The sequence below is a fragment of the Shimazuella sp. NTD248 genome (assembly GCF_059510395.1).
In genome coordinates, this window is the sequence record NZ_JCAJZT010000009.1 from 1 (window position 1) to 54,186 (window position 54,186).

Consider the following 54,186-nt stretch of genomic DNA (forward strand, 5'->3'; position numbering starts at 1 on the left):
CTTTTTATATTAAAATCTATATTCCACTACTGTAATAGGTATTCTTTCCGTTTCCTTGTTTAAAAAGAAAGATGCAATCCTAAATGGATTACACCTTAATAGTGTCTTATACTTTTTCTAACTCTCGACTATCGGAAGATTGCTTTGGGAAAATCTGTAGTTTTTTGCATTTCTCCCAAACAGCCTGCATAGCGGTTTCTGGATCTTGATAGAAGTAACTGCCACGAATTCGATGAAAGTGCCAGCCCACTCGTTCCAATAATGATTGACGTTCAAATTCTTGTTTCCATTGTTCCATCGTGAGAGCCTTATCTCCATCACACTCGATAGCGAGTCTCGTTTTCTGTCCTTCGATCACGATATCTAAACTCTTTCCAATCCCTATCTGGACTTTGACACTAGCGTTATAACCTTTGTCCACGATGTACTGATAGACATCTTGTTCCAGTTGAGAAGCAAATAGCTTGTCCTCTTCGATTGCTTCCGTATTTTGACCAGAAGAGATGCTCTGGCAATATTTCAGCAGGGAGAAACGAATGTCATCAGGTGATAGACCTGTCAACTCTACAGAATGGAATAAGAAGATCTGATCTCTTGCCCGACTCGTAGCAACAGTAAACTGACGTCGATCCGCATCCGAAGTTAAAGCTTTCGGCTTTTCACCGGGAAGTACACCGAGTGATAAGAAAATAATATCTCGCTCATCACCTTGGAATCGATAAGGATCACCACAAATGACATGACGGCGCATCATTTCCAGCTCTCCTAGCTCCATACGAAGGCGATCTTCTATCAGTTTCGCTTGTTCTCCCCCAGCCAATGAGATAACACCAAATGTTTTATTGGCATATCGCTCATCATTGCAGCATTTTAAAATCTGCTCTGCAACAGTAATTGCTTCTGGTTCGTTTAATCCCTTCGCATTTTCTTTAGGATTATCTACTTGAACCGGAACAGTCACTATCGATGGGGAGAGGTTATCTTGAAAGCTAGGCAGTCGCAATGGAATCATTTCATTGTCATAACTTAATTGATTGCTAAATTGGATAATATCTGGAACACTTCTAAAATGTTCTTTTAAAATCACTTTGTTGTGAATGATCCGGTTTGCTGTGTCATATAAGCTGGTAGAAATATCGAGATGACCAGACTGTGGAATATCATAAAGGTAACGTTTAATCAATTCCATATTCAAATCACTATCAAACTTCACCATATCCGGGACAATCTGACCATCGTCTCCCACAATAACTGCTTTCTTCCCACGGAGCAGCGCACTTAGTGCATACAGATTGCTCTGACTGCTCTCATCGACAATGACAACATCAAAACGATCATCATCTAGTTTAATATTTTCGATAACACGTTGGATTGGCATGATCCAAACGGGAATAGCGCCACGACATACATTGAGTTCCTCGTTGGCCTGTTTGCGATAAAGATCCAATTGTTTATCAGAACTCGTACCAATCCGCTTGATCAACTGTAACCACGAAATCAAACTGCGTTTTTCTCTTTCTGTTGTCTTTTCCAACCGTTCTTTCCAAGTCGCGTCCGCAACTAACTGACGAATGATAAAAGCTTCTCTATCTTGATGCTTATGCAGCTCTTTTTCTAATGAATCCAAGTCATTCGTCGGTGCAAATTGACTCAGCGAATACTTGAGTTGACTCCATTTCCAAGCTTCAGCAAAGTTAGCATAAGGAAAATTTTCTTCTTGTTCCAATTTGGAAACAAGTTGTGGTGCAAACTTACGAAGTTGTTCATATTTCTCTTGGAAACGACTATAGACAGTTTGCAAACTTTCCAAACGCTCAAGATCATTATAGATTTGTTCCCAACGATTCATATCTGCTTCTTGCAATGCTTTAAGCAAATCACTCCAATAGGAGTGAGCATACTCGGAATCTCTTCCTGTTACTAATATATGATGCAGCTGCTTGAAATTTTGGTTTAGTTTTTCCCACTGGAAATAGTCTTGCAGAGCTTGCAAGGCGTGTATAAAGTCTTCATACCATTCAATGCGAACATAATCCGCTTGTGGTACTCCTAGTTTTTCTACAATCGGACTTAGTTGCTGTTCTACACGCAAAGGCCATGCTAACAAATATTCAATCTGCTCCAAGCACTCTGTCAATAAATGTACCAATCTTGGCGTAGTTGCTTCCACCATTGGGCCATTGATATCTTCCATCAATCGATTCCACTTTAGAACAACGCGATTTCGCAGATCGTTACGCTCAATATAGTCTTGGATAATCTCAAAATCTTCTCGTTCTTTGGCTACTTTGCCATTGATAGTACATTCTTTAAACAGATACGAGTATTGGCGCCCAGTAATACGACGGAATACACGGCCTGTGCGCTTCATCTGTTTCATTCTTTCCAATACATATGCCACATCTTGCTTGATGGTTGCTGTTGACTTCCCAATCGGTAATTCCACATCAAACTCTAGTAAAGCTTTATCGTAGGCACTGATCCAACTTAATCGATCGCGGAATTCTTCGATCAACTCCGGCCAATCGTGCTCTTCTTTTGTTTGCTGCAAAACATTCATCTGCCAAGCATCACGGTAAATCTCTTGCAACTCTAGGATCGCTTCTTCTACAACGCGTGTAGCTGGCGGCAACAAGTGGGCAACGGAGCCAGAAATATTCCATTCTTGGTAGAACACTCGATTTTGCTCCACACTTTGTTCTACAACCTGCAATTCTTGCATCAATGCAGCAAAGTTAACAGGGTTTGGCAGCTGTGTAAGTTCAGGACGTACACTTGTTAAAGAAATACGATCTTCCGCTTTAAAATGAGACAGACCTTCCACCAAATCCTGTACTTCTTGTCCACTCATCGGCAGGGCAACATCTGGCGAAATCGAATCTGGCAGCCAGTTATGTTCACGATTTTGATGTAACCATTTGGCAGCTGAAAGCGGTGTCCATTTTTCGCCGTCGATTTCTTTTGTTCGGCTGTCCATCATCGCGATCCTGCTCATTTGTTCTTCAATATCATCGATCTTACCCCGTACATTTCTTAACTCTTGGTTAAATTCGTTGATGCTCCGCTCCAGATCAGTCAATTGTTTCGTAGATAATTGTTCGGAGATGGAACGTATCGAGGTTTCTAACTCTTTTACACTTTTCGCATCCCCGCCGAGCAAACTCACACATAAAGATCGAATCTCTTGTGGAATTTTGCCACGCAATACATCTAAAACACGCTCTTTTTCACTTGTCACCAATACACGTTTCCCTTGAGCGAGTAAATGACAGATTAAATTAGCGATCGTATGGCTTTTTCCAGTCCCAGGCGGACCTTGAACAACGACACCATCTTCGTGATTGAGTTTCTCCACGATATCTTTTTGTTGTTGGTTAGCAGGAAGAGGGAAGAGTAAATGCTCACTTAAAATATGATCTTCTTCCTGTTCTCTTTCAAATGTAAATACATCTTCGTCTTCCAGCCAAACTAAGCGAGACAGCACGCGGGAAATAGGGTATCCTTCCTGTAAACGATCGAGGACATCACGAAGCTCCTGATCCCAAGCTAATGCCCCTTTTCGACGAATAAAAACAGCCGGGCTATAGGTGACAAATGGCCGTTCTGTCGCCTTGTTTACAGGCTCCATCTCTGAAGCATAACGGCCATCCGGGCTGATCACATGTACTACTCGTTGGAGAACAGGAGATATCTCATCTTCTTGTCGCGGGGAGTATAATCCACCCTGCTCTTGTACCAACTCATGAATTTGATTGGTATGCGTAAAGGAAGTAGATGTGAGCATATCCGTCTCCATATAACTTCCTTTTGAAGTGGAAGTAAGTCGAAACTCCCCTTTTTCTGGGTAAAAATGCAGTTCTAAGGGGGTGACGATCAAGTGACGGGAAATACGTACATCACCAATTTCCCAATTGAGCAAACCATGTCCCCAAACGATTTCTACGCTGTCACCCTCTGCTTGCAGACGATTATATAAGGAAAACAACTCATCATAAACACGTTTCACTTTATACTTGGCGGCAACTTCCCCAGCCCAAGGTTTCCATTCATCGTTTAGCCAATTCTCTAGAAGTTCTACGCGCTCTGCATCTTTTTGGAACTCCTTTTTTCCTTTGCTCGCAATTGGTTTTGGCTTTTTATCTGGTTGTTTCCAGTCGCTGATCCAACCGATCAATTTTGATGGCGGTGTTGGAGCTTCGCTCAGATGTGGTCGTTCAACACTCATCCAAACTTCATCATTGCTATAAATATCATAAATATCTACTCCGCTCATACCCATCAGATCAGACTGCCACCAAACAGTTTCGTGTTCCTCGACGGTTCGGACAATTTTCTCTTGCAGACTTTTCGTCTCTTTCAGATATTGGAAAAGACGAATCACTCTTTCTCTTATTGGGTCCATCTGTGTTTTCACCTACTTTTCTATAATCCATCAACTAAACTATGTATGTGGTAAATCTATCATAACAAAAATCATACGGTGAAAAAATGGAGTTTCTCCATCAGATCGGCAAACAAATGGAAAAGTTATACTTTTTAATGTTTTAAAATTTAATTCAGATAATCCCTATAAAAATGGTTGTTGGATTAATATTTTGACGAATAATTCAACAGATTCTTATTGTAATGACAAAATTCATTGCCTGTAACTAATCTATTGCTTAGATTTTAAACTTTTGGTCTAATAGAAATAGAGTTGCCTTTTCCGTCGGTTCGATGGAAACTGGTATTTCAAGAAACTATCAGCAGCAAACAACACTCAAGCTCTAAGGAGCAGACATGAGCAATCAACACCTCCCTGAGTTCAAATCCCCCTCCAACAGTGAGACTCAAGAGAGGGTCGAGACAGGAGCAATTCTGCCTCGCTGTCCGGACAACACCGTGTTCAAGGGTGATCAGTTCACCGTCGAACATGTTCTGGGTCGCGTTCAGGGCGACAAGGAAGTAAGGTTCACCAACAGTGATGAGAAGAGCTCCGTCTGTGCTCCCCGAGTAATTGGTGGAACTGCCCATGGTAAGGTAATGGGAGACAAGATCTGGCTCCATTGCCTAGGGGAGAACGGTCATGCCAATGCAAACGAGCACCTCGAGATCAAGGAGGTCATGGGCGCTGCAATCTCGAAGAAGACAGCCGACATCGGTGTCATCCGTGAAGGCGGGCACGTGAACGCCTCTGGTCACCTCAAAGTGGCCGATGGCATCTATGGAGGGGCAATAGCTGCCTCAATCCACACGTCGATCATCGGCGAGCAAGCGCGAGTTGACGCCCGCCACGGCCTGCTCCGCTGTAGGAGGATCGACGGCCAGGCTGAGGGTGTTCGCATCGAGGCAAATGTCATCAGCCGCGGTGCACGAGCCACTGCTCGCCAGGAATTGACTGTCATATCGCTCGAAGGCCAAGCAGAAGCCAAGCGTGTGGTCATCCAAAATGAGATTGTTGGAACCCGTGTCATCGATGAGAAGGGTTGGAATCTAGTCCACAGCCTCGATTCGAAGGCACCACACGATCTCTACTCCGACTTCCATGGTGTGGCGATCGCCGAAACCTTCAACCTGAAGGGAATCATAGATGATGTTACGCTCGGGAGGCTCTTGGACATCTTCCTCAAGCAACAGATCTGGGACGATTCGATGAAGCGTCCCTACAAAGAAAATGCCCGCAAGTGGCGAGATCTGTTCGTGAAGATGAAGGAACAGCAGGATGGGAGTAAGAACTACCCCGATTCGTTCCTCGACGCCTCTTTCGAGGTGCGCGATCTCAACATGGGCGTGATCACATCGATCTTCACCATCGAAGGAGATTCAGTTGAGAAAGCCCTGCTCAGGCTGACTGCCGCCATCCGCGAAAAGATGATAGTTCTGAGCTGACAAGCACCCCCGCCGGACTGATGTCCAGCGGGGGCGCTTGATTTTAGGACAATACTCCCCATGTTCTTACGAAAAATACCTATCAAACTCATATATATAATAAAAAACCGTAACCCACAAAAGGTTACGGTTTTTTATTATATATATGGTGGAGGCGAGCGGAGTCGAACCGCTGTCCGAAGACATCACCCCACGAGGCACTCCGAGCGCAGTCGCTGTATTAGAGTCTCATCTGACAAGCTGCCCAGCGACAGGCGACTTATCAGACCAGCCACTACATTTCGCTAAATCGATCGTGGCCTATCGATCAGCTAGCCTACTAAAGTTTGAGACCCAGCAGCTCCACATAGGCGATGGAGAAGTGGATCCTAGCTACACTATTAGGCAGCTAGAGCAAGATTTTCGTTTTTGCCAGTTATTATTGGCTTCCGCGTATTTAGCGAGATACGCAGCCCCTCGGCTCGCTCCTCGTGGGACAATCATCCCCGTCGAATCCCAAAAACGCCCCCATATCAAAAGAGCAATAACGACTTATGATTATAACACGTTTACTCTTCTTTGTATAGGGTCAGCGATTTTGTTCTTTTAACTTCCGTTCGATCATGCGATCGGCATCCCGTTTTGCCGCAGATGCACGTTTATCATACAATTTTTTCCCTTTGCCAAGAGCCAATTGCAGCTTTGCAAACCCATCCCGCAGATGAAGATCGAGTGGAATCAACGTAAGTCCTTTTACCTTGATCTGTCCGATCAATTTGTTGATCTCTTTTTTATGCATCAGCAGCTTTCGGGTGCGAGTAGGATCGACATTGTATCGATTTCCTTGTTCAAATGGACTGATATGCATGCCAACGACATAAAGTTCCCCTTTAGTCACCCTCGCATAAGCATCTTGCAGGTTTACTTTTCCCTTTCGGATCGATTTGATCTCGGTTCCAGTGAGGACAATCCCTGCTTCATATGTCTCTTCTATATGGTAGTCATGTGTTGCTTTTTTATTCCGAGCTACCACTTTTGTTCCTTTCGTGCCCATCGTGCATCACTCCTGATCGCTATTATAGCATGTGGAGAACATTAGCTCCATCAAATTAACAGAGTACTATCTGCATCATTTTACTGTAATTTTTTAACAAATAGAATTTTATATATTATAGAAATCATTTGTGTTATATTCCATATAAGATTGTACTATCCTACTACGAAAAGGTGGATGGCTCTGCTAGGTAAGTTTCGTGCGTTTAGTATCATCAGCGTTCTCTTATTGAGCTTTTTTTTCGTAGTCCCAACCTCTCATGCTGCTAGTAGTTATGACGGTGTATCTCCAACAGCAACATCTTGTGCAAACGAAGCTACTACGTATCCTGGCGGGGTGATTGAAATCCGCTATAGTTTCAGCTGTCATACCGCATGGGCACGATTGACGATTAATTCGAATTGGAAAAACACTGATAGTATAAATACAAATAAAGCAACTATCCACCGAAATAGTGATGGCAGAGAGTATACATGTTCAGTGCCAACTGGTGGAACCTCTTGTTATACCAAAATGGTATATGACTATGGTGTAACTTCTTATGCAAAAGCTTATTACAATTACTACTACCAGCTTGCAGTACACTGGTGGCATTTTACAGGTCAAACGAGTTCATATTAAAATAAGACAAGCCTACTTCTTCAATAGGAAGTAGGCTTTATTGTTGATTCAAACCGATTACATGCGTCTGGCTCGGCGTCTCTGTAGAGATGCCGAGCCAGTGTTCCGACTATGCCACGCAGAGAGAAGGACTAGTCGTGCCAGGGACCTTCTTCGGAGTCCAGACGCTGATCTTCTGCGTCCGTCCTCACAGGCTTACGCCCGGTCGGCCTGTACCTGCCCCAGTTCTCTCCCTGTCCAGCTTCCTGACCGGAACTGGCGTCGACTCCACTGCTTTCGAGAGTGGTGGGGTCGTCAGTTGATGGAGTTGTCATGTGTGTTACCCTTCACTAACAACAAGCAATGTTCATTGCTTATATTTATTATAGTATCTATTGCCTAACTGGCAAGAATAATTTTCAGTTAGCAAGTATTTTATATATTAAAAAACTGACCCAAGAGCCCCTATGGATCAGTTTGTGTTCTGCTTATATGTGTGACTGGCTCGGCATCCCAAAAGAGATACCGAGCCAGCGTTCCTAGGTGGACTAGGACCCAAGAGGACTTGCCGTCACTTCAGACGAGAAGTCCGCCGGTGGTCCCGGCCGTCAGTCCGTTGTGGTCTCGCTCCCCTCGGAGCTCTCGTCTTCGGTCTGGTCGACCGGTTCACCATGCGGAGAACCCATGGGTGTTTCCCTTCTCTCAGTGGCAGCTGTCCTGCCTCTACTTTGAATTATACCATACAATATTCAAAAAAAAATACTATTTCGTTAATTTGCTTCCCTCTCCTACTCTGCTAAACTATAGTTAGTTACTCTTACAAAAAGGAGATTACATACCATGAGCATATATGATATCAACGTTACTACTTCCATTGGGGAAGAGAAATCCCTTGCCGACTACCGCGGAAAGGTACTACTAATCGTTAACGTTGCGAGCAAATGCGGATTTACACCTCAGTACAAAGGTTTACAAGAACTATATGAAAAATACAAAGATCAAGGATTAGAGATCCTCGGTTTCCCTTGTAACCAGTTTCTCGGACAAGAACCTGGAACGAACGAAGAAATTCAAGACTTCTGCCAAGTGAATTATGGAGTTTCCTTCCCTGTGTTTGCCAAGATCGATGTCAATGGATCAAATGCCCATCCTCTATTCAAACAACTCACCAAAGAAGCTTCTGGAATCCTCGGTGGAGCGATCAAATGGAACTTTACAAAATTTCTCGTCGATCAGGATGGTAAAGTCGCAAAACGCTTTGCACCAAATACGGAACCGGAAAAAATGGCAGATAAAATTGAGGAACTTCTGTAGCATTCCTTTGTTTAAAAATAAAAGCAGGATAAACAAACACCTACCAACGAAATGGGGGTGTTTGTTTTATATATGAATAATGTTTTCCAGTTAACAGATTCAAACAAGAACATTTCAAGAAATCAGACATAAGTTGTCCTGACCGCCCATACGATGAAAGTAGGACAAACGGATGGAGGTCAATTTTAAAATGAACTTTTTCTGGATACTATCAGCCAAACAGCTAAAGAAAGTCGGCTTACTTGCACTTGGAATGGTTTTTGCAGCGGGAATCGTCTATGCCGAACGACAAAATGTTGATGTATTTCTCCCATTAGACGATAATGGACCTTCTGCGATTTATAGTGTAAAAACCGATAAAAAAGTGGTAGCACTCACCTTTGATATCAGTTGGGGGGAAGAGCGGACCGGTCCCATTCTTGATGTACTTGAGCAAAAAGGGATAAAAAAAGCTACCTTCTTCCTCTCCTCTCCTTGGTCAGAAGGTCATCCTGATATTGTAAAACGAATCGTAGACGCTAAGTGGGAAATCGGCAGTCATGGTCATAAACACGAAAACTATAGCACATTATCGGATGCAGAGATTCGTAATCAGATAACGAAGTCAGATAGCATTTTAAAAAAGGTAACAGGTCTCAAACAGCTCAATCTCATACGATATCCAAACGGCGATTTTGACAAACGAGTACTAAAAATTGCAGATGAGATGGGCTATAAATCGATTCAATGGGATACTGATTCACGCGATTGGATGAACCCTGGTGTCGACCAAATTACAAAGCGTGTTGTTACCAAAGCACACCCAGGAGATATTATTTTGCTCCACGCTAGTGACTCCTGCCGTCAAACAAAAGACGCCCTTCCTCAAATCATCGACCAACTTCGAGCAAAAGGCTATGAGTTTGTGACGATATCCGAGTTATTAGCAGGATCAGATGTAAAGCAAAAATCAGTAAACTAAACTTTCCATCCAAAAGAGATGCTAACTGCAAAGTCAGCATCTCTTTTTACATTCCAAAACCGTCTACTTCGAGCAATTGCCCAGTTAACTTTAACAAATACATCGCTACTTCCGGATTTCTTCGGCCTAATCCACATGAACATGCGATATCGACGGTATGACTGCGAACCGATTCAATATGTTTTAAAATCATCTTTGACTCTTCAAAATTTCGCTTTTCATGGATAAAACCAGCGACAAATTTTATATTCTCTGGCAGATGGACATACTTCAAAGGCTTGTAATACTCCAATTCTAAGGAAGGAGGAGCATCTCCTTCTGCTAATGGAAAATGAACATACTCAAGCTGATAGGTCTCCGGCCATTTTTCGATTAATTTATTTGTAAAGTGAACCATTTTATCTAATGTTTTCGCATGGGTCAGCGCTTTATTATTTAGGTCTCCCCAACAAAAATGCAGACCAATAGTTGCTGCTGTATCAAGTTTTTCAATGAGTGAAAGTAAACTGTTCACAGCGATCCCATTCATCATTTTCGGAAGTTGCTGTGCCAGCGCTATTTCAGCAGGCGCTTCAATCTGAATGATGACATCACCATCTGCGATACGGATCATTTCATTTACTTCATATGCCAACCGTCGATTAAATGACTCTTGATAACGAAATGCTTGAAGTGGTCGCAACATAATCAAGCTAAGCGCAAGACCTGTTGGGATGCCCACTTGAAACTTTAATCCAGGCAAACCTTTCTCTGTCCGCAACTGCTGGAATATCGGATAACTTTTCTTAAAGTAATCCAAATATCCAAGATTTAAATACTGGTCTATATCTGCTGCCGAATGTTTAGGCTGTAATTTCACGGCTGATTGATATGATAAGGGAAATCCATTAGAACCGCGTTCTGCCTCTTTTAGTGTGTCCCAGTGTTCTTTATCTTTCAGACAACTATCAATAACGGAATTAATCCCAGCAGACCGATTTCCGTTTGGATATTCTTTTGATTTCTCTCCAATCTCCCCATCCGGCAAGGAAATAAGCGAGTCACCTAGAATTTGAATTGCTTTGGTCATTGCATCCCTCTCATCTAAAAAAGGCATGCTTCCAATCAGCAATGTGTTTCTTCTCGTCATATAATTCCCCTCTTCGGAGGTTTTGTCGGCTACATCTCAGATTATATAAGCAAAATAAAAAAAGAGGCCGCTATGAATCAGACCTCTTTCTAACAGTTTAGTTATTTTTTTGTGAACGAGTGACCAGCCAAGAGAGCTGTAAAATCTGATAGCTGTTACAAACGAGTAAAATCATTACCGTAAAAACGACAAATGGCAAGGGAACTTCACCCGCTTTCGAATTGATCGAAGGGATCGCTTCCAACGTTGTTGCCGCTACCATAAAAAACAGCGTTGGGACAAATGCCCCTGCAACACTTTTTGCTGACTTCCACCAAGCAACTGCAAGGGAAATAAGCAAAATCACAAGTGGTACAACCAGATGAGCGATCAGAGATGATCCTGCAAATTTACTTGTATTTAAATAAATCAAATTAAACAGCAGGATGAGGATTAAAAAAATTTGAATCGACGAAAAAAGCTTTGGATTGCGCAAAAAGCCTTTTGCTAACCAATTAAAGACCAAATAAGAGAAAAATCCAAGTTCGGCAACTGCCGCAAATGTTAATCCTGTCAATAAAATTTGGGTAAACTCCCCCAGATTCGTTCCGGTAGCTGCACGGATTCCATAAGCCAATACAATGGACAGCACTGCTCCGACAATCAGGGTAGAGCCAATCCAAAAGAACAATTTTTTTAATGTCATATGTATGAGCACTCCCTTGCTTCGTCTAAGATTGTAGCATATATAACCCTCCCTTTCACTTATCACCCCATTTCAAAAAAAAATTTCACTTTAGAGGAAAAAGGGAATTTTCTTGGAAAAAACTTCTTGGTAGAATGAGGGTAAGCGAAATCTACCCCGGAAGGGATCACGGTGCATCTCGAAATCAACAGGTTTACGGCCATTATCTGGCTGGTATTCCTGGCCATCAACGCACTCTTCTTCTGGCTCGGAGGGAAGTTCAAGGAGAACAAGAAGGCACTGAACGTCGAAAACATTCGGAAGCTCATCAACGGGCTGACTCCCATGGAGGCGAACCAGATCGCCGACTCGGTGCTGAGGCACTTGGAGAAGGGAGCCAAGGAAGGCTCGACAGAACAGCGAGTGTGGACTGCTCAGCACATGTTCGCTCGTGAAGTCCACAATGCCCGCGTAGAAGCGGAAAAATCAGAAAAGACAAAAGACCCCAAGGACATCAACGAGTTCCTCACCTTCTTCAACGAGAAGTTCAAGGACGCCTTCCACTACTTGGACTGGCTCTCCATGGGCCTGCTGAGTGAGAGTCAGAGGCAACAGAAGATCGAACACCAGGAGAAGCTGCTTCTCGAACAGGAGTGTGCAGAAGTTCCCACTGGACAGCGCCCGCAGAAGCTCGGTCGACAGCAATTCACACAGGGGCTCGGCGGACAGCAGTTCCATCGAGGTCCCGGTGAGCAGCAGTTCCAGCAAGCCCCCGGCATTCAGCAGGTCCCGCAGGTTCTCGGCAGGCAGCAGTTCCATCGAGGTCCCGGCGGGCAGCAGGTTCAGCGTGGTCTTGTCGGGCAGTGGTACCAGCAGGCTTCCGTACAACAGGGTACCCCGGTCGCTGGCGGTCACCCCGCTTCGCGTCAGGCTTCCGTACAACAGGGTGCTCCGGTCGCTGACGGTTACTCCGCTCCGCGTCAGGCTCCCGTACAACAGGATGCTCCGGTCGCTGGCGGTTACCCCGCTCCGCGGCAGGCTTCCGTACAACAGGGTGCTCCGGTCGCTGGCGGTTACCCCGCTCCGCAGCAGGCTCCCGTACAACAGGATGCCCCGGTCGCTGGCGGTTACCCCGCTCCGCAGCAGGCCCCCGTACAACAGGGTGCTCCGGTCGCTGGCGGTTACTCCGCTCCGCGTCAGGCTCCCGTACAACAGGACAACCAGGCGTTCGGCGGGCAACCCGCTCAGCCCTCGACTCCGTATGGAGTAAACGGCACAGGTCCATACGGTACGCAAACCCCGAGCAAGCCAGTGTGGATCGGAGAAACGAGGCACCCGTAATCTCTTCTTCCCAGTAGATTCCGTCCGGTGGCGGAGACAGGATGCAACACACCTGTCCCCGCCGCCCCGAGCATATAATGAGATACCCATAGATCAAAGACCAAAGCTAATGACACGCTTTGGTCTTTTTTATTTCTCAAGAAGAAACTATTGGAAATTACCCATATCTCCGCATAAGCAAAGCTTTTTCATCTCATATTAAGCAGTAAACAGTGTTGTCGGAGGAATTATCATGTATCGAAAATATATAGCTTGGCTCTTGTTGTTCGTGATTGGACTTACAGCTTGCAGCCAGAAATCACAGCAATCCCAACAAGAAATTCAATATCCGCAAATGAAACAAATGATGCTCGATATTCTCCATTCCAAAGAAGGAGAAAAAGTTTTTCAAGATGTATTGAGTACACCCGAAATTAAGCAACAGATGTTGATGGATGATCAGAAGATAGAATCGATGATGCAAAAATCATTTGCTGATCCGAAAATGCAAAAAAAATTAGAAACGATGATGGCAAAACCAGAGGTAGCAGAAAGCTTTTCTAAGGCGACAGAAAAACAACAGCAACAGATGTTGAAAGCTTTGATGAAAGACCCTGAATACCAAAAATCGATGATGGATATCATAAAAGACCCCGAATTTGAAAAACAGCTGCTCCAATTGACCAAGAGCAGCGAATACCGGAAAGAAGTAATGAAAGTTATCGCCGAATCGCTTCAAATCCCCACAATCAAAGATAAACTGATGAAACTCTCACAAGAACAACAAAAAGAGGGTGGCCAGAAAAAAGAAGGCGATAAAAAAGAAGATGGCGGTGAAGAAGGTGAAGGTGAAAGCGAAGGAGATCAAGGACAAAGTGCTTTTGCTCCAACAAACAAAAAGAAGAACCGAGATTGATCGGTTCCGCTTTTTGTTTACACTTTGGCAATAACTTTTTCGGCTAGTCGGCGATATATTTCTCCAGTGGGATGCTCAGCATCATAAATCGATGGAGAGAACAATGGATCGTTAGGATCAAGCGTATCTGGAGCACGGAGTGGAATTTGTGCCAGCAGTTCGACATGAAGCTCTTCTGCCAGCTTTTGCCCGCCACCGCGTCCAAACACATAATCTTGCTCTCCATCTCGCGTCTCATACCAAGACATATTTTCCACTACCCCGAGCAATTCGTGCTTAGTTGTATGTAGTGCCATTGCACCTGCTCGCGCAGCAACAAATGCAGCCGTTGCATGTGGAGTGGTCACAATGATTTCTTTGCTCTGAGGGATGATTTGATGAACATCTAACGCAACATCTCCTGTTCCCGGAGGCAGATCGAGCAGCAAATAATCGAGCTCTCCCCAATGAACTTCATGGAAAAAGTTGCGCAGCATTTTACCGAGAATCGGCCCACGCCAAACTACTGGTGCATTGTCATCAACAAAAAAGCCCATCGACATCACTTTCACTCCAAAACGCTCTACAGGTAAGATGGTCTCATCAATGACAACTGGCCTTTGTTCAATGCCCATCATATCAGGAACACTAAATCCATAAATATCTGCATCGATGATCCCGACTTTTTTGCCAAGTCGAGCCAAAGATACTGCGAGATTTACGGTGACCGTTGATTTTCCTACTCCACCTTTTCCGCTTGCAACTGCAATAAACTTGGTTTTAGAAGTTGGGGACAGCAGGTCTGAAGCACCTGTTTGCTGCTGAGGAGTACGTAGCTTTTGCGAAAGAGCTGCTCGTTCCTCATCTGTCATCGAACCAAATGTCACATGAACTTTTTCAGCTCCCAAAGCTTTAATCGCATCTTCTACATCTTCCCCGATCTTCACCTTCAAGGGACATCCTTGGATGGTTAAGATTACATCGAGGGAAACGGTAGTACCCTCAATTTGGATATTGCGAATCATATTTAACTCGACGAGGCTTCGATCAATTTCCGGGTCTTTTACCCCTTTTAAAGCCTCTAATACTTGCTCTGCCGTTATCATGGAAGTGGACACCTCGTTTTAACTCCACCCAAAAAATAAAATGGGCCCTCGTGTATATTATTCGTTTTTCATTATATCCGAGTGGTAGGCTAAAATGCCATAGTAGATCGAAGCAGCTATTTTTCGTTGATACTTTTCGTCACCCAACAATCTAGCTTCTTCGGCATCGCTGAGAAAACCGACTTCTACCAAAGCTGTTGGAACAGGGGAATATTTTAATAAAAATACATCGTTTTTCGCTTTTGCAATCCGGTCTGTATTTTCTAGATTATGAACGAGCTCATTTTGTATAAATGTAGCTAACTTCTTATTTGCTTCACGAGTAGGATTGTAAAATGTCTGTGCTCCATGTGACTTCCCAGGAAAGGCATTCCCATGAATACTTACAAACACATCAGCATTTTCTTGTTTTACTAAATTCAAGCGCTGGGAAAGGTCTCTTGCTTTCCATCTACTCTTTCCATTTCCTTCTCCTGCTAAATCTGTATCTGTTTCTCGTGTCATGATGACATATGCACCACTCTGCTGAAGAAAGTCACGTAAATAAGAGGAAATTTTTAGGGTAATCTCTTTTTCTGCTAATCCTTCCGCACTAGTTGCACCGCCATCGATCCCACCGTGACCCGCATCGATCACGATTACTTTACTTGATAAAGGCATCGTCCATGTATACCAAGATTGCTGCAAATCGAGATGAATCCACATAGGAATGGTAAGAAATCCAAACAGAAACGAGATCGCCAGCCACAAAAATTTTTGCTCTCGCAACGATTCATGAAGCTTCTCCCACAATATCTTCACCGCCCAGATTCACTATTATTTCCTATGTGTATGCATATAAAGACAGGCTTATCACACTATCAATGTCGACATCGTTTGCACTCTTCTTCTACACCTTGGCAAAACCAATGTATGACAAGCCCTTCTCCTAATAGATATATGTCCATCAGTGCCCGTTCATCCAGCCAATGCTCAACAGCAAACTGAGCCATACAAGACTTGACCAACTCATATCCTTCTTTTGTAAAGTATTTTGCATAAATACGTTCCCAAGATTCGTCAGCAAATTCGCGCAGACGAATAGCACGAACTGTTTTTGCAGACCGCATCCCCCAAACATAGGCATCATATACCAATCGGTAGATTGCCTCCAGCACAATATTTTGCTTTACACGTGACCAATAACGGACGATTGGAAACACCTGTGTTTTTTTTATATTATCCATCTCATCCCATGGAAAGTAGTTTAACGCTCGATCGCGAAGTTGTTCTTCATATGTAGCACGCAATGTCTCAAACTGAATAAGTCTCCCCATGTAACGGCTCCTTGTCTCATGTTACTTCCATTGTCGACAAGGGAGAGGGAAAAATATACACACAAAGCACAGCACCCCCCTCGTCGACTTGGACAGGGGGGTGCTTTGGCTGGTGTATCATTTAACACTACGATTTCACCAACCAAACACAGCAACTTGTATTTCGTACGGCTTCTCGTCCATCATCTTCATGAAGTCCTCGTAAGCCTGCTCTCTATCCGAGAACTTTCCGGCTTTTAGCTCATCCATCTCTTTTTGAGGGGCAAGACCATCACCGATGCGATCGCACAAGCGAGTACTTTCCCCACATACTTCCTCGTATCGTCCACGGATCTTGATGAACTTTTCCCGGAGTTCCTCAGGAGTTTCTTCTTCAGTCTCCTCAGCCACATCCTTGTGGTTCACTTCACCACTGGGATTCGCTACAAGTACAAGCTTACGTACACTCATACGGGTAGCCTTTCTCTTGTGTTAAGCTTTCGTAAAAATTATAGCATAGCTATGTGTCCTTTTGGATTTTATTTTAAATATTTCGATTAATATTCTGTCGTTTCCGCCCCCCTCCACCGGTCTGGCAGAGTGGGGCGGATTACTACGACGCCAGCTGCCAGAAACGCTTGATGTGCGCCTCTGGAACAGAGTTGATGATCTTTCTGAGATCAACGTAGTAATTTGAGCTCATGTCCCACATGGCTGTTTGTGCCTGAGTCAGCTCCTCGCCATCAAGCTGATTGATCACTCTCTGCTGTTCACAGAGAGCCTGTGTCATCTGCCTGTAGAGCTTACGATACTTTCTCGCAAGCTGATCGATTTGTCTGTTCTGCTTGAAACGATGGAACAGATCAAACATCCTACGCTTCAAATTTTGCATGTCTCTCTCATGTTCAGTAAATCCGTCATGATGACACAATAATTATAATTTGAATAATATTCTATCTCAAGTAAAAATATCGTAACTGCGGCCTGTGATGGTCACGCTGCTGCCAACCTTCTTCACTTTCGCATCTAACAGCTCAATCACCATATTTTTTTCGATCAGGTGTGACCAGATGCACTTTATGGACAGTCCGCAAAGATGGCTTTAATAGACTCGTTTTCACTTCACAAGTGAGTGAAAAATAATCATGATCATAACCTCTTTCTTCTTCTTTCTGCTCTACTTGAAACATAGGCTGTTCTCTCAAATAGTGAACAAAAGCTTGTACTTCTGCTACTTCTCCTGTGATTTGTAATTGAATCATCGAAACTCCTCCTAAAAAATATGATTTTCAAGCACATCTTCGCATAGTATAATGAATTTTACCAATTATGAAATTAATTCCAACAAAGAATAATAGCCTATGAAATCCGTTAAAATTCCGGGTAAAAGCCCGAATTTTAATGCAACTTCTTTGTAAACAGCATACGCTGCATTAAAATTAAGCGTTTGTCATACAAACTATCCAAAAAAATTTTTTTGAGGTGTTGATATGAAAACTCATCTCTATGTCACTGCGGAACTAGCTTCCGAGATACGAGAAGCGAGAAAGAAAAAGGGTTATCGCCAAGAAGACCTTGCGCTGGACGGATTTTTATCCACTGGTACGATCAGCAGAATGGAAAGAGGAAGTGTTTCCGTCAGTAGAGAAAAAGTCATCTTCTTATGCGAACAACTAGGAGTGGAAATTCAAAAATACCAAACGGAAGCCGACGAAGCGGATGAAGTAGATATCGCGTTAAAACTACTCTCGATCGAAAACCACCTTAACATGGTCTCCCCTGATGAAGCATGGGAAGAACTTAGGAAAATAAAGCCTGAAAGCGAATACCATCGCATTTGGGCACTGTATTTAAAAGCGAGATATTGGGAGAGGAAAGGGAAAAAAGACAAAGCAAAAGTAGTCTATCAGCAAGTGGTGGAAAACTATGACCCAGAACTAAGGATGTATAATCTTGCCCCTGCGAGCTGTCATGCATTAGGACGGATTCATTTTTATGAAGATTGTATAGACAAAGCCATGGAATACACAGTCAAAGGACTTGACATTTTTTATAAAGATGGAGAGAAAGAACATATCTATCATTACTTACTGATTAGTAAAGTTATCTATTTGGAAGAGTTAAATCGAAACGAAGAGGCATTGTTGGAAATCGAGGATTTATGGGCAAATAGAAATAATATCGATAGTCGACAAGTAATTCTTAGTATGTATGAAATAAAAACAAGGCTTTTAACCAAACTATCCAGATTTGAACAAGCTGTAACACTTGCTACTGAAGGCCTTATAATGGCTAGGGTTAATCGTATGTATGACCACGCCAGTTATCTGTGGGTGGCCTTAGGGGAGTGTTACCAGCAACAAAATGAAATTCAAAATGCAGAAATCTGCTTTCAATCTGCTATAAAAATGGGTTCACACATGCAAAATAAGTTTTTCATTTCTAAAATCTTTATCCAGATGGGAAAATTGTATCAGCAAGTGAACGCTTCTCAAAAAGCATATGAAATGTTTACTACTGCTATCTACAAATCAAAGGAAACTTCAAATAAGATAGTATTAGCTGAATCATTAGAATGTGTTGGAGACTACTACATTCAATATGAAAAAGTAGAAAAAGCTAGTAAAGTTTATGAAGAATCTCTCGATAACTATAAAAAACTTGGAAAGCGGGGGAATATTAGAAATTTGCTTTTGAAAATTGCTAGTTGTTATCGGGACACCAATCGAACAAAATATTATGAACTATTGGATGAATATCATCAGATCTACAGTGAAAATAGGTGATAGAGTTATGGATTTTACAGGTCCACCAGATGATCAATAGACTAAATTGACCATTGTTTTTGAGACATTAATGGTAGGAGGTAAAACATGAGCTTTCCTGGTCCACCAGATGATGACTAGACTAGAAAGACCATTGCTTTGAGACATAATGATAGGAGGGTAAAAAAATGAGCTTTCCTGGACCACCAGATGAACTATAAAAGGAGGTCATAATGATGAGAGATTCTTATATTAAACCACCTGAAGATTAATAAATTAACTTCCCTTCATAAGTACAGAATTGACTAACTATTAAATTTTATATATAGTAGGATAAATTGCTATTCTTTTACAGTAATACCTTTATCAATCGTGTATATCTACTTATGATGGGAGAATGTGAATGAACACCAAAGAAAAAAGTCTCGTACAGCAATATGTGGACGCTTACAATGCTTTTGATATTGAGGAAATGGTAGCGCTTTTACACCCAGATGTACAATTCCGCAATATTTCCGGCGGTGAGATAGAGGTAGAGACAAAAGGCATCGATGAGTTTCGTGAGTTTGCAGAAGAAGCGAAGGATGTCTTTTCCGAGCGCTGTCAAACGATCAAACAGTTTACGGTTCTCCCAGACAAAGTAGAAATAGAGATTGATTATGAAGCGACACTTGCGATGGATTTGATCGGATTAGTTGCTGGAGGAAAGCTGCAACACCAAGGGAAATCTATCTTTCAGATTAAAGATGATAAATTAATTGTGATCGAAGATCACAGTGAATAGCTACACAAAACAAAAAACACACTCCACAGGTTGGATTACTTAATCTGGCTGGTAGGAGTGCTTTTTCTAGTATCCTAATAGAATAAAGAAGATACAGGGGAAAAATAGCCTTATAATATTTGCCGATGACCCAAGCCCTGCTGGACTTGTGGGTCATCGAGCAATTCCCTGATAGTTAGCCTTTCTATTCGTTAGTTTAGTTTGTCTCACCAGCCCCAACCGACTAAATCTGCGGGTCCTTAGGTGGCAATTTGTGAAGCTTCCACGTGACTACCGCGAACATCACGGAAACTCCTGCCGGAATGAGGAGCCATCCCATAGCGGCTCGGTGAGATACATGGATAGACTCCGCGAGCCAAATGTAAGCACCCCCAATAAGACCCGACAAGTTCCAAGTCACCATAGGGAGAGTGCCACCCAACACTTTGTCCGACGCGTTGGCGTAGCTCGCGTGCCTGACGATGGAGTTGCTACACACGCCCAGCGCCCAAAGGGTTCCACCAGTGCCGATCGCAACCCATGAACCTCCGCTGAGCAGGATCAAACCAAGACCGATCAACATGCAGATTCGGCAGACCAAGATGATCCAGCTGCTCCTCGACCGATGCTTATTGGCATAACTGCTCAAAAGGACCTGAGCCAGCCCTGACAGAAGCGAGATCACCAGAAGCAGGATATCCACATGTCCTTCATCGACAACTTCAGCAAGCGGTAGCAGCTTGCCAAAACAGTAGAACACGAGCAGCATGCAGAAGTTTCCGACATTGATGCGCATCGCTGGATCATGCAACATACCCTTTAGTGACTGCTCCTCGGGTTCATCAGCATCTGGGATGCAGAAGAACATCAAGACCACGATGCCCAACTGAAGCCCAGAATCTAGGATCACCCAGATGAACATAGGTGCCTGAAAGCCCAGATACGTGCAGACAGCTGTAGCTAGTGTTGCAATAAGACCAATCTGTGAGGTTCCCTTGATGTGGTCTTCACCGAGCTGCTTACGAAGCATCAGAGAGACGATCGTTAAGCATGCGCTCGAAATACCTGGAGAAATGCCAAATGCCAAGTAGTAGCAGAGCACGTTGCCGTACTGCATCGCGATGACTAGCAGGACACTAGTTACCACACCGATCACTAGCATTACCTGCACTGTGTTTTTGGCTCCCCAGCGTTTGATCCAACGCCGCACGAACAGGTTGAACACTACCTGAGAAGCCATAACGTCCATGAGGATCAAGCCCAAATGGAAGATCAGGCCCTGTTTTTCCAGCAAAAGCCCCAGTCCTGGGAAAACAAGCTGTCCCTTCGATCCGAGCAGGATATCCGCGATGCTGAGATTCAGCAGGGAGAGGCTTTTCAGCCACGGGATCTTTTGTCGTAGCACAATTGCTCCAAGAGAGATAGGTCTTTGCAAATCTTCGGTTATATCGATTTCGGCTTAATGAGATTTACTACGTTTTTCTCTTTTCTTCTAGGCCAATAAAACAGGGATTGCCTGTGCTCTCTCATTTTATAATCTTCGAAAAATAAAATAAACCATTTTGTTTTGGGGGCTATTTAGTTGACTATGTATTTACCTCTGAAGATTTTATGTTAAACGGCGCCACCCCATCAGAGAAACAGATGAGGTGGGGAACAGACCAGCAGTATTCCTATATGATTGGAGACTACGGACTGCTCAGATTGTTTTCAGAACCTCGATTGGCTGCCCTTTGATATGTCGGATTCCCAAGAAATCCTTCGTACCAGCTTTCTTTGGCTCAACAGCACCAAGCTCCTTCCAACTAAGCAACAAGTAGTTTTGAAGAAATATTTGATAGCCAAGTAGAAGATTACAGTATATTACTCACTAGCCAGCGGCTTCCCTGTTTCCAATAACGTCTTCAAACCGGAAATAACTATCGGTAAACCATTTTCCAAGATTTTCGCTGTGTTTTCCGCTTGTGCAAATTCATCATGAATCACCGTTACAAGTGTAGTACCGGGGATTGCTTCATGTTCTTGTAATTCCCATGTGATCCTTGATGGAGTGTCCTTTTCTGTGCCTGGGAAAGAATGAAAACGGAAGCTCAGCACAAGTATATGTGGAGGCTTGATGTCTAAGATGATGCCTTCCGCCTTCTTCTCTTCTTGATTCCATAGCTCAAAGGAGGACTCCTCTTCCCAAGTCGAGCGCACTGCACAGTTGAACCAAAACTTCGATGTTTTCTCTGGATCTGTGATCGCATCCCAGACTTGATCTGGCTTTGCTTTTATCGCTATGCGGTGAATATGACTAGGTTTGCTTTCCATGCTTTTATCACGCTCCAATTCTTCTTGCAGAGATGCTAATCCACCCACCCACGGTTCGGTATATTTGCTCACCCATCTATTATAAATCTGGTGAATAGGCACAGCATTTAAATAATGTAACTTTTCTCGACCGACTTTTTTAGTTGTAATCAGCCCCGCTTCTTCTAATATGTTTAGATGTTTCATCACACCAAACCGGGACATCTCAAGCGGCTCACATAATTCATGTAAGGACTGCCCATCTGAGGAGTAGAGCAAATCCAAAAGCTTGCGCCGACTTGGATCAGCCAGTGCCTTAAAGGCATCTTTCTCCATCAAAAATCCTCCCAAAAAAATATTTTAAAAAATGATAAGCAACCCTTGACATGTGACCACATGGTAACATATGATAAAAATATCAAAGGTGATCTTTTAGTCACATGTTAGCACAAACAAATTGGTCTGTCAGCAAGTCAAAACGGAATAACACATAATTTAAAAGAAAGGTGATCAAATCCATGAGAATAACCTTAGTAGCAGGAAGTAACCGTAAAAATGCGAACAGTACCATCCTTTTGAAGCATAGCGAATCTATTTTAGCAAGCGAAGAAATTTCCGTTTCCTTTAAAGCTGTAATTTCAAGTTAAATACTCAAAAACACATTTTTTTAGGAAATACGTTACCTTTTGGTTACATTTATATAAATTTAAAGGAGATGTTTGTGATGAACACAATAGAACAAAAAAATTTGGAAGTAGTAACCGCATTTATTCAAGAGAAAGCAAATGAAATCACACTAAATGAGACAGATCAGTTTTTCTCCCCACAAATAACAGAAGCATTTACGAATCGACAATATGAGGTAGATGAAATTTTTGTCCAGAGAGAAAAAGCCATAGCAAGAATCATCATCACTGCTGAACATGTTAGGGCTTTCGCTGGGAACGCTCCTACAAAAAAATCAGTAAAAATTACCCAGTATCGTGAGTTCCAAGTAGTAAAAGGGAAGATTGTCAAGCATAAAGGTTGGTTTGATACAGGTACCCTTTTACCCCAGTTACAAGGTTAATGATAAAAAATAAAAAATTCAAAGGAGATGTTTTAGATGAATACAGTAGAACAGCAAAATGTGAAAGTTGTTAGCGAGTTTGTTGAGCAATTTTGGAACAAAAATGATTTTGATTGCCTCGATCAATTTCTATCGGAAAACTATCGAGAACTTGCATACCAATCCAAAGAAGGGCTGAAAAAGTTTGCTGCAACCATATTGAAATCCTTTCCTGATAAAGGCTATACCGTGGAAGAGATGATGACGAAAGACAATAAAGTACTCGTAAGAATGAAGGTAAAAGGCACGCATAAAGGGATATTCTTTGGAACTGCACCAACTGGCAATACGATTGATGTTACTCTCTATCGCCAATACCGGGTGGTCGATGGGAAAATTACGGAACATCGAGGTTGGATTGATATGGTTACGATGTGGAGTCAAATTCGAGGGAATTAAGTTGTTGACAATCTATATATTCTGAATTATAATGGAATTATTCTAAAAACGTGACCGCTCTCTACCCGAAAGGACACGATGAAGCGACAACGTTGAGCCCGGCATAACCGGGCACCCTAGAAACTTTGATTTGGTACCGCTGACCGCGACCGACCTCTTTGAGACGTGTCGGCCGCGGCCAGCGGGGACCATCCGGTGCAGCTCATATGCTGTACCCCGAGTATATAATGAAACACCATAAATCCCCCTTCTTTAGAAGGGGGATTATTTATTTACTTCCTATCATTTTCAGGGTTCTCACTTAAACAAAGAAGGCCATTTCATCCTATATTGCTGTTTCTCTTCTTGTGTCATATCTTTGTATTGATTCATCACGACAACTTGGTTTATCGTATCTGGATTTTTCCCGGTCTTATCATAGTAATAAGAGATGACAAGCAATTTTTTTCCACACTCATAAGTGGTATAAACTCCATCATCGCCCCTTGTTTCTTTGGAAGGTTCACCTAGCGTTTTTTTCACTTCTTTATAAGTGATGGGTTCATACCGTTTGTCATAGGAGACGATGTGGGTAACCAGACCATTGGATAAGAAAAACGCTATGTTTCGTTTGCTGTACGTAAATGCGTCTTCACTGGAGCTTTCTGGATCAGGCTGTCCCCATTTATTTTGGATATCTTGCCCTTTTACGCCTATCGCAAAGTCTTCACTGTTGATTGCTTTTCCCTGTGTAGCTAGCTGTTCCGTCTGCAAGATAGTACTTCTATGATCTTGTTCTGGGTCTACTTGTTTTGTAAGTGGAGCAGCATAGGTTAATGGTGCTAAACCCGTAATCGTCACTCCTACCGCGAAAGCAGCAGTAACTAAGACTTTCGTAAATTTTCGCATCATTACATCCCTTGTTGTTAGATTATTTTGTTTATTCCTTTATAATTTTATCATACAAACTGGATCATTGTCTATTTAATTGTAAATATAAGTGATTAATTAGAAAAATATGATAATATAATTCACTCTACTGGATTTACATCATGAATGAACAAAAAATCATGAACGGTCATCACCGTAAACACAGCTTTTACTTCTTTCGTATGGAAGTGTTTTTTATCATGGGACACAATCACATCTGATTTACCAATCCACGCACCGACAAAGATGATGACATCATCTGGGTCTTTAATCGGCGGCAATTGTTTTACAATCTGTTTGTATGCAGGATCATTAGGAGCAGGAGTGGGGATCAATTCATATTGAAGGTAACGAAGCATTCGACTCATTAAAGGTACCGCTTTTGGGAATCTTCTTGACAGTACTTCATCAATCTCATCTATAACAGCTGTAGACAGTAATAAAGTGTGATTTTTTTGTACTACTTCTAAAAAATAGCGCATTCTTTGGCTTTTAAATGCAAGCAAAGAGATAAAAATATTGGTATCAACGTAGACACGGAGTTTTTTATTCTTCTCCATAGCGTCTGTTCCTCCGAACGCTAGACAACTCATCCAATAGATCGCTCTCTTTTATTCCTATTTGCTTTGCTTCATGATTTATCTCATCTAAAACGGCAAATAAAGCCTCTATTCGTGCCCCCTTTTTGATAATAATTTCTCCATGTTCATTTTCCAGAAAATCGAGCACATCCCCCGGTTCAAGTTGGAGCTTATCGCAAATGGTTTCAGGTAAGGTGATCTGATTCTTGGCACTTAATCTCGCTTTGTCCATCTTTATCCCTCTTTTTATGTTTGATCACTTTAGATGTATGATCAAATCTTTATCCATAGTTCTAATCACACAAAAAACACCTTTTCGAATTGAAAAGGTGTTTCTATGGTAAAAGGAATAAGAAGGACAAAAATACATGCAAGTGACTAAGAGTTATCCTCTTAGTTGTTCCAAATCTGAGCGGTAAAAAATTTTTGTAACTCCATATGCGGTAGTCACTTCGGCTCCCATGGATTTTAAATATTGGACAATAGCTATACCAGCTTCCGTTTCAAAGGATTTCTTTAGATCTTCTTGTTTTATAAAAAGACCAATTTGATAGTAAATAGGACGATCTAGAAATTGTTTTTGGAGTTCATCAGGGGTATCTGAAAAGGGAGTTAGTTCAATTTTTTCTATGTATGGCATTTGATAGAGCCCTGGAAGAATCTCTTCCTGAATCTGCTTTTGAAACAATGATTTGTCAGCAGGTATATGAAACAATGCTTCCAATTTTATCATTTATAATCATCCTTTCCTACCTATTCTATTAGGAAGACGAGTTGATCACAAAGTCATTGTAGCGGGAAACTATCTCTGATTTACTAATTACTTCTGTATGTCCCCAAGCACATGTATATATGGGTTCACTATATGACGATAACTTTTCTTGAAGTTCCCGTCCAATTTCACTTTCATATAGGAAAAATTGAAATGACTTTTTGGTTTGAAAATACATTTCAATCTGCAAATCAAAAGGGGTTGGCGTGTCTCGTGTATATCCAAGAGGAATCCTGATTTTGGTTAGCTCCATTCTCTCTAACCCATCCACATTCACAATGGCTGGAATAAAATCATCATAATAAAAATGCTCAAATTCCTCTATGTTTTCAGTTTCTTTGAAGATAATCATTAGCTTGTACATGGCGACACCTCTTATTTACATTATTTTATCTTTAAAGATTAGATTACACTACATTTATATTCAAAAACATCTTTATACTAAGAATTTTTGTTAAAGGATAAAAGATGCTAATTTTCCGCACTTAATCTAGTAACTGTTTTTTTATATTGAATCTCTTAGCATCACAAAATGTTAGTGGTACCCTTAGATATAATATCTACAATTGGTAGATAAAGACTGTTTTTCGTTTACAGAAAGAAAATACCATGTATAATTGTAATAACAATGAAAATCAAGAGCGATCAGATGCATACATAAATAAATAATAAAGGAAAGGAAAATGAGACAAAGTGTCAACGGTAGAAGTAGAGAGAAAAGTGACAAAAATCGGCAACAGTCTAGGAATAACTTTACCAGCAGAAGTCTTAAAACATCTGAAAATAAAGCAAGGGGATAAAATTGTTTTTAACTTAGAGCAAGGGAAAGTTTCTTTCCAAAAAAATCATGGGGTAAATATGGAAGAATTTGAGGATATCGAATTTGAGGATATCAATCAAGAGTTTATAGAAGACATGAAAGAACTCTTTTATAACTATGAGGATACTCTCCGCAATTTAACGAAATTGCGCTAGAAATCTACTACTAAAGTAATGAAATGACTGATGAAATAACTAGAAGCCCATCTCACCAGTAACAAAAAACATGTTAAAAAGACTTCCAGTCATAAGATTGGAAGTCTTTGTTTCGATCATTAACGTTTGGAGAACTGAGGTGCACGACGTGCAGCTTTCAATCCATATTTTTTACGCTCTTTCATTCTTGGATCACGGGTCAGGAATCCAGCTTTTTTCAATGCTGGACGAAGCTCGTTATCCACTTCTAGAAGTGCACGAGAAATACCATGACGAATTGCTCCAGCTTGACCAGTATATCCACCGCCGTCAACATTAACCAATACATCGTAACGACCAGCTGTATCTGTTAATACCAATGGTTGACGAACGATTGCTTTTAGTGTTTCTAGATTGAAGTAATCATCAATGCTACGTCCGTTGATGACGATACGACCATCACCAGCTACAAGACGTACACGTGCTACGGATTCTTTACGGCGTCCGGTACCGCGATATTGTACTTGTGCCATTTACTTTTTCACTCCTTTTATTAGCCGCGTAGCTCATACGGGATCGGCTGTTGAGCCTGATGAGGATGTTCACTACCAGCGTATACTTTTAATTTTTTCAATTGGCTGCGACCAAGAGGTCCTTTAGGAAGCATTCCTTTAACAGCTAGTTCAATCATGCGTTCTGGACGGCTAGCACGCAGGTCCCCAGCGGTGATTGATTTCAATCCACCTGGGAATCCAGAGTGACGATAGTAACGTTTTTGTTCTAGCTTTTTACCAGTTAGGTTGATTTGAGAAGAGTTAATAACGATAACAAAATCTCCAGTATCAATATGAGGGGTGTAAGTTGGTTTGTGTTTTCCACGAAGCAAGGTAGCTACTTCAGTTGCTAAGCGACCGAGTGTTTTACCTGCTGCATCTACCACATACCACTTTTGATCCACGTCTTGTGGCTTAGCCATATAAGTGGTGCGCATTGTATTCACTCCTTGAATAAAGTAGGTTTCTATCCCTTGAAGCAAAGGGGTAGAAAATACATATCTATTTGGGAAATTCCTTTTTGCCGAACATGATTTTCCACGGGGCTAGCGGAAAATACCAAATATGATCATACCCCAATAAAGGGCCTAATGTCAATGGAATCACTAAAGTTAGTCATTTTTAGGATGTTAGAAAAAAATGCCTCCACTTGCTGCATTATTAGTGTTCATACACTCATTTAATAAAACAAAGATCTCCTTTATTATACGTAAAGAAAATCCTTTGTCTTAGGTTGATAACCCACTTCCAAAAGGTGCAGCCCCTCTGGTGGAAACGTAGAGCCTGCCGCTTGGCGATCACATGCGTTTATTATAGAGGGAATATCATGTGCATTAATCTTCCCTTTTCCCGCGTCATGAAGGGTACCAACGATAATTCTCACCATATTATAAAGAAAACCGCTTCCCGTTACTTCTACATAACGAAACCCATTTTCCTCCCAAACCATTAAATCATATATCGTACGTACTTTATCCTCTATTTCTGTTTTTGCTGAGCAAAAAGAAGTAAAATCATGCTCCCCAACTAGATGTTCAGCAGCTCGTTTCATCGTTTTCAGATCGATTTCAACAGGATAGTGATAAGCAAAACGCCTCATATGAAGCCTAGGAACTGCTTGTGTTTCAACTTGATAGCGATAGGTCTTCCAATGAGCACTTTTCCGGGCATGAAAGTCCAGCTCTACTTCTTCACTACTATTGATGATCAAATCCGCTGGCAGTGTGTGCCGAAGAATATATGGAAAACGCTTTGCAGGTATGGGTTTACTCGTGACAAAGTGACATACTTGCCCCAAAGCATGTACGCCTGCATCTGTTCTGCCTGAACCTTCAATAATGATGTTCTCTTTCAGTATCCTGCTGAGGGTCTCCTCTAAAACGCCTTGAATCGTGCGACGTCCCGGTTGACGTTGGAAACCGGAGAAATCAGTACCGTCATAAGCGATAATCATCTTTATTTTTCTCATGAGCGAAGCCATCCTATTAAGATTACTAACAGGAGAAAGATCACAATTAAACTATAATCTTTTCCTTTGTACTTCAACAATCGATATTTGGTTCGACCAACTCCTCCACGGTAAGCCCTCGCTTCCATTGCCATCGCGAGCTCTTCAGCTCTGCGAAAAGAGGAGAGAAACAATGGGATAAAAATAGGTATATAGGCTGTTACACGCTTAAAAATATTACCACTTTCCAAGTTCGCTCCCCGTGCAAGCTGCGCGTTCTTGATTTTTTCTGTTTCTTCCCACAGTGTAGGAATAAATCGTAGTGCAATAGACATCATTAATGCTAATTCATGAACAGGAATACGTATTTTTTTCAGTGGTTCTAGTAATTGCTCCAAAGCATCGGTTAAATCGAGTGAAGATGTAGTAAATGTTAATACAGACGCCATGACTACAAGGATAAGAAAACGAGAAGAGATAAAAGCAGCTTGTCGTACTCCCTCTTCATATACGGTAAATAGAGGTGTTGAAAGAAGTACTGCTCCTCCTTTCGTCATGATCAAATGTAAGATAGAGGTAAAAATAATAATAAATAAGACTGGTTTGGTAGATCCCAAGAAGAGACGTACTCGTATCTGTGATAAAAGGATACAGATGATGACAAATAAATAGAGTAAAAGATAAGAAGGTATATTATTTGCAAGAAAAATGAGAAAGAAAAACAGAAAAACAAAGAGGAGTTTTGCTCTTGGATCAAGTCGATGCAGGAAAGAGTCCCCTGGGATGTATTGCCCGATAACAATCCTACTCATTATTTCCTTCCTTCCTTCGAAGCTCTAAATGAGCAACAAGCTGGTCAAGTTCAAATAAAGAAGTAGGAATGGGCGGATGAATACGCTCATTCAGACGGTCAATTAGTTTGGTTAAGCTTGGAGGTTCCATACCAAGTCTATCCAGCCTTGATCGATCTGAAAACAACTCAACTGGTGAACCTTTAAAAACAGATTGTCCTTTCTCTAAGACAAGAACGCGATCTGCTAATCTCGCTACTTCATCCATTTGATGTGTAACCAAAATAATCGTTACTTGTTTTTGCCGATGTAAATGATGAATAAGATTCAATAGTTGCTCACTGCCTATTCTGTCTAAACCGGCTGTAGGTTCATCCAATATGAGGATAGATGGCTCCATAGCCAGAACACCTGCAAGTGCTGCTCTTCTCATCTGTCCACCACTTAAACTGAAGGGGGATTTCTCGAGTAACGATTCATCTAAGCCAACCAATTTAATAGCATGATAAACCCGATTTTTTATTTCTTCAGCAGGGATACCTTGATTTGTAGGTCCATAGGAAATATCTCTGTAAACAGTCTCTGCAAATAATTGGTGCTCTGGATATTGAAAAACAACGCCAATCTTAGAGCGATAAAGAATTTTTTTGGTGTTTGCAGTAACTTTATCCTCACCAACTGTAATACTCCCTTTAGAGGGACGCAATAAACCTGATAATAGCCCAATTAAAGTGGATTTCCCTGAACCTGTCTTCCCAATAATCGCCTGTATAATCCCATGCGGGATAGAGAAGGAGAGATTTGTCAGAGCCTCTTCTTCAAATGGTGTTCCCTTCTGATACACATACGATATGTCATTTACATGGATGTCCATAACTCACTCACCAATTGTTCTTCACTCTCAATCTTCTCTGAAAGTTTCCAACCTTTATTTCTTAATGCTTGGTGCAACAAAATACCAATTGGTACATCTAAGCCCCATTGGTCTAGTAGAGTCGCATTTGCATATAATTCTTTTCTGCTTTGATCCATCATTATTCGGCCTCGATGGATCACAATAAGCCGCTGTGCAAGAAATGCCTCAGTAGCCTGATGCGTGATATGAATAATAGTAATACCTGATTTATGCAATTCATCCATCAATCGAAGGATATGTTTTCTCCCATCTGGGTCCAACATCGATGTAGATTCATCGAATATGATAACATCTGGATGCATAGCCAAAATACCTGCAATAGCGAGACGTTGTTTTTGCCCGCCTGATAGATGATGCGGTTCTTTTTTTTCCAAACCTGATAGACCAACTTGCTGTAAAACAAGAGGAATGCGCAATTTCATTTCTTCTCGGTTTACTCCCAAGTTTTCAAGGCCAAAGGCAATATCATCAATAACCGAAGGTGCAACAATTTGGTTATCTGGATTTTGAAAAATCATGCCTACTCTACGTTTTAATTCCCAGCGGTCTTGATCCGTTGTAATCAGCTGCTCATTAATACGAAACTCTCCCTCGGTTGGAATAAATAACCCATTCAAGAGACAAGCTAAAGATGATTTCCCTGATCCATTGGAACCAATGATACTGATATATTCACCTTGTTTAAAGGTTAAACTCACATCTTGAACTGCCCAATGTTCACGGGATTCTGTTTGAGGATAATAATGAAACCATACATCTTTTAAGGTAATTTCCGTTCCCATAAAAACGCTCCTAATCAAGAAAAACAACCCACAAAAGCTTATCCGTTCATACTAGCAGATAAAGTTATGGCTTTTTATCCGATAAAGAAATCTTGTCGATGGATAAGCTTGTAGGCTTAATAGAGGCTTATTGCCGAATAGTTATAACTTTTTCTAACAAAAAAGGGTGGACCGGTCCGATCCTGCCCTCCCCTTTGTCAATTCTTTTTACTTTACAAGTTCAATAAAAACCATTGGTGCACCATCACCACGACGTGGTCCTAGTTTCAAGATACGAGTATACCCACCATTGCGCTCTTGGTAACGTGGTGCGATATCTTCAAACAATTTTTTAACTGCATCAACGTTTTTATGATGAGTTGCTTCTTCCCCTTCGTTCTCTGTGTAGGAACGATTGGTACGAACAAACTCTGCTGCTTGACGACGAGCGTGGAGATCGCCGCGTTTTCCAAGTGTAATCAGCTTGTCTGCGACAGAACGAAGTTCCTTAGCTTTTGCTTCAGTTGTTTCGATTCTTTCGTTTAGAATCAAGTCTGTCACGAGGTCACGAAGAAGTGCTTTTCTCGCACTACTATTACGTCCTAACTTGGAGTATGCCATATTTTTTCCCTCCCCCGCTACTTAGGATTAATCTTCTTCACGTAATCCAAGTCCGAGTTCCACTAGCTTTTCTTGCACTTCTTCTAGCGATTTACGTCCTAAGTTACGCACTTTCATCATATCTTCTTCGGATTTTTGAGTTAGCTCTTGTACGGTGTTGATGCCAGCACGTTTTAAGCAGTTATAAGAACGGACAGATAGATCAAGTTCTTCGATGGTCATTTCCATCACTTTCTCTTTCTTATCCTCTTCTTTTTCAACCATAATCTCTGCACCTTGTGCTTCTTCTGTCAAACCAACAAATAGCATAAGATGCTCGTTTAAGATCTTAGCACCAAGGCTGACTGCTTCATCTGGATGCAAACTACCATCAGACCAAACTTCCAACGTCAGTTTGTCATAGTTGGTAACTTGTCCAACACGTGTATTCTCAACTTGAAAGTTCACTCTGTCGATCGGTGTATAAATAGAATCAATAGGGATAACTCCGATTGGCATGTCTTCTGACTTATTGCGCTCAGCAGGAATATATCCACGACCACGATTCGCAGTCATACGAATATGTAAGTGTGCATCCCCTGCAAGCGTTGCAATGTGAAGACCTGGATTTAAGATTTCTACATCGCTATCCGCACGGATATCTCCAGCAAGAACAGCTCTTCCCCCAGAACCGCCCTCAATATCGATTTCTAAAACCTTTTCCTCATCGGAATGAATCTTCAGAGATAACTTTTTTAGATTTAATATAATCTCCGTTGTATCCTCTACCACACCCGCAATGGTGGAAAACTCGTGCAATACCCCATCGATATGCACAGATGTGACAGCAGCGCCGGGTAAAGAGGAGAGCAAGATACGGCGCAGCGAATTACCCAATGTTGTTCCGTATCCACGTTCTAGGGGTTCCACCACGAATCTTCCGTATCGATGATCGTCGCTCATTTTAACCGCATCGATCCTAGGTTTTTCAATTTCTATCATACGGCCCCTCCTTTTAGAACGTCGCGTTCCGGGCATTATTCGGTATTTAATAAATAAAATAGATCAGAACTTGTCTCATCCATTATACACAAATTACCGGTAAAATAAACCAACAGGCACGACTGACTATACACGACGACGCTTTGGCGGACGACAACCATTGTGTGGGATAGGAGTTACGTCTTTAATCAAACTCACTTCTAATCCCGCAGCTTGTAGTGATCGAATCGCTGCTTCACGTCCAGCTCCTGGCCCTTTAACCATTACTTCTACGCTTTTCATGCCACTTTCCATTGCTGTTTTTGCAGCTTGTTCGGCAGCCATTTGAGCAGCAAATGGTGTGCTTTTACGGCTTCCTTTGAAGCCCATGGTACCAGCGCTAGCCCAAGCGATGGAATTACCACGTGGATCAGCAATCGTGATGATCGTATTGTTAAAAGTGGAGCGAATGTGTACCACGCCAGATTCAACGTGTTTTTTTACACGACGTTTCACACGTTGGTTGGTTGTTTTACGTTTTACCACAAGTATCCCTCCTTACTTATTATTTTTTCTTATTCGCTACTGTACGACGTGGACCTTTACGTGTACGAGCATTGGTTTTGGTACTTTGACCACGAACAGGTAATCCTCTTCTATGGCGAATACCACGGTAAGATGCAATTTCCATCAAACGTTTGATGTTAAGTGCAACATCACGACGGAGGTCTCCTTCTACCACTACGCTTTTATCAATGTAAGTACGTAGTTTGGATACTTCCTCTTCTGTTAGATCACGTACACGAGTATCTGGATTAATACCTGTCGCAGCTAAAATTTCATTAGCTTTTGGACGACCAATACCATAGATGTAGGTGAGAGCGATCTCTACCCGCTTTTCACGAGGTAAGTCAATACTTGCTATCCGTGCCATCTATCTCTACACCTCCTAACCTTGCTTTTGTTTATGCCTTGGATTTTCACAAATTACCATGACTTTTCCATTGCGTCTGATTACCTTACATTTTTCGCAAATGGGTTTAACTGATGGTTGAACTTTCACTTCTCCAAACCTCCTATTTTAGAGGAATCAAAGCAGAAGCATTTTTAAAATAAAACTTCTAGTCTTTGGGCCTCTAACTTTAGACTATTTATACCGATAGGTAATACGCCCACGGGATAAGTCGTATGGAGAAAGTTGAACTGTCACTTTGTCTCCTGGCAAAATCCGAATGAAGTGCATGCGAATCTTACCAGATACATGAGCGAGCACTTCATGACCGTTCTCTAACTCCACTTTAAACATGGCGTTAGGTAGGGGTTCTTTTACAATACCCTCAACCTCAATCACATCTTCTTTGGCCAATAGAGTTACTCTGCCACGAAAACATAGCAAATAGCTGAGCCTTACCTCATTGCCTCGAATGAGAAAGTCTTTTTGACTTAAATGACTTTCAGATCACAACTAAGTTAACCTAATCGCGCACCTTAGTCAAGCTACAGCCATTTTTAACCTATTTTTTAATAGGTTATTCTCTATGTTTTGTTGCAGATTTCCCCCCCTTCAAATTCAGCTTTTTGTACTGATTTAGGGCAAACACCAATTTCGCATCATCTACAAATCCATTGGACTGTATCGCATCACTTACTTCATCTGCAATATATCTCGTCGGTTGTACATGACGTCTATTCTTACGCTTTGGCTTAGCAAATTTGCGTTCTCTCCCATTTGCTAACCAAACATAAGAATCATCTAAACGAACAACGACCGCATAATTGCCAGCTTCCCGTCCAGATAAGACCATTATTATCTGCCCTAAATGAATTCGACTTGCTGCCTCATGTAAGGCCTTCATTCGAAGTCACCTTCTGCTAGGGTAAGAATCTCATAGCCTTCATCTGTGATCAGGGTAGTATGCTCAAAATGAGCGCACCAAGAACCGTCATCGGTCACTACCGTCCATCCATCATCAAGGGTATGAACATATCGACTTCCCATATTCACCATCGGTTCAATCGCCAGTGTCATCCCACTCTTTATTCTTTGTCCACGTCCAGCAATACCATAGTTTGGAATAGTAGGTTGTTCGTGCAACTCTCTTCCAATTCCATGTCCAGCATACTCTTGAACGATAGAAAAACCAGCATCTTCCGCTACTGCTTGAATGCGGCTGCCCATATCGCCAAGGCGTATACCCGCTTTTAGTACTTTTAAACCGTCGAATAATGAGGCTTCCGTCACTGCTAGAAGACGTGCTACCTCAGGTGAAATTGTTCCAACTGGATATGTCCAAGCAGAATCGCCATGGAACCCTTCATAATACGCACCGATATCAATTGAAATAATATCTCCATCTTTTAGCTTTCTTGGACCCGGGATCCCATGCACCAGTTCTTCATTTACGGAAGTGCACACACTTCCTGAGAAGCCATTATACCCTTTAAAGGATGGTGTTGCTCCAAAACTACGAATAAACTGTTCTGCATGCTGATCTAATTCCATGGTCGTAACGCCGGGATGAATATATTTTTTCAACTCTTGATGCGTAAGGGCGACTAACCTACCTGCCTGGCGCATCTTTTCGATTTCATTCGCTGATTTTATGGTAATCATCTAGTCCTACTCCGAATTTTAGAGAAGATAGTCTCCGTTACTTGCTCTATCGGTTGTTCACCATCAACTCGTACTAACTTTTCTTTTTCCGTATAGTAACGAATCAAAAGTTCTGTTTGTTCCTGATTGATCTGTAGACGTTTTGCTACAGTTTCTTCTTGATCATCTTCTCGCTGGTAAAGAGAACCACCACAGCGATCGCAAACTCCATCTACTTTAGGTGGAGCAAACTGAAGGTGGAATGTAGTCCCACAATTGCTACAAATACGACGGCCAGTTAAACGATTAAGCAACTCTTGTTGTGATACTTCGATATAGATAACATAATCGATCTCTTTACCTAGATCAGAAAGTAACTCGTCGAGTGCTTCCGCCTGTGGAACTGTACGTGGAAATCCATCTAATAGAAAACCACTCTCACAATCATTTTTGCCTAACCGATCCCGGACGATACCAATCGTCACACGGTCAGGGACCAAAGCCCCTTGATCCATGTAAGATTTAGCTTCTACTCCAAGAGGTGTTTCTTCTTTTACAGCGGCACGAAACATGTCCCCAGTGGAGATATGAGGAATATGCAGTTTCTCAACAATAAGTGCTGCTTGTGTTCCTTTTCCTGCACCGGGTAATCCCATCAGTATGATATTCACATCTCATCCCTCCGGAAGGACGGCCACACGTATCAAGTTCGACCTATGGTCGCATGTGTATGTCAATTTCTTTGTCTTAGCTATTCATGAATCCTTTGTAATGGCGCTTGATTAGTTGGCTCTCAATCGTCTTCATCGTCTCAAGTGCTACCCCTACAACGATCAAAAGGGATGTACCACCAATCTGTACAGACTGTGGAAGACCTGAGAGAGAAATGATAAAGACTGGAAGAATAGCAACTGCTGCAAGGAAGAATGCCCCTGGAAGCGTAAGGCGATTCAATACTTTTGTGAGATAAGATTCTGTCGCTTTACCAGGACGGATACCAGGAACAAAACCACCATTTTTCTTCATCTGATCAGAAAGTTGCATTGGGTTAATCTGTACAAAAGTATAGAAGTACGTAAACCCAACAATGAGAAGCAGATAAAGAATCATACCGAGTGGAGCTTGTGTATAGTCAAAGTTGACACGAATCCAGTCCGCTACAGCATTACCCGCCCAGAAACTCGCAATAGTAGGTGGGAAAAGCAAGAGCGATAGTGCAAAGATCACAGGGATAACACCAGCTGCATTGATTTTAAATGGCAGGTGTGTCGACTGACCCCCATACATCTTACGACCAACAACTCTTTTGGTATATTGGACTGGGATTTTACGTACTCCCTGTTGGATGTAAATAACGCCCACGATGACAATCACAATTACAACAAGTAATCCGACAGTTTTTAATACACCAATGGCAATAGGTGCATTCTTGGTAAACAAGCTACTGTATACCTGACTGATATGATTAGGGATGCTAGCCATGATACCAGCGAAAATAAGAATAGAGATCCCGTTCCCAATCCCTTTTTCTGTAATTTGCTCCCCTAACCACATCAAGAAAGTTGTACCCGCAGTAAGTGTAAGAGAGATAAGTGCATAAGTCCAAACATTAGGGTTTTGTATAAATCCACTTCCTAGCAGACGATCAAATCCCAAGGACAAAGTAATGGATTGGATTAACGCCAAACCGATCGTAAAATAACGTGTAGCTTGTGTAATTTTACGTCTACCAGTCTCTCCTTCTTTTGCCCACCGAGCAAATGCAGGAATTACATCCATCGTGAGTAGCTGAACAATAATCGAAGCAGTAATGTAAGGCATAATTCCCATCGCAAAGATAGAGAAATTACGAAAAGCTCCACCAGAAAAAGCATTGATCAGACCGAATACTCCTTGACTTTTATCAGCAAGTTGCTGAAGCACAGCAGGATTAGTATTTGGAACTGGTATAAAACTACCAATCCGAAAAACTACCAGCATAATAAGAGTAAACAGTATTCGACGGCGAAGATCTTCTACCTTAAAAATGTTACCAAGGGTCGCAAACATGTTAGATTACCTCCGTTGCTCCGCCAGCGGCTCTGATTTTCTCAGCTGCAGTTTCAGAAAACTTATGAGCTTTAACAGTAAGTTTTACTTGAAGCTCACCATTTCCAAGAATCTTAATTCCAGACTTAGTATCTTTGACAACACCAAGTTCTGTGAGTAGCTCAGGAGTAACTTCTGTACCCTCAGCAAAACGATTCAAAGTATCAAGATTTACGATCGCATACTCTTTGCGATTCGGGCTAGTAAATCCACGTTTTGGCAAACGACGGTAGATTGGATTCTGACCACCTTCAAAACCAGGTCGAACTCCACCACCTGAGCGAGCGTTTTGACCTTTATGTCCACGACCAGAAGTTTTACCAGAACCAGAAGCCATTCCACGACCTACACGTCTTGACTCTTTGCGAGAACCAGGTGCTGGTTTTAGCTCGTTTAATTTCATGCTTTGCACCTCCTCTTGTATTAAGTCAATGCTATTACTCAGTTACTTCTTTTACATCTACAAGATGAACAACTTTATTTACCATACCTCGAATCGAAGCATTATCTGGCTTGACCACAGTTTGTTCACGTTTGGTTAGGCCTAATGTACGAAGGGTTACCCGAACGCGCTCCGACTGCCCAATCATACTCCGTCTGAGGGTAATCGCTAATTTGTTTGCCACGGTTATCCCTCCTTATCCGAGTAGCTCTTCAACAGTTTTGCCACGTAGTTTCGCTACTTGTTCGGCTTGTTTAAGACTTGAAAGTCCCTCTAGAGTTGCGCGTACCATGTTGATTGGATTGTTGGATCCGGTAGATTTCGTCAAGATATCACCAACACCTGCAACTGTTAGCACATCACGAACAGGACCTCCAGCGATAACACCAGTACCTTGGCTAGCTGGTTTCAAAAGAACTTTTCCTGCTCCAAAACGTCCTACGATATCGTGAGGAATCGTATTTCCGGTTAGAGGAACAGTGATGAGGTTTTTCTTCGCTGCTTCTACACCTTTTTTGATAGCTTCTGGTACTTCAGCCGCTTTACCGATACCGGCACCAACACGACCTTTTCCATCACCAACAACAACAAGTGCACTGAAGCTGAAACGACGTCCACCTTTTACTACTTTTGCTACACGGTTGATGTTAACAAGTTTTTCTGTGAACTCGGACTGCGCAGCATCACGTTTATTACCTTTGTTTTGTCTCATTAGAAGTCAAGACCTCCTTCCCTTGCCCCATCCGCTAACGCTTGTACACGACCATGATAGAGGTATCCTCCACGATCAAATACAACTTTGTTGTATCCTTTTTCGACAGCACGTTTGGCAATTAACTCGCCGACACTTTTTGCTGCATCAACGGTCCCACCACCTGCACCTTGGTACTCTTTATCCATCGTAGAAGCGGAAACAAGGGTTACTCCTGCTTCATCATCAATAAGTTGTGCGTAGATGTTCTTGGATGAACGGAATACATTGAGGCGAGGACGAAGAGCCGTGCCAAAAAGTTTTTTCCGAACCCGAAGGTGACGCTTTTTCCGATTTTGATTGCGATCTGCTTTTTGAATCACGGTCTGGTTCACTCCCTTCTGAATTAAAAATTCTATTTACCAGTTTTACCTTCTTTACGACGAATTCGTTCTGTAGAGTATTTAATCCCTTTTCCTTTGTAAGGTTCAGGCTCACGTACGGAACGAATGTTAGCAGCCATAGCACCGACTTTTTCTTTGTCGATACCTTTGACGATTACTTGTGTTTGAGTAGGAACATCAAGTTCGATACCATCAGTTGGAGTAATCTCAACTGGGTGAGAATATCCAACGTTTAATACAATATTGGTTCCTTTTTTCGATGCACGGTACCCAACACCTACTAGGTCAAGGGTTTTAGAGAAACCAGTAGATACACCTTCCACCATGTTGGAGATGATGCTACGAGTTGTTCCGTGCAGTGCCCGATGTGTACGATGATCGCTAGGACGCTCAACCAACAACTCATTTGCTGAGATATTGATCTTCATTTCTGCGTGCAGATTGCGAGTCAAAGTACCTTTGGGTCCTTTTACTGTCAACTGATTGCCTTCTAAGTTTACTTCGACACCAGCAGGAACAGTAATTGGTTTTTTCCCGATACGAGACATGTTTGGTTCACCTCCATCATTACCAGATGTATGCTAGCACTTCTCCACCAACGCGTTGTTGACGTGCTTCTTTGTCAGTTACGATTCCTTTATTTGTTGATAGGATCGCAATTCCAAGTCCACGTAGTACGCGAGGTACTTCATTAGATTTGGCATATACACGAAGTCCAGGTTTACTGATTCTTTTTAGACCAGTGATTACCTTTTCGTTGTTTGTACCGTACTTTAAGAAAATACGAAGGATGCCTTGCTTATTATCCTCGATGTATTCAGCATCGCGAATAAATCCTTCTTGCTTTAATATTTCTGCGATCTCACGTTTTACACGAGAAGCAGGTAGTTCAACACTTTCATGGCGAACCATGTTTGCGTTACGAATTCTAGTCAGCATATCCGCAATGGGATCTGTCATCACCATGTGTGAGCCCTCCTTTCAGAAGCATTACCAGCTTGCTTTTTTTACGCCGGGAATCTGCCCTTTGTAGGCCAATTCACGGAAACAGATACGACATAGTCGAAATTTGCGTAATACAGAGTGAGGACGTCCACAACGTTCGCAACGAGTGTACCCTTGCACCTCAAACTTAGGTTTGCGCTGTGATTTGACGATCATCGATTTTCTGGCCAACGGATTCCCTCCTTTGCCTTATTATTTGCGAAATGGCATCCCCATTTCAGAAAGTAGTGTAAATGCTTCTTCATCAGTATTAGCAGTAGTTACGATAACTACGTCCATACCACGCACCTTATCTACCTTGTCGTACGAGATTTCTGGGAAAATCAATTGTTCTTTAACTCCTAAGGTATAGTTTCCACGTCCATCAAAAGATTTAGGGGAAATACCACGGAAGTCACGGACACGAGGTAGCGAAATGTTGATCAATTTGTCTAAGAAATCGTACATACGCTTACCACGTAGGGTAACCTTTACTCCAATTGGCATTCCTTCACGAAGTTTAAAACTTGCGATTGATTTTTTTGCTCGAGTAATTACTGGTTTTTGACCAGCAATAACGGTCATGTCTTCTACTGCATTGTCCAACACTTTGGAGTTTTGAACAGCTTCACCAACACCCATGTTCAAAACAATCTTCTCCACTTTTGGAACTTGCATTACAGACTTGTACTCAAACTTATTCATCAAAGAAGGAACAATTTCATTTGTATATGTTTCTTTTAACCGTGCAGTCAAGGAATGTACCTCCCTTCCTCATACTATTTATCCAGGATTTCGCCTGACTTTTTCGCAAACCGTACTTTCTTCTGTTCACCGTTTTTACCTTCGATAAACTTATAGCCAATACGGGTTGGTTGTTTTGTTTTTGGATCTTCAATCATCAAGTTGGATACATCGATTGGCGCTTCTTTTTCGATGATTCCACCTTGAGGATTTGCTTGTGTTGGACGGGAGTGTTTCTTCACCATGTTGACTCCCTCAACGAGTGCTCTGCCTTCTTTAGGAAGCATTTTGATGACACGGCCTTTCGTGTACACCTTTTTGCCATCTTGGAAGTATGGAGCTTCTTTCCCACGCATCACGATAACCGTATCACCAGTTTTGATGTGAAGTTTATTGGGGCGTTTTTCGCTTTTCACTCACGCGCACCTCCTTATCTCTCACGATCTGTCCTTAAAGCACTTCTGGTGCTAAGGAGATAATCTTCATAAAGTCGCGATCACGTAGCTCACGGGCAACTGGTCCAAAGATACGGGTACCACGTGGGCTTTTGTCATCCTTAATCACGACTGCTGCATTTTCATCGAAACGAATATAGGAGCCATCAGGACGACGGTTTGGACGAACAGTACGAACTACTACGCACCTGACTACATCGCCTTTCTTAACAACGCCTCCGGGTGTAGCTTGTTTCACCGAAGCAACGATGATATCACCGATACCAGCAGTAGACTTCTTCGATCCACCTAACACACGAATGCACATGATTTCTTTCGCACCGGAGTTATCTGCAACTCGAAGACGTGTCTGTTGTTGAATCATCGGTCTTTCCTCCTTCCTTAAGAGAACTCCTTAGATGATGACAGCCTCTTCTACAATCTCTACGAGACGCCAATTCTTATCTTTCGATAATGGGCGAGTCTCCATGATTCTTACGATGTCACCTGTTTTGGCTTGGTTGTTCTCATCATGGGCTTTAAACTTTTTGGTATGTTTTACGCGTTTGCCGTACAGACGATCCTTTTTATAGGTTTCTACTGCAACTACGACTGTTTTATCCATTTTGTCGCTGACCACTTTACCGACACGCACTTTCCGACGTGTTGTACGTTGTTCGCTCAACCCCGATTCCTCCTTTCGCTATCCAGTTCACGCTGGCGAAGGACCGTTTTACAACGAGCAATGTCTTTGCGTACTTGACCCAAGCGGTTTGGGTTTTCCAATTGCCCTGTTGCAGATTGAAAACGTAGGTTAAACAATTCTTCTTTGTACTGCGTCAGTTTTTGTTCGAGCTCAGTGGTGGTCAACTCGATTAGCTCTGCTGCTTTCATTCGTTACCACCTGCTTCACGTTTTACAAATTTTGTTTTGATTGGAAGTTTGTGAGCTGCTAGACGCATTGCTTCACGAGCAACTTCCTCTGGTACTCCCGCCAATTCAAACATGATTTTACCAGGTTTTACAACAGCTACCCATTTTTCAGGGGAACCTTTACCGCTACCCATACGAACCTCAAGAGGTTTTTGAGTAATTGGCTTATCTGGGAAAATCTTAATCCATACTTTCCCACCACGTTTGATATAACGAGTCATCGCAATACGCGCTGCTTCAATTTGACGGTTGGTAATCCAAGATGGTTCCAATGCTTTTAGGCCGTATTCACCAAAAGCAACTTCTGTTCCGCCTTTCGCCTTCCCACGCATTTTTCCACGGTGAGGACGACGAAACTTGACCTTTTTTGGCATTAGCATGCGTTACTCGCCTCCTTCGACTGCTCCTTTTTTCCCTTTGGTAGGCAGTACTTCACCACGGTAAATCCATACTTTTACTCCGATACGACCATAAGTGGTATGTGCTTCTGCAAAGCCATAATCGATATCAGCACGTAAAGTATGTAGTGGAACGGTACCTTCGCTATATCCCTCACTACGAGCGATATCAGCACCACCAAGACGACCACTTACTAGTGTGCGAACCCCTTTTGCACCGGAACGAAGAGTACGTCCGATTGCTTGTTTCATAGCTCGACGGAAAGAAACACGACGCTCTAATTGACTTGCAATGTTTTCAGCTACAAGATAAGCATCCAACTCAGGGCTTTTGATTTCATTGATATTGATGTGAACTTTTTTACCAGTCATTTTGGTAAGTTGGTTACGAAGTTTTTCTACTTCGGTACCGCCTTTCCCAATAACCATTCCAGGTTTCGCTGTATAGATGGATACGTTTAGACGGTTTGCTGCACGTTCGATCTCTACTTTAGAAACTGAGGAATCTTTCAATTGTGTTTTGATGTGATCGCGAACACGGATGTCTTCATGAAGTAGTGTAGCGTAATCTTTGCCGCCGTACCACTTGGATTCCCAATCACGAATAATACCGACTCTCAATCCCACTGGGCTAACTTTTTGACCCAAAGTTCTTCCCTCCTTATTGAAAAATTATTTTTCAGATACTACCACTGTGATGTGGCTAGTACGTTTGTTGATGCGGCTTGCGCGTCCTTGTGCACGTGGGATGAATCGTTTCAATGTCGGTCCTTCATCCACATAAGCTTCTTTTACAACTAAGTTACCTTGATTTAAGTTAAAGTTATGCTCAGCATTTGCTACAGCAGAACTCAGTACTTTCTCGATAACTGGAGATGCAGCACGAGGTGTGAATTTTAGAATCGCCGCTGCTTCATCAATCGATTTACCACGAATCAAATCGATAACCAGACGAACTTTACGAGGAGCGATTCTTATGTTTTTAGCAACTGCAAATGGCGGGAAAACGAATTTCGTTGTACCACCTTTGGTAGAAGTGATGATCAAACCTAGTTCTGCAACATCTTTTGCTACGGCTTCCTCAGTTGCCTTGATGCCTGCATCTTGTAGACGCTCAGTCAACTCAGCAACGCTTGCGATGTCATGTTCTTTAATCAACTTTCTAATCTTGCGTTGGCGTACGACGTTCATGTTTACCCTCCTTTCTTTACATAAGAATAATTAGCGCTTGCGAGTTTTCTTATCGTCCCCAGCGTGTCCCTTATACGTACGGGTAGGAACAAATTCGCCGAGTTTGTGACCTACCATATCTTCGCTTACATATACAGGCACATGTTTACGTCCATCGTGAACAGCAAATGTGTGACCGACAAAATCAGGGAAGATGGTAGAGCGACGAGACCATGTTTTCACGATCTTCTTTTCGTTTTTCTCGTTCAAAACCTCTACTTTTTTCAGTAGATGAGCATCTGCAAAAGGCCCTTTTTTCAGGCTACGACCCATGCGATACGCCTCCTCTCATACCATAATCATCCAACATATCGCTCCCACGAAAGGTCCCTTCCGCGGGATAGGAAGAGGTTATTATTTTTTCTTGCGACGACGAACGATAAATTTGTCCGAAGCCTTGTTTTTCTTACGAGTTTTGTAGCCAAGAGTTGGTTTACCCCAAGGAGTCACAGGAGACTTACGTCCGATAGGAGCACGACCTTCCCCACCACCGTGTGGGTGGTCATTAGGGTTCATAACAGAACCACGAACAGTTGGGCGAATACCTTTCCAACGGCTACGTCCTGCTTTACCTACTGTGATCAATTCATGATCGAGGTTACCAACTTGACCGATGGTAGCACGACAGTCTGCAAGGATCATACGTGTTTCACCAGAAGCCAAACGAATGATAACATATTTTCCTTCTTCGCCTTTGTGTGCACCTTTACCCAACAACTGAGCAGAAGTACCAGCAGCACGCACTAACTGTCCGCCACGACCTGGTTTCAACTCGATGTTGTGAATCTCTGTACCAACTGGAATATTGCGTAGTGGCAATGCATTACCCACTTTGATGTCGGATTCAGGGCCAGACATGATTTCAGTACCAACTTTTAAACCTTTTGGTGCTAATACATAGCGTTTTTCACCATCAGCATAATGAATGAGTGCAATATTAGCAGAGCGGTTTGGATCATACTCGATCGTAGCTACTTTGCCTGGGATACCATCTTTGTTCCGTTTGAAATCAATGATACGGTATTTACGTTTATGTCCGCCACCTTGGTGACGCATCGTTAAACGACCTTGGTTGTTACGACCAGCTTTTCTCACTAAAGAAGTAGTAAGAGATTTCTCTGGTGTAGAAGTGGTAATCTCTTCAAAGGTAGAACCGGTCATATGACGACGTGAAGGTGTAGTTGGTTTATACTTTTTAATACCCATTTGCTATTTCCCTCCTTTACCCTTTGGATTTCTAGCTCTCAAATATTTCGATTTGCTTGCTGCCTTCAGCAAGTTTTACAATTGCTTTTTTCCATTCTGGTGTCCGACCGGAGTAACGACCATAGCGCTTTGTTTTGCCTGGTACACGCATTGTGTTTACACGGTCCACTTTCACATCAAAAATGGCTTCTAATGCCTGACGTATTTGAAATTTATTCGCACGAATGTCAACTTCAAATACGTATTTTCCTTCTTCCATCATGGCAGTCGATGCTTCTGTTACGATGGGTCGACGGATAATGTCACGTGGGTCCTTCACTGGCCAAACACCTCCTCTACACGACTTACTGCGTCAGTAGTAATGATCAACTTGTCATGTGCTAACACGTCTAATACATTTACTCCTTCAGCAGCAATCAATTTCACACCTGGGATATTGCGAACAGCACGAACTGCACCGTCTTCCAAATTATTGGTTACAACTAATGCTTTCTTTTCAGCGCCCAAGTTTTTCAAAACTTGAACCATTTCTTTTGTTTTTGGAGCAGATAGTGTTAATGCATCCAAAACAACTACGTCTTGATCTTCTACTTTAGTAGATAGAGCAGACTTGATTGCAAGACGACGAACTTTTTTAGGAAGCTTGTAAGCATAGCTACGAGGGGTAGGTCCAAAAACAGTACCACCACCAACCCAAATAGGGGAACGTGAGCTACCTGCACGAGCACGTCCTGTTCCTTTTTGTTTCCATGGCTTTTTACCACCACCGCGAACTTCGGAACGATTCTTTACATCGTGAGTTCCACTGCGCAAGGATGCTTGTTGCATCACTACTGCATCATGAAGTACAGCTTTGTTTGGGGTAATCCCAAATACTGCGTCAGCCAATTCTAATTCGCCAACTTGGGAACCCGTTACATCAACAACTGATACCTTTGGCATGATTGATCCTCCTTTCTGATGTTATTTAACGCCTTTTGCTGTGGAACGAATTACTACATAACTGTTCCGAGGTCCAGGTACGTTTCCTTTAATAAGCAGCAAATTCTTTTCAGAATCCACACGAACCACTTGCAGGTTTTGTGTTGTAATACGCTCTCCACCCATACGACCTGGTAAGGTTTGTCCTTTGAAAACACGGTTTGGAGCAATAGCACCTAAAGAACCGGGTCCACGATGATAGTGGGAACCGTGACTCATAGGTCCGCGGCTTTGGTTGTGACGCTTGATCGCCCCTGCAAAACCTTTACCTTTTGAAGTACCTGTCACGTCAACAAGCTCTCCTTCAGCAAAGAGATCTGCTTTGACAACAGTACCTAGTTCGTATTCTTCTGGGTTCATCCCGCGGATTTCTTTGATAAAGCTCTGTGCTTTCGCATTTGCTTTCTTCGCATGTCCAAGTTCGGGTTTGTTGGAACGGTGTTCCTTTTTTTCTTTAAACCCTAGTTGGATCGCTTCGTATCCGTCGGTTGTTTCATCTTTCCTTTGAAGAACAACACATGGTCCAGCTTCAACAACTGTTACTGTTACTGCTGTTCCATCTTCACGAAACAATTGGGTCATCCCAATCTTTTTCCCTAGAATTCCTTTCAATTGTTACACCTCCTGCCATTTTGAAATGGATAAATTATAGTTTGATTTCAATGTCGACGCCGGATGGCAGGTCGAGTCTCATTAGCGCATCAACTGTTTGTTGAGTAGGATTCACAATATCAATCAAACGCTTATGCGTACGCATTTCAAACTGTTCGCGTGAATCTTTATATTTATGAACCGCCCGTAAAATGGTATAAACTGCTTTTTCCGTAGGTAGTGGAATCGGACCTGATACACTTGCTCCCGTACGTTTTGCAGTGTCGACAATCTTCACTGCCGATTGATCCAAAACACGGTGGTCATACGCCTTCAACCGAATGCGAATCTTTTGTTTTGCCATCTTTAACCCTCCTTCGCTCATTTTGATAAATGAACTTCTCCGCGAAAATTTTCCGCCCGACCATGGCAAAGGGGCCGGGTGTGTCGGCAACCTTCCGCATCATCGCTGTTCACAGTACAACACCCGCTATTATATAGAAAAAGCAAATGGGATGCAAGAAAAAAAATAGCTTTCCTACTATTGGATAATATTTGCTAGTAGAAACCTCTTTTGTTGATGCACCAAAAGTTCACTTATTCATCGGTATTTTGAAAAGCCTAATAAGTAAAACATCCCATTCATGCAAATTTTTCTGTTGTCCTTTACACTAAACATTATTTACTTTCTAAGTACCTTATACAGGTAATATTTCCATATAACTCCAAAATTCTAGAAATCTCTGATTCTACATCCACTATGGCAATATCTGATTTATTTGACTAATTTTCTTGGAAAGTATATTCTAACTTTAGCAAAATAAAGTATCACAAAGGAGCTCCTATGCCAGCCGAAAAGAGACTAAATGAATGTGTGGTTACGTATAAAGACCAAGACACAAATGCCTTATATGTTATTCTCGATAATGGTGGCGTTTTCGAAGAACAAGCGGAAAACGTCTATAAAGCTACGACGGGACGTCTCTATGTACACTGTGTAAAATCAGATTTTAAACTATATCCAACTGATGATGAACCTGTTTTGGTACAGGTTATCAACGACTAAAATATATAAGTGATACGGGGCATTGATTAATCATGCCTCTTTTTTTATCATAGGAGATCACCTCATGAAAAGGATTGGAGCCATATTCGGACTCTGGGATCTGTATCCTGCATTTCAAGGTTATCCGTTCTATTTTTATTTCACGAAGGCCTACTAATATGCTGATTCTTCTAGTATGAAGGATGTGATGATAAGAAAAAAGCCATGATTCGTTTCATCATAGTCTGAAACTACGGCCACCTGTTTTCACAAAAATTCCTTCATTAACCTCACTTTAAGATCTTCAATCAACAACAATATATGATGTATTCCTCCCTTTACCAATCGAACGAATAGCACCTTTTTCCACAAGTCCTTTTAAAATTTTCACCGACAAACGTGGACAAGTGACACTGCCTAAATCGATTTTAGAGTTATTCCATCTGAATGAAGGAGATATATTGGAATTATCTGTCAATGAAAATGGAGAAATAACGATTACCCAATGATTCAAATTCCTGCTGATCAACAATGGTTTTGGACAAAAAAATGGCAAACAATGGAGAGAGAAGCTGACGAAGACATTCAAGCAGGGCGCATGAAATCGTTTAAAAATATCCATGATCTGATTAATGACTTGGAAAGTGATGAGGATTAGATTCGATGATTTTTGAACGAACGACTCGCTTCAAAAGAAGCTATAAAAAGTTAGATAAACAAACACAAAAAATCTTGAATCAAGCACTAATCATGTTAGCTGAAGATTTCACGCATCCGTCTCTACGGGTAAAAAAAATGAGAGGTTATCATCGCCCTAATGTCCGGGAAGCAAGTGCCAACATGGACTTGCGAATCACATTTGAAATCGAAAAACCTAATAAGCTCATTTTACACAACTGTGGCCATTACGATGAAACATTAAATCATCCATAGCTAGTCTTACCCTAGAAACCATTCATTCTCATCTATCGAAAAATTGTTAATGTAAATGAAGAATGTGTGGTCACTTATAAAGACTATTCTCGACAATAGTGGCGTTTTTGAAAAACAAGCGGAGAACATCCTAATAAAGATATGGGACACCTCTATGTAAATTTTGTATTTTAAACTATATCCAACAGATGAGAAGGCTAGAATGTTCGTCAAATCCTTTCATCTAGGACTACTATCATTAATCATATATAAACAAAAAAGCTGTCCTCCCACCCTAATAGGAGAACAGCTTTTCTAGTGTAATACATTCTATCTATTTTTCAATTACAGTAACTGCACCAGCACCAACGGTACGTCCACCTTCACGGATGGTGAAACGAGTTCCGTCTTCGATAGCGATAGGAGCAATCAATTCAACTTCCATCTCTACGTTATCTCCAGGCATACACATTTCGGTACCTTCTGGAAGTTGGATAACACCAGTTACGTCCGTTGTACGGAAGTAGAACTGAGGACGGTAGCTAGAGAAGAAAGGAGTATGACGTCCACCTTCTTCTTTGGAAAGAACATAAACTTGAGCTTTGAATTTGGTGTGAGGTTTCACACTACCTGGTTTTGCAAGAACTTGACCACGTTGGATATCTTTACGTTCTACCCCACGAAGTAGAGCTCCGATGTTGTCACCAGCTTGAGCGGAATCAAGAAGACGACGGAACATTTCTACACCAGTTACAACAGTTTTACGAGTATCGGTGATACCGATGACTTCTACTTCTTCCCCAACTTTTACAGCACCGCTCTCTACACGACCAGTAGCAACAGTACCACGACCAGTAATGGTGAATACATCCTCAACTGGCATCAAGAAAGGTTTGTCAGTGTCACGAATTGGTTCTGGAACATAAGCGTCAACAGCAGCCATCAATTCAAGAATTTTGTCAGCCCATTCTCCACTAGCTGGGTTTTCAAGAGCTTTCAAAGCAGAACCTGCGATTACTGGGATGTCATCGCCAGGGAATTCGTATTCATCAAGAAGTTCACGAACTTCCATTTCTACCAATTCCAATAGTTCTTCGTCGTCAACCATGTCTACTTTGTTCAAGAAAACAACGATGTGAGAAACACCAACTTGGCGAGATAGCAAGATGTGCTCACGAGTTTGTGGCATAGGACCATCAGCAGCAGATACTACCAAGATAGCTCCGTCCATTTGCGCAGCACCGGTGATCATGTTTTTCACATAGTCAGCATGTCCTGGGCAGTCAACGTGTGCATAGTGGCGGTTGTCTGTTTCATACTCTACGTGTGCAGTAGAGATGGTGATACCACGCTCTTTTTCTTCAGGAGCTTTATCGATTTGATCATAAGCAGTAGCAGTAGCGCCACCTTTTTGAGCAAGAACAGTTGTGATTGCAGCGGTAAGAGTTGTTTTACCATGGTCAACGTGACCGATTGTACCAACGTTAACGTGTGGTTTTGTACGTTCGAACTTGGCTTTTGCCATTTTAGGAATCCTCCTTCAAAGTAAGAAGAGTAATTTTTTATTTTTGGTACATTGATTTATAGGAAGCTAGAAGAGTGTGCTCTGCTAGATTCTCTTAAATTTATACAGTAGTAGCTTTTTTGATAATCTCTTCAGCTACACTTTTTGGAACTTCTTCAAAGTGGTCGAACTGCATGGAGAATACTCCGCGACCTTGGGTACGGGAACGTAGGTTAGTAGCATACCCAAACATTTCAGCGAGGGGAACCATTGCACGAACAACTTGTGCCCCACTGCGAGCTTCCATACCTTCTACACGGCCACGACGGGAGCTAGCATCACCCATCACATCACCCATGTATTCTTCAGGTACAGTTACTTCAACTCTCATGATTGGCTCTAAGATTACTGGATTACATTTAGCTTTTGCAGCTTTCAAAGACATGGAACCAGCAATTTTAAATGCCATCTCAGAGGAGTCAACATCGTGGTAAGAACCATCAACTAGTGTAGCACGCACGTCTACCAATTGGTATCCGGCGAGAACTCCGTTGAGCATGGATTCCTCAATACCTTTTTGTACAGCTGGGATGTATTCTTTTGGAACAACCCCACCCACGATTTTATTGACGAATTCAAATCCAGCACCTTCTGGTAATGGCTCATACTCAATCCAAACGTGACCGAATTGACCTTTACCACCAGACTGACGAATGAACTTACCTTCTACTCTAGCAGAAGAACGGAATGTTTCTTTGAAAGCTACTTGTGGTGCACCCACATTTGCTTCAACTCGAAACTCTTCTTTCAAACGGTCAACGATAATCTCAAGATGAAGCTCACCCATACCAGCGATAATCGTTTGACCTGTATCCTCATCTGTATGCGTACGGAAGGTAGGATCTTCTTCAGCCAATTTTGCTAGTGCTACACCCATTTTATCTTGGTCTGCTTTTGTTTTTGGTTCAATCGCAACTTCGATAACTGGCTCTGGGAAGGTCATAGATTCAAGAATGATTTCATTCTTTTCATCAGAAAGGGTATCCCCAGTAGTAGTAACTTTTAGTCCAACTGCTGCAGCAATATCTCCTGCAAATACTGTTCCAATTTCTTCACGGGTATTAGCATGCATCTGTAAGATACGTCCAACACGTTCCCGTTTTCCTTTGGTTGTGTTTTGCACATAAGAACCAGAATCAAGGGAACCAGAGTATACACGGAAGAAAGTCAATTTCCCAACAAATGGATCTGTAGCAATTTTGAATGCAAGAGCAGAGAAAGGCTCTTCGTCACTGGAGTGACGTACTGCCTCAGTACCATCTGGAAGTTCCCCTTGGATAGCTGGAACATCAAGTGGAGATGGTAGGTAAGCTACTACTGCATCAAGTAGTGGTTGTACCCCTTTGTTTTTGTAAGAAGAACCACATAGAACTGGAGTAATCTGTACTTCACAAGTTCCTTTACGAAGTGCAGCATTAATCTCTTCTACGGTCAATTCTTCCCCTTCTAGGTACTTCTCCATCAAATCATCATCGAGTTCAGCAACAGCATCGAGTAAGTTGGAACGATACTCTTCTGCTAGTTCTTTGTACTCTTCTGGGATTTCTCTTGCTTCTGAAGTTGTCCCTAGATCATCGGTGTAGATGATAGCTTTCATGTTGATCAAATCGATCATGCCTAGAAAAGTATCTTCTGCTCCAATTGGTAATTGAATTGGCACAGCATTCGCGGATAGACGATCCTTCATTTGTTCCACAGAACCAAGGAAGTCTGCACCAATGATGTCCATTTTGTTGATATATGCGATCCGCGGTACATTGTAACGATCCGCTTGACGCCAAACTGTTTCTGATTGAGGTTCTACTCCGCCTTTTGCGTCAAAAACCCCAACTGCTCCGTCTAATACACGAAGGGAACGCTCTACCTCTACGGTAAAATCAACGTGCCCCGGAGTGTCAATAATGTTAATCCGATGTCCTTTCCACTGTGCAGTTGTCGCAGCGGAAGTAATCGTGATTCCACGTTCTTGTTCTTGTTTCATCCAGTCCATGGTAGCTGCACCTTCGTGCACCTCACCAATCTTATGAACACGACCAGTATAAAACAATACACGCTCGGTAGTGGTTGTTTTACCCGCATCGATGTGAGCCATGATGCCGATATTTCGTGTATTTTTCAAGGAGAATTCACGTGCCATGAGAAACTTCTCCCTTCATATAACCTCAGTAGTTGATCTTTCCTAGCGCATAGCTTGGAAAGGAAATTACCAGCGATAGTGAGCAAACGCACGGTTTGCTTCTGCCATCCGGTGTGTATCTTCTTTCTTCTTGACAGCTGAACCACCGTTATTAGCAGCATCAAGGATTTCGTTAGCAAGACGTTCTTGCATACTCTTCTCATTGCGAAGACGTGCATAAGATACTAACCAACGAAGTCCTAGACTTGTACGACGCTCAGGTTTAACCTCGATTGGTACTTGGTAGTTAGCACCACCAACACGGCGTGCCTTAACTTCCAATACAGGCATGACGTTTTTCAAAGCTTGTTCGAATACTTCCATTGGGTCATTTCCAGAACGATCTTTGATCAACTCAAACGCATCATATAGAATACGTTGTGCCTTCCCCTTTTCTCCATCGTACATAAGACGATTGATTAGACGGGTTACGAGTTTGCTGTTGTAAATTGGATCTGGTAATGCATCACGACGTTCTACAGGACCTTTACGTGGCATTGGATTCCCCTCCTTTTCTCTATGGATGTACTTTTAACGAATTATTTTTTCTTCGCACGTTTTGTACCATATTTGGAACGACCTTGTCCACGGTTTTGTACACCTGCGGTATCCAATGCACCACGAACGATATGATAACGTACACCAGGTAGGTCTTTTACACGTCCGCCACGGACTAATACTACGGAGTGTTCTTGCAGGTTGTGACCTATTCCAGGAATATAAGCAGTTACCTCAATACCATTGCTCAAACGAACACGAGCATATTTACGTAATGCAGAGTTAGGTTTTTTAGGTGTCATCGTTCCTACACGAGTACAAACTCCACGCTTTTGAGGTGAACTTTGTGGGGTGCTCTCCTTGCGGAAACTGTTAAAGCTCAATTGCAATGCAGGAGATTTGGACTTTACGATCTTATTTTTACGTCCTTTGCGTACTAACTGATTAATTGTTGGCATCTCTTTCCACCCCCTCGATTTGAATTTAATTTAAAACAACAGATCCAGGTGGATCGTAATTTGCGAAAAAAATAGAGTAACCATTAGAAACATATATCGTATATAGTCGACATCTACACGATAAAAGCTCTAAAGTCATCTTCTAGTCTTTCAAAATGGCTACCGCAGCTGTACCTACTTGAATCCCACTAGCTTTACCTAACTCCCTCATGGAAGCTACATATGTATAAGCTATTTCCTTTTGCTCACAGAGTGATTGGATAGGGTGAGTAAGAATGAGATCAGCATCTTCGGCCAATACGACAAATGATACCAGTTGTCGGTCAATCGCTTTTCTCGTTTGTTTAACACCAGTAACGAGCCTTTTTGCTTGTCTCACTTTATCATAAGACATAGATACAGCCCTCCAAAGTGATACTCATACAAGCACAGGAGAAATCTTACCATCATGACACACAAAAGTCAATACTAGAATGAAACAAAATTATTAAAGCAAAAAAAGAGAACAGAGGCCCGATTTAGACCTCTGTGTATTAGTTGCGATTAGTCTATCAACACAGTTTCTTTCTCATCAGTCGTTTCCGCTACTTCATTCGCCAATTGCACATCTAATGTACGATAGCGGTTCATACCTGTACCTGCTGGTACAAGTTTCCCGATGATGACATTCTCTTTCAAACCTAGAAGTCGGTCTACTTTTCCTTTAATTGCTGCATCAGTAAGAACACGGGTTGTTTCTTGGAATGAAGCAGCAGATAAGAAGGATTCTGTTTCTAGGGATGCTTTGGTAATACCTAAAAGAACAGGTCTTGCTACTGCTGGTTCACCACCAACCAATAATGTTTTTCTGTTCGACGCTTCGTAGTCATGGATATCTGTTACAGATCCTGGAAGTAGGTCAGTTGTTCCAGCATCTGTGATACGAACTTTCCGCATCATTTGTCTGATCATTACTTCTACGTGCTTATCGTTAATTTCTACCCCTTGGAGGCGGTATACTTTTTGTACTTCTTGTAAGATATACGCTTGAACACCC

At 42.1% G+C, this 54,186-nt stretch carries 77 protein-coding genes, 1 other RNA gene and 2 pseudogenes (1 of these 80 only partly in view); 16 read left to right on the forward strand and 64 right to left on the reverse strand.

Annotated elements, in window-relative coordinates:
* Positions 1-106 precede the first annotated feature (106 nt).
* Positions 107-4,402 (reverse strand): PDDEXK-like endonuclease domain-containing protein, encoded by a 4,296-nt coding sequence (locus AC5WOE_RS17005; protein ID WP_496053134.1) that lies wholly within the window; start codon positions 4,400-4,402, stop codon positions 107-109.
* Positions 4,403-4,779: 377 nt separating this feature from the next.
* Between AC5WOE_RS17005 and AC5WOE_RS17010 the strand changes: the two genes are divergently transcribed.
* Complete coding sequence (locus AC5WOE_RS17010; RefSeq protein WP_496053135.1) at positions 4,780-5,868, forward strand: hypothetical protein; 1,089 nt, start codon at positions 4,780-4,782, stop codon at positions 5,866-5,868.
* A 146-nt stretch (positions 5,869-6,014) separates the two neighbouring features.
* On the opposite strand, the gene ssrA is transcribed toward AC5WOE_RS17010, so the two are convergent.
* Together ssrA and smpB are read right to left on the reverse strand one after the other, a co-directional pair.
* Positions 6,015-6,377: a transfer-messenger RNA gene (gene ssrA / locus AC5WOE_RS17015) on the reverse strand.
* A 59-nt stretch (positions 6,378-6,436) separates the two neighbouring features.
* Positions 6,437-6,901: an SsrA-binding protein SmpB gene (gene smpB / locus AC5WOE_RS17020; protein WP_496051271.1), complete on the reverse strand. Its 465-nt coding sequence runs from the start codon at positions 6,899-6,901 to the stop codon at positions 6,437-6,439.
* A gap of 177 nt (positions 6,902-7,078) precedes the next feature.
* Between smpB and AC5WOE_RS17025 the strand changes: the two genes are divergently transcribed.
* From AC5WOE_RS17025 to pdaB, 3 genes are all read left to right on the forward strand, one after another.
* The gene (locus AC5WOE_RS17025) at positions 7,079-7,522 is read left to right on the forward strand and encodes a DUF2690 domain-containing protein (RefSeq protein ID WP_496053136.1); all 444 of its coding nucleotides are present in this window, start codon (positions 7,079-7,081) and stop codon (positions 7,520-7,522) included.
* Between the two features lie 819 nt (positions 7,523-8,341).
* The gene (locus tag AC5WOE_RS17030) at positions 8,342-8,815 is read left to right on the forward strand and encodes a glutathione peroxidase (RefSeq protein WP_496053137.1); all 474 of its coding nucleotides are present in this window, start codon (positions 8,342-8,344) and stop codon (positions 8,813-8,815) included.
* Between the two features lie 190 nt (positions 8,816-9,005).
* The gene (gene pdaB, locus AC5WOE_RS17035) at positions 9,006-9,776 is read left to right on the forward strand and encodes a polysaccharide deacetylase family sporulation protein PdaB (RefSeq protein ID WP_496051268.1); all 771 of its coding nucleotides are present in this window, start codon (positions 9,006-9,008) and stop codon (positions 9,774-9,776) included.
* Positions 9,777-9,822: 46 nt separating this feature from the next.
* Here pdaB and AC5WOE_RS17040 read toward each other — a convergent pair whose 3' ends face one another.
* Positions 9,823-10,905 carry a hypothetical protein gene (locus AC5WOE_RS17040; protein WP_496051267.1) on the reverse strand — a complete coding sequence of 361 codons (1,083 nt, stop codon included), beginning with the start codon at positions 10,903-10,905 and terminating at the stop codon, positions 9,823-9,825.
* Positions 10,906-11,002: 97 nt separating this feature from the next.
* The gene (locus AC5WOE_RS17045; RefSeq protein WP_496051266.1) at positions 11,003-11,590 is read right to left on the reverse strand and encodes a KinB-signaling pathway activation protein; all 588 of its coding nucleotides are present in this window, start codon (positions 11,588-11,590) and stop codon (positions 11,003-11,005) included.
* A 134-nt stretch (positions 11,591-11,724) separates the two neighbouring features.
* Between AC5WOE_RS17045 and AC5WOE_RS17050 the strand changes: the two genes are divergently transcribed.
* Positions 11,725-12,024, forward strand: a complete 300-nt coding sequence (locus AC5WOE_RS17050) for a hypothetical protein (protein WP_496051265.1) — start codon at positions 11,725-11,727, stop codon at positions 12,022-12,024.
* Between the two features lie 31 nt (positions 12,025-12,055).
* On the opposite strand, the gene AC5WOE_RS17055 is transcribed toward AC5WOE_RS17050, so the two are convergent.
* Positions 12,056-12,808 (reverse strand): hypothetical protein, encoded by a 753-nt coding sequence (locus AC5WOE_RS17055; RefSeq protein ID WP_496053138.1) that lies wholly within the window; start codon positions 12,806-12,808, stop codon positions 12,056-12,058.
* 5 nt (positions 12,809-12,813) lie between these two features.
* Positions 12,814-13,026: a hypothetical protein gene (locus AC5WOE_RS17060; protein WP_496051263.1), complete on the reverse strand. Its 213-nt coding sequence runs from the start codon at positions 13,024-13,026 to the stop codon at positions 12,814-12,816.
* Positions 13,027-13,142: 116 nt separating this feature from the next.
* Here AC5WOE_RS17060 and gerD point away from each other — a divergent pair, with 116 nt between their 5' ends.
* Entirely contained in the window at positions 13,143-13,805 is a 663-nt protein-coding gene (gene gerD / locus AC5WOE_RS17065) for a spore germination lipoprotein GerD (protein ID WP_496051262.1), read from the forward strand.
* A 17-nt stretch (positions 13,806-13,822) separates the two neighbouring features.
* Here the strand turns inward: gerD and AC5WOE_RS17070 are convergent, their stop codons facing one another.
* The 6 genes from AC5WOE_RS17070 to AC5WOE_RS17095 form a co-directional block, all read right to left on the reverse strand.
* Positions 13,823-14,890 carry a P-loop NTPase gene (locus AC5WOE_RS17070; RefSeq protein WP_496051261.1) on the reverse strand — a complete coding sequence of 356 codons (1,068 nt, stop codon included), beginning with the start codon at positions 14,888-14,890 and terminating at the stop codon, positions 13,823-13,825.
* Positions 14,891-14,947: 57 nt separating this feature from the next.
* On the reverse strand, positions 14,948-15,691 hold the full coding sequence (cwlD, locus tag AC5WOE_RS17075) for an N-acetylmuramoyl-L-alanine amidase CwlD (RefSeq protein ID WP_496051260.1): 744 nt from the start codon (positions 15,689-15,691) through the stop codon (positions 14,948-14,950).
* A gap of 59 nt (positions 15,692-15,750) precedes the next feature.
* Entirely contained in the window at positions 15,751-16,206 is a 456-nt protein-coding gene (locus AC5WOE_RS17080; protein ID WP_496051259.1) for a hypothetical protein, read from the reverse strand.
* A gap of 135 nt (positions 16,207-16,341) precedes the next feature.
* On the reverse strand, positions 16,342-16,656 hold the full coding sequence (locus tag AC5WOE_RS17085) for a hypothetical protein (RefSeq protein ID WP_496051258.1): 315 nt from the start codon (positions 16,654-16,656) through the stop codon (positions 16,342-16,344).
* Positions 16,657-16,798: 142 nt separating this feature from the next.
* A complete protein-coding gene (locus AC5WOE_RS17090; RefSeq protein ID WP_496051257.1) occupies positions 16,799-17,077 on the reverse strand; it encodes a hypothetical protein in 279 nt (92 codons plus the stop codon).
* Between the two features lie 142 nt (positions 17,078-17,219).
* Complete coding sequence (locus tag AC5WOE_RS17095) at positions 17,220-17,447, reverse strand: hypothetical protein (protein ID WP_496051256.1); 228 nt, start codon at positions 17,445-17,447, stop codon at positions 17,220-17,222.
* Between the two features lie 228 nt (positions 17,448-17,675).
* Between AC5WOE_RS17095 and AC5WOE_RS17100 the strand changes: the two genes are divergently transcribed.
* Both AC5WOE_RS17100 and AC5WOE_RS17105 read left to right on the forward strand, forming a co-directional pair.
* Complete coding sequence (locus AC5WOE_RS17100) at positions 17,676-18,971, forward strand: helix-turn-helix domain-containing protein (protein WP_496051255.1); 1,296 nt, start codon at positions 17,676-17,678, stop codon at positions 18,969-18,971.
* 382 nt (positions 18,972-19,353) lie between these two features.
* Entirely contained in the window at positions 19,354-19,734 is a 381-nt protein-coding gene (locus AC5WOE_RS17105) for a nuclear transport factor 2 family protein (protein ID WP_496051254.1), read from the forward strand.
* 223 nt (positions 19,735-19,957) lie between these two features.
* On the opposite strand, the gene AC5WOE_RS17110 is transcribed toward AC5WOE_RS17105, so the two are convergent.
* Positions 19,958-21,118, reverse strand: a complete 1,161-nt coding sequence (locus tag AC5WOE_RS17110) for a hypothetical protein (RefSeq protein ID WP_496051253.1) — start codon at positions 21,116-21,118, stop codon at positions 19,958-19,960.
* A gap of 458 nt (positions 21,119-21,576) precedes the next feature.
* Positions 21,577-22,341, reverse strand: coding sequence for an ArsR/SmtB family transcription factor (locus AC5WOE_RS17115; RefSeq protein WP_496051252.1), 765 nt, complete (start codon positions 22,339-22,341; stop codon positions 21,577-21,579).
* 182 nt (positions 22,342-22,523) lie between these two features.
* Between AC5WOE_RS17115 and AC5WOE_RS17120 the strand changes: the two genes are divergently transcribed.
* From AC5WOE_RS17120 to AC5WOE_RS17130, 3 genes are all read left to right on the forward strand, one after another.
* Positions 22,524-22,652 (forward strand): hypothetical protein, encoded by a 129-nt coding sequence (locus AC5WOE_RS17120; protein WP_496051251.1) that lies wholly within the window; start codon positions 22,524-22,526, stop codon positions 22,650-22,652.
* Positions 22,653-22,729: 77 nt separating this feature from the next.
* A complete protein-coding gene (locus AC5WOE_RS17125; protein ID WP_496051250.1) occupies positions 22,730-23,074 on the forward strand; it encodes an ester cyclase in 345 nt (114 codons plus the stop codon).
* A 36-nt stretch (positions 23,075-23,110) separates the two neighbouring features.
* Complete coding sequence (locus AC5WOE_RS17130) at positions 23,111-23,512, forward strand: ester cyclase (RefSeq protein WP_496051249.1); 402 nt, start codon at positions 23,111-23,113, stop codon at positions 23,510-23,512.
* 297 nt (positions 23,513-23,809) lie between these two features.
* Here AC5WOE_RS17130 and AC5WOE_RS17135 read toward each other — a convergent pair whose 3' ends face one another.
* The 5 genes from AC5WOE_RS17135 to AC5WOE_RS17155 form a co-directional block, all read right to left on the reverse strand.
* On the reverse strand, positions 23,810-24,400 hold the full coding sequence (locus AC5WOE_RS17135) for a DUF4309 domain-containing protein (RefSeq protein WP_496051248.1): 591 nt from the start codon (positions 24,398-24,400) through the stop codon (positions 23,810-23,812).
* A gap of 122 nt (positions 24,401-24,522) precedes the next feature.
* Positions 24,523-24,981, reverse strand: a complete 459-nt coding sequence (locus AC5WOE_RS17140) for a PIN domain-containing protein (protein WP_496051247.1) — start codon at positions 24,979-24,981, stop codon at positions 24,523-24,525.
* Complete coding sequence (locus AC5WOE_RS17145; protein WP_496051246.1) at positions 24,968-25,234, reverse strand: AbrB/MazE/SpoVT family DNA-binding domain-containing protein; 267 nt, start codon at positions 25,232-25,234, stop codon at positions 24,968-24,970. The genes AC5WOE_RS17140 and AC5WOE_RS17145 overlap by 14 nt, the downstream gene beginning before the upstream one ends.
* Positions 25,235-25,387: 153 nt before the next feature.
* Entirely contained in the window at positions 25,388-25,735 is a 348-nt protein-coding gene (locus tag AC5WOE_RS17150) for a hypothetical protein (RefSeq protein WP_496051245.1), read from the reverse strand.
* Positions 25,736-25,763: 28 nt separating this feature from the next.
* Positions 25,764-26,138, reverse strand: a complete 375-nt coding sequence (locus AC5WOE_RS17155; protein WP_496051244.1) for an EthD family reductase — start codon at positions 26,136-26,138, stop codon at positions 25,764-25,766.
* Positions 26,139-26,467: 329 nt separating this feature from the next.
* Between AC5WOE_RS17155 and AC5WOE_RS17160 the strand changes: the two genes are divergently transcribed.
* Entirely contained in the window at positions 26,468-26,749 is a 282-nt protein-coding gene (locus AC5WOE_RS17160) for an AbrB/MazE/SpoVT family DNA-binding domain-containing protein (protein WP_496051243.1), read from the forward strand.
* A 119-nt stretch (positions 26,750-26,868) separates the two neighbouring features.
* Here AC5WOE_RS17160 and rpsI read toward each other — a convergent pair whose 3' ends face one another.
* The 38 genes and pseudogenes from rpsI to rpsJ form a co-directional block, all read right to left on the reverse strand.
* Complete coding sequence (rpsI, locus tag AC5WOE_RS17165; protein ID WP_240876441.1) at positions 26,869-27,261, reverse strand: 30S ribosomal protein S9; 393 nt, start codon at positions 27,259-27,261, stop codon at positions 26,869-26,871.
* 20 nt (positions 27,262-27,281) lie between these two features.
* On the reverse strand, positions 27,282-27,719 hold the full coding sequence (gene rplM, locus AC5WOE_RS17170) for a 50S ribosomal protein L13 (protein WP_496051242.1): 438 nt from the start codon (positions 27,717-27,719) through the stop codon (positions 27,282-27,284).
* 266 nt (positions 27,720-27,985) lie between these two features.
* The gene (gene truA / locus AC5WOE_RS17175) at positions 27,986-28,750 is read right to left on the reverse strand and encodes a tRNA pseudouridine(38-40) synthase TruA (protein WP_496051241.1); all 765 of its coding nucleotides are present in this window, start codon (positions 28,748-28,750) and stop codon (positions 27,986-27,988) included.
* Positions 28,747-29,544: an energy-coupling factor transporter transmembrane component T family protein gene (locus tag AC5WOE_RS17180; RefSeq protein WP_496051282.1), complete on the reverse strand. Its 798-nt coding sequence runs from the start codon at positions 29,542-29,544 to the stop codon at positions 28,747-28,749. Before AC5WOE_RS17180 ends, truA begins: the two co-directional genes overlap by 4 nt.
* On the reverse strand, positions 29,534-30,394 hold the full coding sequence (locus AC5WOE_RS17185) for an energy-coupling factor transporter ATPase (protein ID WP_496053139.1): 861 nt from the start codon (positions 30,392-30,394) through the stop codon (positions 29,534-29,536). The genes AC5WOE_RS17180 and AC5WOE_RS17185 overlap by 11 nt, the downstream gene beginning before the upstream one ends.
* The gene (locus tag AC5WOE_RS17190; protein ID WP_496051239.1) at positions 30,379-31,218 is read right to left on the reverse strand and encodes an energy-coupling factor transporter ATPase; all 840 of its coding nucleotides are present in this window, start codon (positions 31,216-31,218) and stop codon (positions 30,379-30,381) included. The genes AC5WOE_RS17185 and AC5WOE_RS17190 overlap by 16 nt, the downstream gene beginning before the upstream one ends.
* 207 nt (positions 31,219-31,425) lie before the next feature.
* Positions 31,426-31,818 carry a 50S ribosomal protein L17 gene (gene rplQ / locus AC5WOE_RS17195; RefSeq protein WP_496051238.1) on the reverse strand — a complete coding sequence of 131 codons (393 nt, stop codon included), beginning with the start codon at positions 31,816-31,818 and terminating at the stop codon, positions 31,426-31,428.
* A gap of 27 nt (positions 31,819-31,845) precedes the next feature.
* Positions 31,846-32,799, reverse strand: a complete 954-nt coding sequence (locus tag AC5WOE_RS17200) for a DNA-directed RNA polymerase subunit alpha (RefSeq protein ID WP_496051237.1) — start codon at positions 32,797-32,799, stop codon at positions 31,846-31,848.
* 126 nt (positions 32,800-32,925) lie between these two features.
* Entirely contained in the window at positions 32,926-33,324 is a 399-nt protein-coding gene (gene rpsK / locus AC5WOE_RS17205) for a 30S ribosomal protein S11 (RefSeq protein WP_496051236.1), read from the reverse strand.
* Between the two features lie 19 nt (positions 33,325-33,343).
* Positions 33,344-33,712, reverse strand: a complete 369-nt coding sequence (rpsM, locus tag AC5WOE_RS17210; protein WP_496051235.1) for a 30S ribosomal protein S13 — start codon at positions 33,710-33,712, stop codon at positions 33,344-33,346.
* Positions 33,713-33,727: 15 nt separating this feature from the next.
* The gene (gene rpmJ, locus AC5WOE_RS17215; protein WP_240876428.1) at positions 33,728-33,841 is read right to left on the reverse strand and encodes a 50S ribosomal protein L36; all 114 of its coding nucleotides are present in this window, start codon (positions 33,839-33,841) and stop codon (positions 33,728-33,730) included.
* A gap of 84 nt (positions 33,842-33,925) precedes the next feature.
* Positions 33,926-34,144: a translation initiation factor IF-1 gene (gene infA / locus AC5WOE_RS17220; protein ID WP_028777722.1), complete on the reverse strand. Its 219-nt coding sequence runs from the start codon at positions 34,142-34,144 to the stop codon at positions 33,926-33,928.
* Positions 34,145-34,307: 163 nt separating this feature from the next.
* Entirely contained in the window at positions 34,308-34,634 is a 327-nt protein-coding gene (locus AC5WOE_RS17225; protein ID WP_496051234.1) for a KOW domain-containing RNA-binding protein, read from the reverse strand.
* Complete coding sequence (map, locus tag AC5WOE_RS17230; RefSeq protein ID WP_496051233.1) at positions 34,631-35,392, reverse strand: type I methionyl aminopeptidase; 762 nt, start codon at positions 35,390-35,392, stop codon at positions 34,631-34,633. The genes AC5WOE_RS17225 and map overlap by 4 nt, the downstream gene beginning before the upstream one ends.
* Positions 35,389-36,042 carry an adenylate kinase gene (locus tag AC5WOE_RS17235; protein ID WP_496051232.1) on the reverse strand — a complete coding sequence of 218 codons (654 nt, stop codon included), beginning with the start codon at positions 36,040-36,042 and terminating at the stop codon, positions 35,389-35,391. Before AC5WOE_RS17235 ends, map begins: the two co-directional genes overlap by 4 nt.
* A gap of 76 nt (positions 36,043-36,118) precedes the next feature.
* Positions 36,119-37,420, reverse strand: a complete 1,302-nt coding sequence (gene secY / locus AC5WOE_RS17240; RefSeq protein ID WP_496051231.1) for a preprotein translocase subunit SecY — start codon at positions 37,418-37,420, stop codon at positions 36,119-36,121.
* Between the two features lies 1 nt (position 37,421).
* Entirely contained in the window at positions 37,422-37,862 is a 441-nt protein-coding gene (gene rplO, locus AC5WOE_RS17245; protein ID WP_496051230.1) for a 50S ribosomal protein L15, read from the reverse strand.
* Between the two features lie 34 nt (positions 37,863-37,896).
* Entirely contained in the window at positions 37,897-38,085 is a 189-nt protein-coding gene (rpmD, locus tag AC5WOE_RS17250; protein WP_496051229.1) for a 50S ribosomal protein L30, read from the reverse strand.
* Between the two features lie 12 nt (positions 38,086-38,097).
* Positions 38,098-38,613 carry a 30S ribosomal protein S5 gene (gene rpsE, locus AC5WOE_RS17255; protein WP_496051228.1) on the reverse strand — a complete coding sequence of 172 codons (516 nt, stop codon included), beginning with the start codon at positions 38,611-38,613 and terminating at the stop codon, positions 38,098-38,100.
* Positions 38,613-38,975 carry a 50S ribosomal protein L18 gene (gene rplR, locus AC5WOE_RS17260; RefSeq protein WP_496051227.1) on the reverse strand — a complete coding sequence of 121 codons (363 nt, stop codon included), beginning with the start codon at positions 38,973-38,975 and terminating at the stop codon, positions 38,613-38,615. Before rplR ends, rpsE begins: the two co-directional genes overlap by 1 nt.
* Before the next feature lie 32 nt (positions 38,976-39,007).
* Positions 39,008-39,544, reverse strand: a complete 537-nt coding sequence (rplF, locus tag AC5WOE_RS17265; protein ID WP_496051226.1) for a 50S ribosomal protein L6 — start codon at positions 39,542-39,544, stop codon at positions 39,008-39,010.
* Between the two features lie 19 nt (positions 39,545-39,563).
* On the reverse strand, positions 39,564-39,962 hold the full coding sequence (gene rpsH, locus AC5WOE_RS17270) for a 30S ribosomal protein S8 (protein ID WP_496051225.1): 399 nt from the start codon (positions 39,960-39,962) through the stop codon (positions 39,564-39,566).
* Positions 39,963-39,986: 24 nt separating this feature from the next.
* Positions 39,987-40,172 (reverse strand): type Z 30S ribosomal protein S14, encoded by a 186-nt coding sequence (locus tag AC5WOE_RS17275; RefSeq protein WP_028777712.1) that lies wholly within the window; start codon positions 40,170-40,172, stop codon positions 39,987-39,989.
* 21 nt (positions 40,173-40,193) lie between these two features.
* Positions 40,194-40,736 (reverse strand): 50S ribosomal protein L5, encoded by a 543-nt coding sequence (gene rplE / locus AC5WOE_RS17280; protein WP_496051224.1) that lies wholly within the window; start codon positions 40,734-40,736, stop codon positions 40,194-40,196.
* A gap of 23 nt (positions 40,737-40,759) precedes the next feature.
* Entirely contained in the window at positions 40,760-41,140 is a 381-nt protein-coding gene (gene rplX / locus AC5WOE_RS17285) for a 50S ribosomal protein L24 (RefSeq protein ID WP_338057510.1), read from the reverse strand.
* A gap of 34 nt (positions 41,141-41,174) precedes the next feature.
* Positions 41,175-41,543, reverse strand: coding sequence for a 50S ribosomal protein L14 (rplN, locus tag AC5WOE_RS17290; RefSeq protein WP_496051223.1), 369 nt, complete (start codon positions 41,541-41,543; stop codon positions 41,175-41,177).
* 30 nt (positions 41,544-41,573) lie between these two features.
* The gene (gene rpsQ, locus AC5WOE_RS17295) at positions 41,574-41,843 is read right to left on the reverse strand and encodes a 30S ribosomal protein S17 (protein WP_240876417.1); all 270 of its coding nucleotides are present in this window, start codon (positions 41,841-41,843) and stop codon (positions 41,574-41,576) included.
* The gene (gene rpmC, locus AC5WOE_RS17300; RefSeq protein ID WP_496051222.1) at positions 41,840-42,052 is read right to left on the reverse strand and encodes a 50S ribosomal protein L29; all 213 of its coding nucleotides are present in this window, start codon (positions 42,050-42,052) and stop codon (positions 41,840-41,842) included. The genes rpsQ and rpmC overlap by 4 nt, the downstream gene beginning before the upstream one ends.
* Positions 42,049-42,471, reverse strand: a complete 423-nt coding sequence (rplP, locus tag AC5WOE_RS17305) for a 50S ribosomal protein L16 (RefSeq protein ID WP_240876415.1) — start codon at positions 42,469-42,471, stop codon at positions 42,049-42,051. The genes rpmC and rplP overlap by 4 nt, the downstream gene beginning before the upstream one ends.
* A gap of 3 nt (positions 42,472-42,474) precedes the next feature.
* Positions 42,475-43,137 carry a 30S ribosomal protein S3 gene (gene rpsC / locus AC5WOE_RS17310; protein ID WP_496051221.1) on the reverse strand — a complete coding sequence of 221 codons (663 nt, stop codon included), beginning with the start codon at positions 43,135-43,137 and terminating at the stop codon, positions 42,475-42,477.
* Between the two features lie 24 nt (positions 43,138-43,161).
* A pseudogene (rplV, locus tag AC5WOE_RS17315) lies at positions 43,162-43,482 on the reverse strand (50S ribosomal protein L22); the annotation flags it as partial.
* 18 nt (positions 43,483-43,500) lie between these two features.
* A pseudogene (locus tag AC5WOE_RS17320) lies at positions 43,501-43,680 on the reverse strand (hypothetical protein); the annotation flags it as partial.
* Between the two features lie 30 nt (positions 43,681-43,710).
* Complete coding sequence (gene rpsS / locus AC5WOE_RS17325; RefSeq protein ID WP_028777703.1) at positions 43,711-43,992, reverse strand: 30S ribosomal protein S19; 282 nt, start codon at positions 43,990-43,992, stop codon at positions 43,711-43,713.
* Positions 43,993-44,073: 81 nt separating this feature from the next.
* Positions 44,074-44,925: a 50S ribosomal protein L2 gene (rplB, locus tag AC5WOE_RS17330; protein WP_496051220.1), complete on the reverse strand. Its 852-nt coding sequence runs from the start codon at positions 44,923-44,925 to the stop codon at positions 44,074-44,076.
* 31 nt (positions 44,926-44,956) lie between these two features.
* The gene (gene rplW, locus AC5WOE_RS17335) at positions 44,957-45,244 is read right to left on the reverse strand and encodes a 50S ribosomal protein L23 (RefSeq protein ID WP_240876412.1); all 288 of its coding nucleotides are present in this window, start codon (positions 45,242-45,244) and stop codon (positions 44,957-44,959) included.
* Positions 45,241-45,867, reverse strand: coding sequence for a 50S ribosomal protein L4 (rplD, locus tag AC5WOE_RS17340; RefSeq protein ID WP_496051219.1), 627 nt, complete (start codon positions 45,865-45,867; stop codon positions 45,241-45,243). The genes rplW and rplD overlap by 4 nt, the downstream gene beginning before the upstream one ends.
* 21 nt (positions 45,868-45,888) lie before the next feature.
* Complete coding sequence (gene rplC, locus AC5WOE_RS17345; protein WP_496051218.1) at positions 45,889-46,518, reverse strand: 50S ribosomal protein L3; 630 nt, start codon at positions 46,516-46,518, stop codon at positions 45,889-45,891.
* A 34-nt stretch (positions 46,519-46,552) separates the two neighbouring features.
* On the reverse strand, positions 46,553-46,861 hold the full coding sequence (gene rpsJ, locus AC5WOE_RS17350; protein ID WP_028777698.1) for a 30S ribosomal protein S10: 309 nt from the start codon (positions 46,859-46,861) through the stop codon (positions 46,553-46,555).
* Positions 46,862-47,341: 480 nt separating this feature from the next.
* On the opposite strand from rpsJ, the gene AC5WOE_RS17355 reads away from it, so the two are divergent.
* The 4 genes from AC5WOE_RS17355 (at position 47,342) to AC5WOE_RS17370 (ending at position 48,475) form a co-directional block, all read left to right on the forward strand.
* Positions 47,342-47,563, forward strand: a complete 222-nt coding sequence (locus AC5WOE_RS17355) for a hypothetical protein (RefSeq protein ID WP_496051217.1) — start codon at positions 47,342-47,344, stop codon at positions 47,561-47,563.
* A 362-nt stretch (positions 47,564-47,925) separates the two neighbouring features.
* The gene (locus AC5WOE_RS17360; protein WP_496053159.1) at positions 47,926-48,051 is read left to right on the forward strand and encodes an AbrB/MazE/SpoVT family DNA-binding domain-containing protein; all 126 of its coding nucleotides are present in this window, start codon (positions 47,926-47,928) and stop codon (positions 48,049-48,051) included.
* Positions 48,048-48,200: a hypothetical protein gene (locus AC5WOE_RS17365; RefSeq protein ID WP_496051216.1), complete on the forward strand. Its 153-nt coding sequence runs from the start codon at positions 48,048-48,050 to the stop codon at positions 48,198-48,200. Before AC5WOE_RS17360 ends, AC5WOE_RS17365 begins: the two co-directional genes overlap by 4 nt.
* A gap of 5 nt (positions 48,201-48,205) precedes the next feature.
* Complete coding sequence (locus tag AC5WOE_RS17370) at positions 48,206-48,475, forward strand: cytotoxin (protein WP_496051215.1); 270 nt, start codon at positions 48,206-48,208, stop codon at positions 48,473-48,475.
* A gap of 313 nt (positions 48,476-48,788) precedes the next feature.
* Here the strand turns inward: AC5WOE_RS17370 and tuf are convergent, their stop codons facing one another.
* The 6 genes from tuf to rpoC all read right to left on the reverse strand — a co-directional run.
* Complete coding sequence (gene tuf, locus AC5WOE_RS17375; protein ID WP_496051214.1) at positions 48,789-49,979, reverse strand: elongation factor Tu; 1,191 nt, start codon at positions 49,977-49,979, stop codon at positions 48,789-48,791.
* 100 nt (positions 49,980-50,079) lie between these two features.
* Positions 50,080-52,155 carry an elongation factor G gene (gene fusA / locus AC5WOE_RS17380; protein ID WP_496051213.1) on the reverse strand — a complete coding sequence of 692 codons (2,076 nt, stop codon included), beginning with the start codon at positions 52,153-52,155 and terminating at the stop codon, positions 50,080-50,082.
* A 66-nt stretch (positions 52,156-52,221) separates the two neighbouring features.
* Positions 52,222-52,692 (reverse strand): 30S ribosomal protein S7, encoded by a 471-nt coding sequence (rpsG, locus tag AC5WOE_RS17385; protein ID WP_240876403.1) that lies wholly within the window; start codon positions 52,690-52,692, stop codon positions 52,222-52,224.
* Between the two features lie 41 nt (positions 52,693-52,733).
* Entirely contained in the window at positions 52,734-53,150 is a 417-nt protein-coding gene (gene rpsL, locus AC5WOE_RS17390) for a 30S ribosomal protein S12 (protein ID WP_496051212.1), read from the reverse strand.
* A gap of 142 nt (positions 53,151-53,292) precedes the next feature.
* Positions 53,293-53,544, reverse strand: a complete 252-nt coding sequence (locus AC5WOE_RS17395; RefSeq protein ID WP_496051211.1) for a ribosomal L7Ae/L30e/S12e/Gadd45 family protein — start codon at positions 53,542-53,544, stop codon at positions 53,293-53,295.
* Between the two features lie 149 nt (positions 53,545-53,693).
* Positions 53,694-54,186: the final stretch of a DNA-directed RNA polymerase subunit beta' gene (gene rpoC / locus AC5WOE_RS17400; RefSeq protein ID WP_496051210.1), read on the reverse strand. The gene runs 3,119 nt beyond the window's last position; the window shows 493 of its 3,612 coding nt (coding positions 3,120-3,612); its start codon lies beyond the right edge, outside the window; the stop codon is at positions 53,694-53,696.

Bases quoted from the DNA above. Each gene is read 5' to 3' on its own strand.
- AC5WOE_RS17005 (WP_496053134.1), bottom strand. From the start codon at position 4,402: ATGGACCCAATAAGAGAAAGAGTGATTCGTCTTTTCCAATATCTGAAA.
- AC5WOE_RS17010 (WP_496053135.1), top strand. From the start codon at position 4,780: ATGAGCAATCAACACCTCCCTGAGTTCAAATCCCCCTCCAACAGTGAG.
- smpB (WP_496051271.1), bottom strand. From the start codon at position 6,901: ATGGGCACGAAAGGAACAAAAGTGGTAGCTCGGAATAAAAAAGCAACA.
- AC5WOE_RS17025 (WP_496053136.1), top strand. From the start codon at position 7,079: ATGGCTCTGCTAGGTAAGTTTCGTGCGTTTAGTATCATCAGCGTTCTC.
- AC5WOE_RS17030 (WP_496053137.1), top strand. From the start codon at position 8,342: ATGAGCATATATGATATCAACGTTACTACTTCCATTGGGGAAGAGAAA.
- pdaB (WP_496051268.1), top strand. From the start codon at position 9,006: ATGAACTTTTTCTGGATACTATCAGCCAAACAGCTAAAGAAAGTCGGC.
- AC5WOE_RS17040 (WP_496051267.1), bottom strand. From the start codon at position 10,905: ATGACGAGAAGAAACACATTGCTGATTGGAAGCATGCCTTTTTTAGAT.
- AC5WOE_RS17045 (WP_496051266.1), bottom strand. From the start codon at position 11,590: ATGACATTAAAAAAATTGTTCTTTTGGATTGGCTCTACCCTGATTGTC.
- AC5WOE_RS17050 (WP_496051265.1), top strand. From the start codon at position 11,725: ATGAGGGTAAGCGAAATCTACCCCGGAAGGGATCACGGTGCATCTCGA.
- gerD (WP_496051262.1), top strand. From the start codon at position 13,143: ATGTATCGAAAATATATAGCTTGGCTCTTGTTGTTCGTGATTGGACTT.
- AC5WOE_RS17070 (WP_496051261.1), bottom strand. From the start codon at position 14,890: ATGATAACGGCAGAGCAAGTATTAGAGGCTTTAAAAGGGGTAAAAGAC.
- AC5WOE_RS17080 (WP_496051259.1), bottom strand. From the start codon at position 16,206: ATGGGGAGACTTATTCAGTTTGAGACATTGCGTGCTACATATGAAGAA.
- AC5WOE_RS17085 (WP_496051258.1), bottom strand. From the start codon at position 16,656: ATGAGTGTACGTAAGCTTGTACTTGTAGCGAATCCCAGTGGTGAAGTG.
- AC5WOE_RS17090 (WP_496051257.1), bottom strand. From the start codon at position 17,077: ATGCAAAATTTGAAGCGTAGGATGTTTGATCTGTTCCATCGTTTCAAG.
- AC5WOE_RS17095 (WP_496051256.1), bottom strand. From the start codon at position 17,447: ATGATTCAATTACAAATCACAGGAGAAGTAGCAGAAGTACAAGCTTTT.
- AC5WOE_RS17100 (WP_496051255.1), top strand. From the start codon at position 17,676: ATGAAAACTCATCTCTATGTCACTGCGGAACTAGCTTCCGAGATACGA.
- AC5WOE_RS17105 (WP_496051254.1), top strand. From the start codon at position 19,354: ATGAACACCAAAGAAAAAAGTCTCGTACAGCAATATGTGGACGCTTAC.
- AC5WOE_RS17115 (WP_496051252.1), bottom strand. From the start codon at position 22,341: ATGGAGAAAGATGCCTTTAAGGCACTGGCTGATCCAAGTCGGCGCAAG.
- AC5WOE_RS17120 (WP_496051251.1), top strand. From the start codon at position 22,524: ATGAGAATAACCTTAGTAGCAGGAAGTAACCGTAAAAATGCGAACAGT.
- AC5WOE_RS17125 (WP_496051250.1), top strand. From the start codon at position 22,730: ATGAACACAATAGAACAAAAAAATTTGGAAGTAGTAACCGCATTTATT.
- AC5WOE_RS17130 (WP_496051249.1), top strand. From the start codon at position 23,111: ATGAATACAGTAGAACAGCAAAATGTGAAAGTTGTTAGCGAGTTTGTT.
- AC5WOE_RS17135 (WP_496051248.1), bottom strand. From the start codon at position 24,400: ATGCGAAAATTTACGAAAGTCTTAGTTACTGCTGCTTTCGCGGTAGGA.
- AC5WOE_RS17140 (WP_496051247.1), bottom strand. From the start codon at position 24,981: ATGGAGAAGAATAAAAAACTCCGTGTCTACGTTGATACCAATATTTTT.
- AC5WOE_RS17145 (WP_496051246.1), bottom strand. From the start codon at position 25,234: ATGGACAAAGCGAGATTAAGTGCCAAGAATCAGATCACCTTACCTGAA.
- AC5WOE_RS17150 (WP_496051245.1), bottom strand. From the start codon at position 25,735: ATGATAAAATTGGAAGCATTGTTTCATATACCTGCTGACAAATCATTG.
- AC5WOE_RS17155 (WP_496051244.1), bottom strand. From the start codon at position 26,138: ATGTACAAGCTAATGATTATCTTCAAAGAAACTGAAAACATAGAGGAA.
- rpsI (WP_240876441.1), bottom strand. From the start codon at position 27,261: ATGGCACAAGTACAATATCGCGGTACCGGACGCCGTAAAGAATCCGTA.
- rplM (WP_496051242.1), bottom strand. From the start codon at position 27,719: ATGCGCACCACTTATATGGCTAAGCCACAAGACGTGGATCAAAAGTGG.
- truA (WP_496051241.1), bottom strand. From the start codon at position 28,750: ATGAGAAAAATAAAGATGATTATCGCTTATGACGGTACTGATTTCTCC.
- AC5WOE_RS17185 (WP_496053139.1), bottom strand. From the start codon at position 30,394: ATGGACATCCATGTAAATGACATATCGTATGTGTATCAGAAGGGAACA.
- AC5WOE_RS17190 (WP_496051239.1), bottom strand. From the start codon at position 31,218: ATGGGAACGGAAATTACCTTAAAAGATGTATGGTTTCATTATTATCCT.
- rplQ (WP_496051238.1), bottom strand. From the start codon at position 31,818: ATGGCATACTCCAAGTTAGGACGTAATAGTAGTGCGAGAAAAGCACTT.
- AC5WOE_RS17200 (WP_496051237.1), bottom strand. From the start codon at position 32,799: ATGATAGAAATTGAAAAACCTAGGATCGATGCGGTTAAAATGAGCGAC.
- rpsM (WP_496051235.1), bottom strand. From the start codon at position 33,712: ATGGCACGGATAGCAAGTATTGACTTACCTCGTGAAAAGCGGGTAGAG.
- AC5WOE_RS17225 (WP_496051234.1), bottom strand. From the start codon at position 34,634: ATGAAGGCCTTACATGAGGCAGCAAGTCGAATTCATTTAGGGCAGATA.
- map (WP_496051233.1), bottom strand. From the start codon at position 35,392: ATGATTACCATAAAATCAGCGAATGAAATCGAAAAGATGCGCCAGGCA.
- secY (WP_496051231.1), bottom strand. From the start codon at position 37,420: ATGTTTGCGACCCTTGGTAACATTTTTAAGGTAGAAGATCTTCGCCGT.
- rplO (WP_496051230.1), bottom strand. From the start codon at position 37,862: ATGAAATTAAACGAGCTAAAACCAGCACCTGGTTCTCGCAAAGAGTCA.
- rpsE (WP_496051228.1), bottom strand. From the start codon at position 38,613: ATGAGACAAAACAAAGGTAATAAACGTGATGCTGCGCAGTCCGAGTTC.
- rplF (WP_496051226.1), bottom strand. From the start codon at position 39,544: ATGTCTCGTATCGGGAAAAAACCAATTACTGTTCCTGCTGGTGTCGAA.
- rpsH (WP_496051225.1), bottom strand. From the start codon at position 39,962: ATGGTGATGACAGATCCCATTGCGGATATGCTGACTAGAATTCGTAAC.
- rplN (WP_496051223.1), bottom strand. From the start codon at position 41,543: ATGATTCAACAACAGACACGTCTTCGAGTTGCAGATAACTCCGGTGCG.
- rpmC (WP_496051222.1), bottom strand. From the start codon at position 42,052: ATGAAAGCAGCAGAGCTAATCGAGTTGACCACCACTGAGCTCGAACAA.
- rplP (WP_240876415.1), bottom strand. From the start codon at position 42,471: ATGCTAATGCCAAAAAAGGTCAAGTTTCGTCGTCCTCACCGTGGAAAA.
- rpsS (WP_028777703.1), bottom strand. From the start codon at position 43,992: ATGGGTCGTAGCCTGAAAAAAGGGCCTTTTGCAGATGCTCATCTACTG.
- rplB (WP_496051220.1), bottom strand. From the start codon at position 44,925: ATGGGTATTAAAAAGTATAAACCAACTACACCTTCACGTCGTCATATG.
- rplD (WP_496051219.1), bottom strand. From the start codon at position 45,867: ATGCCAAAGGTATCAGTTGTTGATGTAACGGGTTCCCAAGTTGGCGAA.
- rpsJ (WP_028777698.1), bottom strand. From the start codon at position 46,861: ATGGCAAAACAAAAGATTCGCATTCGGTTGAAGGCGTATGACCACCGT.
- AC5WOE_RS17355 (WP_496051217.1), top strand. From the start codon at position 47,342: ATGCCAGCCGAAAAGAGACTAAATGAATGTGTGGTTACGTATAAAGAC.
- AC5WOE_RS17365 (WP_496051216.1), top strand. From the start codon at position 48,048: ATGATTCAAATTCCTGCTGATCAACAATGGTTTTGGACAAAAAAATGG.
- AC5WOE_RS17370 (WP_496051215.1), top strand. From the start codon at position 48,206: ATGATTTTTGAACGAACGACTCGCTTCAAAAGAAGCTATAAAAAGTTA.
- tuf (WP_496051214.1), bottom strand. From the start codon at position 49,979: ATGGCAAAAGCCAAGTTCGAACGTACAAAACCACACGTTAACGTTGGT.
- fusA (WP_496051213.1), bottom strand. From the start codon at position 52,155: ATGGCACGTGAATTCTCCTTGAAAAATACACGAAATATCGGCATCATG.
- rpsG (WP_240876403.1), bottom strand. From the start codon at position 52,692: ATGCCACGTAAAGGTCCTGTAGAACGTCGTGATGCATTACCAGATCCA.
- rpsL (WP_496051212.1), bottom strand. From the start codon at position 53,150: ATGCCAACAATTAATCAGTTAGTACGCAAAGGACGTAAAAATAAGATC.
- AC5WOE_RS17395 (WP_496051211.1), bottom strand. From the start codon at position 53,544: ATGTCTTATGATAAAGTGAGACAAGCAAAAAGGCTCGTTACTGGTGTT.